Genomic DNA, 54,808 nt, shown 5'->3' with positions numbered 1-54,808 from the left:
ATGCGCGCGCGATTGGCGCGAATGATCGCCGAACTGGATTTGGGACATTTGCTCGGGACCCGCAGTTCGACCAATTTCTACGCGCGGATGGGCGGGGTGGTCACCGCCGTTGGGGTCGCGAAGGTCCGACGCAGCGACGGCACCGGCAGCCCACGCGGTTTCGTGCTGATGGCGCGCGAGATCAGTTCGCGTCAGCTCGCCGATCTGCTGCAACTCGACGCCACGATCGACCTCGCGCCCGCGCGCGGCGAGGTCGTTCAGCAATCGCGCGCGCGCATGACGATCACGGTGCCGATCGACGGTGCGGGCGGCGCGCCGGTCGCCAGCGCGCGGTTCGCGGTGCCGCGCGACGTCTCGCTTTTGGGTCAACGAATGCTGCTGCTCGCGGTGGCAGGATCGGTGCTGCTGCTTCTGATGGTGCTGATGATGCTCAGGCGAATGATCGGGCGTCTGGTGCTCGCCCCGCTCGCCCGGGTCGAGCGCCACATGGAACGTGTGCGCGCGTCGGGCTCGCTCGCGCTGCTGGAGGATGACGGACGCCGTGACGAGATCGGCTCGCTGGGCATAAGCTTCAACGGCATGCTGACGCAGTTGAAGGATCTGCGCGAACAGCTTGAGGCGCAGAGTTTCGCGCTCGGCCGCTCCGAGAGCGCGGTGGCGGTCATGCATAACGTCCGCAACGCCTTGTCGCCGATCTCCACCGTGATCAGCCACGGTATAGGCCGCGCGGTGCCGGTCGATCAGGCGATGCTCGCGCGCGCGGTTGAGGAACTAGGTAAGGCGGACGTGCCGGCGGCGCGTCGCGAAAAGCTCGCGGCCTTCGTTCGCGCAGGTGTTGCGGCGATGGAAACGGCGCGGAGCGAACAGGTGGAGCAACTGGGCATCGGACACGACGCGCTGGGTCACGTGCTCGACATCATCGGACAACAGCAGGCCGCCGCGCACGAACGCCCGCACCTGTCCGAATGCGACATGACCGACGTGATCGCGCAGAATGCGACGATCGCGCGCTATTCGGGCAAGACCGACATCGCGTTCAGCTACCCGGCCGAGCCGTGCCCGGTGCTCGCCAACCGCGTGATCCTGAGCCAGGTGGTCGGCAATCTGTTCGCCAACGCCGCCGAGGCGATTGCGGCGGCGGGGCGCAGCAATGGCCGCATCACCGTGTCGTTTGCGTGCGTCGACGCGGGTGTCGAGGTGCGGATCAGCGACGATGGCGAGGGGTTCGATCCGGCAATTGGGGCGGCGTTGTTCCAGCGCGGCTATTCGACCCGCGCGCACAAATCGGGCGGGCTCGGCCTGCACTGGTGCGCCAATTCGATGAACGCGATGGAAGGATCGCTCAGGCTGGAAAGCGCGGGACGCGGAACGGGTGCGAGCGCAGTGCTGACGCTGCGCTCGCCCGTTGCCGCCGCGCTTGATGCCGCGGCGTAATCGCGCGACGTAGGTCGGGAGATCAGAGCGGTGAGGCGGGGTCGGTCAGGATGCCGCAGCCGGCGGCCGCCTTGCCGACTTCGAGCGCCACCTTGGGGTCCTTTACCTGACCGGCGACGCGGACGAAGTCGCTCGCGGTCAGGCGACCGGGCGTCGTATCGCCTTCGCGCGCGCCACGCGCGGCGCGGCCGAGCTGCTGCAATTGGCCGAGCGACAGGTTCGCCTCCAACCGATCACCGACGCACTGCGACTGCGCCGGCTGAAAACCATAACCTTCGAGCGAGCCCGCGATCTTCGCCGAGGGATTGACGCAGGCCACGAGGCCCAATGTCGCTGACAGCGCGCCGGTCGTTGCGATCATGCCGGGCAAAGAACGAATATTCATAACGCGGATCCTCTCCGTCGACATCGCTCGCCCGGCGATCGCGTGATCGGAGCCGTGAAGTCTCGAGCGCGAACCCGCGATCGTTCTGCGAATATCCCGATTGTCGTTGCACTAGTACGTATTGATGTACCGCGCTCGGCGACTGATCACTCCCGTCCAGCGTCGCCTAAACGTCTGTAAACGTCAGTGATGATGTCCGATCATGCTGCGACGTTGCTTCGCGCCGTGCACAGATACGGTGCGACGATTCCTTGAGAAAGGTACCAGCGCTGACGGTCGGCGGGCAGCGTGTCGAATGCCGTGATGACGCCCCGGCAGTCGGGCGCGCCGCACGCGCACGCCATGCGCCAGTCGCGATCGGAGAGTGTGGTGGAATAGTCCCAGGTGATCTCTTCCCCCGCGGCGATCTCGCGGAGCGCGACCAGGACGGGGACATCGCGATCGAAGCGTAAGCCCGCGTTCGGCGCGCAACTATGATTGATCAGGTCGTCGATCGCGCCCGACGGGCCGAGGTAGGTGTCACGCGCAATCTGGACGAACCGATCGGCCGTGCCGCTCAAGCGAGAGGGCAGGCGATCGGCGCGCAGGCGGGGTCCGGTGAAGGAGATGATTTCTTCGCCGGCGCGGAAACCCTCAGCCGCGAACACCGCCTTGCCCAGATGCGTGCGTCCAACCGTAAACGGGTTGGTCGCGGGCGCGTAAGCGTCGAGCACGCGCAGCCGCCCTTCGCGCCAGCCGAACGAGCGCAGCGGATTGACCGTGCCTAGCCCGATCATGAACCACACGCTGGCATGGCAGGCGAGCTCCACCAGGATGTAGCCATATTCGCCGATGCCCTGGCCGCCCGTGCGCGCCGCCAGCATCAGCGTGGCAAGGTCACCGATCGACCACAAACCCCAGGCGGGCGATCGCTCGCGTGCGCGGTCAGCCCAGACGCTGCGCCACGTCGGCCAGAAACTGACCGGCACGACCGCGACGACCAGCATGTGTGCCCAGAACGCCTCGCGAAAGACTAGCCACAGCAGGATCGCGGCGAGCGACGATCCCATGCAGACGCCCTCCAGCATGTCGGGGGCTGCCCAGCGCGAGCGCCGCCACAGCGCGACCGCGATCGTCACGCACGCCGCGGCCGAGAACAGGAACACGATCGACTGCGGCGTGCCCGGATTGACCGCGGCATAGGTGAACGCCTCCACCAATGTCGCGCTGCTCCAGATCAGCCACGACGCGCGGTTGGGCTCGACCAGTCGGCGCTGCAGACCTGCCAGATAGATGGCGTAGCCGGTGAAGCTGGCGGCGACGGCGAGAAGGAACCAGGGATCGGTGATCATGCTCGCAGCCGGACAGGGTTAACGCGAGCGTAACCACGCGATGCGCGCTCGTCCAGCGTGGACGCGAGCCGCGCAAAAGGATGGCTGGTCGGCTGCGTTTGAAAGCGGCTGCTATTCGCCGCCGCCGCGCGCGATCCACTCGGCGAGTGACAGGTCGCCCGTCGGCTCAACCGCCGCGCTCAACGTGTCGCGCATGATGTCGATCGCCCAGGCGGTGCGCTCGGGCGTGACGCCCGCCACCGCGTCGCTCGGAACCCATAGGTCATATTCGCGCATGTGCGCGTCGGCGGCGGTGAACAGGACGCAGATGTCGGCCGCGACCCCGGTCAGGATCAGGCGCGATACTCCTAGCCGCGGCAGGATTGCCGGCAAGTTCGTCGCGTAAAAGCCTGAAAACTCGGGCTTGATGACAAAATAATCCTGCTCGGCGGGCGCGAGCCGCCGTGCGATCTCGCCGCCCTCGGGATTGTCGCCGACCAGTTCGTCGATCAATTGCTCGGGCGTCGACTGCCACTGGCCGTAATTGTCGTTGACGTAGATCACGGGCACCTCGGCCGTGCGCGCCTGATCGCGCAGCGCTGCCACCGCGTCGGCGGCGCGGTGCGCGGCCTCAACGAGCGGTCGCGCATCCTCGAAATCGAAGCGGTTGAGCATGTCGATAATGAGCAATGCCGCCTTGTTCGCCACGCCTGCCTCTCTGTTTTGCTGGGATCGCCGACATAGGCGCGGGGACGGCTTCGCGTGATGACGCAGGTTAGCGCCGCTTCACGGCATGTGACGTTTGTCGAGTTTGCGCGCGAGCGTGCGCCGGTGCAGGCCCAAACGGCGCGCGGCCTCCGAGATGTTGAAGCCGGTGTCCGCCAGCGTCTGGTGGATATGCTCCCATTCCAGCGTTTTGATCGACGTGGGGCGCGTGGACAGATCGGCCTGCGCGTCCCCTTCGGTGCGCGCGAACGCGGCCTCGATGTCGTCGGTGTTGGCGGGCTTCGTCAGGTAATTGGTCGCACCCAGCTTGATCGCCTCGACCGCGGTCGCGATGCTCGCGAAGCCGGTCAGCACGACGATCCGCGTCGTGGCGTCCCGCTGGTGCAACCGCTCGACACAAACGAGCCCGGACGCACCGGCGAGCCGCAGGTCGACGACCGCGTGATCGGGTTTGAGCGCGTCGGCTACCTCGTCCAGCCGTTCGGGCCCGTTCAGCACCTCGACACGGTAGCCGCGGCGCTCGAACGAGCGCGCCAGCGTGCGGGCAAATACGGTGTCGTCCTCGATGATCAGCAGCCGCGGCTGGCTCACGCGGGCTCCTCCTCGTCGACCAACAGGGCGGCAATCGGCAGTCGCAACGTCACCTCCGCCCCGCCATTCAACAGGTTGCGCGCGTCCAGCGTTCCACCGAGCGTGCGGAGCACGTTGGTGGACAGGAACAGGCCCAGCCCGGCGCCGCGGCGATCCTTGCTGCTCTGATACGGCTTCCCGATGTTGCCGACAATCGAGGGCGGAAAGCCGTGGCCGTCGTCGCGGACGCGCAGGATCAGCACGTCGTCGGTTCGCTGCACGGTGACGTGGACGCGCGCAGCGCCCGCCTCCGCGGCATTGTCGAGCAGGTTGATCAGCGCCTGGGCGAGTGCGCGATCGGCGACGATGACCGCGTCCTGCCCAAGTTGGTCGTCGAGCGTGATCGCGACGGGTCCGCTCCAGCCGGTGACGATTTCCCGCACGAAGCGGCGAAGGCCGGTGCGCGCGGGCGCTTCCCCGGTCACCTCGCCCGCCGCAAAAAGGATGCCGGCCAGGATGTCCTTGCAGCGCGCGACCTCGACCCGCATGTCCTCGACCTCGGTGGCGAGCGCGGGATCGGCGCGAACCGCGGGCTCGCGCGTCCAGTCGCCGAGCGCGACCGACAATGAAGCCAGCGGGGTGCCGAGTTCGTGCGCGGCGCCGCTGGCGAGCAGGCCCATGCGGACGATATGCTCCTCCTCGACCGCGCGCTGCCGCAGCCGCGCCAGCCGGGCGTCGCGGTCGCGCAGATTGTGCGCGATGCGGGTGACGAACGCGACCAGAAGCACCGCGGCAAGCGTGAAGTTGAACCACGACGCGAACAGATACGGTGGCGACAGGTGGCTGGCGTAGAAACCCGGCAGCGGCACCGGACGAAAGATGATCGTCAGCGCGGCAAAGGCGAGGCTGGTGACCGCGACGAGCAGCCAACTCGACCACGCCTCCAGCAGGACGGCGCCGAGCACGACCTGGAGCAGGAACAGCGTGACGAACGGGTTGGTCGCGCCACCGCTCAGGAATAATTGCAGGGTCAGGCAAGCGACGTCGACGATCAGCCCGGCGAGCAATTGCAGGTTGGTCGGGGTGTGGCGCCGCTCAGCGATCAGCACCAGCAGGTTGAGGACGACGAGCAGCATCGCCGTCATCAACATCGTGTGCACCGGCAGCGGGATCTCGAGCAGGTAGCGTACCGCCATGATCGTCGCGACCTGCCCGCCGACAGCCAGCCAGCGCAGCTGTACCAGCAGCATGAAGTTGCGCCGCAGCGCGTCGTCGGGACTGGTGTCGAGTGCCGCGCCGCGGGGCGACAGCGCCGGCATCAGCGCTCGTCCTTCTCGGCGCGCAGCGAGCGCGCGAGCAGGAAGGCGACCATCGCCGCGAGGCCGAACCAGGTGAGTGCGTAAACGAGGTGGTTGTTGGGGAAGCGAACCACCGTCAACCCGCCGCGCGGCCAGGTGGCACCGCTCGCATCGGCGTCGATGAAATACGGCGCAACGCGGGGCGATCCGCGCTTGGCGGCGATGGCGGCGACATCGCGCGAGTACCAGCGGTCGGCGGCGGGATCGTTGCGGCGCAGGAAGCCGCCGTTCGGCTCGGTTACGCGTAACAGGCCGGTGACGCGCTGCTCACCCGCCGGAGCGGGATGGCGGCCACGCTCCCGCGGTGGCACGAAGCCGCGGTTGACCAGCACCGTCCAGCTACCGGTGTCGAGCGGGGTGATGACCCAGTAACCGGCGCCTAGATCGGTCGATGCCTGCGTGTAGGTATCGGCGTTGCTGCGATAACGCCCGGTCGCAACGATGCGGGTGTAGGCGTCGTCCTTGCCGATTGCCTGCCATCGGTTGGGGGCAGGGGCTGCGACCGGCGCGGCGGCAAGGCGGCGCTCGACCTGGGCGATGAGGTTCAGCTTCCACGCGCGTCGTTCGACCTGCCACACACCCAGCGCGATCAGCACCGCGATTGCAGCGGCGCCGAGCGCGAGCGGCAGAACGCGGACGCGCGCCAAGCTCACATCTGGTCCGACATCTCCGCCGCCGAAGTCGGGTTCATCGGCGGCATCATGTTCTGGTTCATGTGGAACATGACCCACAGCGAACCCGTCAGCGCGATCACGACGATGATGATCGTGAAGATCAGCGACATCAGCGTCCAGCCGCTCTCCGACTTGCGGTTCATGTGGAGGAAGTAGATCATGTGAACGACGATCTGCACGATCGCGAGCACCATGCAGATGCCCGCCACCACCGACTTGTCGCTGACCGCCCCCGACATGACGAGCCCGAACGGTATCGCGGTCAGGATCACCGACAGCACGAACCCGGTGACGTAGCTGCCGCGCGAGCCATGCGCCGCACCGCCGTCGACATGGTCGCTGGTGCCGCGGTCGTGCGCGTGGCGTTCCATGTCGACCGCCTGATGCTGGTTGGTCGGCGCGCTCATCGCAGCACTCCCAGAAGATAGACAAAGGTGAAGACGCCGATCCAGATGACGTCAAGGAAGTGCCAGAACAGTGATAGGCACTGGAGCCGCCGCATGTTCGCGTCAATTAATCCCTTGCGCGATACCTGCACCATCAGCGTGACCAGCCAGATGATGCCGAAAGTGACGTGCAGGCCGTGCGTGCCCACCAGGGTGAAGAACGACGACAGGAACGCCGACCGCCATGGCCCTGCGCCCTCGGCGATCAGGTTCGAGAATTCGTACAGCTCGATGCCCAGGAAGCAGAGGCCGAACACGCCCGTGATGGCGAGCCAGCCGAGCGTCGCGCCCTGTTTCTTCTCGTCCGCCGCCAGCATCGCGAAGCCATAGGTGATCGAAGAGAACAGCAGCATCGCGGTGTTGAGCGCGACGAGCGGCAGCTCGAACAGCTCGGACGGGCGCGGGCCGCCGGCGTAGCTGGCACCATAGACGCCCCATGCCGCGAACAGCATCGCGAAGATGAGGCAATCGCTCATCAGGTACAGCCAGAAACCGAGCATGGTGCTCTGGCCGGGCGGATGTTCGTGCGGATCGGTGTCGTAGAACGTCACCGCGCCTTGTGCGCCGGGGGGCACGATCGTCGTGCTGGTCATGCCTCAGGCCCCCGCGGCTGCATTGGCGAGGATGCGCGTGCGCTCCTCCTCGGTCCGCTCCACCTCATCCGCGTGGATGTGGAAGTCGCGGTCGTAGTTGAAGGTGTGGAAGATCGACACGGCCAGGATCCCTGCGAAGCTCAGCGCCGACAGCCACCACATGTACCAGATCATCGACAGGCCAAACGCCACCGACAAGCCACCCAGGATGATGCCCGTTCCGGTGTTCTTGGGCATGTGGATGTCGCGGAAGCCCGTCAGCGGACGCTCGGCGTTACGCGTCTTCATGTCGTAATAGGCATCCAGGTCGTGGATCACGGGAGTGAAGGCGAAGTTGTACGCCGGCGGCGGCGACGAGGTCGCCCACTCGAGCGAGCGGCCGTCCCACGGATCGCCGGTCCAGTCGCGCAGCCGTTCGCGATCGCGGAAGCTGACGTAGATCTGGATCAGGAAGGCGGCGATGCCAACCGCGATCATCGCAACACCGACCGCAGCGATGATGAACCAGATTTGCAGGCTCGGATCGTCGAAGTGCCGCAGGCGACGCGTCACACCCATCAGGCCGAGCACGTAGAGCGGGGTGAATGCGACCCAGAAGCCGACCACCCACGACCAGAAGCTGACCTTGCCCCACCACGGATCGAGCTTGAAGCCGAACGCCTTGGGGAACCAATAATTGATCGCCGCGAACATGCCGAACAGCACGCCGCCAATGATCACGTTGTGGAAGTGCGCGACCAGGAACAGCGAGTTGTGAAGCTGGAAGTCCGCGGGCGGCACCGCGAGCAGCACGCCCGTCATGCCACCGATGACGAAGGTGAGCATGAACGCCACCGTCCACATCATCGGCAACTCGAACCGGATGCGGCCCTTGTACATGGTGAACAGCCAGTTGAAGATCTTCGCGCCCGTCGGGATCGAAATGATCATCGTCGTGATGCCGAAGAAGCTGTTGACGCTCGCGCCCGAGCCCATCGTGAAGAAGTGGTGCAACCAGACGAGATAGGCGAGAATGCAGATGACCAGCAACGCGTAGACCATCGACGTATAGCCGAACAGCCGCTTGCCGCAAAAGGTCGAGGTCACCTCGCTGAACACGCCGAACGCCGGCAGGATCAGGATGTACACTTCCGGGTGGCCCCAGATCCAGATCATGTTCACGTACATCATCGGGTTTCCGCCACCGGTGTTCGTGAAGAAGTGCGTGCCGACATAACGGTCGAGGCTGAGCATCGCCAGCACCGCGGTCAGCACCGGGAAGGCAGCGACGATCAGCACGTTGGTGACGAGCGCCGACCAGGTGAAGATCGGCATCTTAAACATCGTCATGCCCGGCGCGCGCATCTTCACGATGGTCGCGATCAGGTTGACGCCCGATAACAACGTCCCCACGCCCGCGATCTGCAGCGCCCAGACGTAGTAATCGACGCCGACATCGGGTGAATAGTCGAGCCCCGACAATGGCGCCATCGCCAGCCAACCGGTACGCGCGAACTCGCCGACGAACAGGCTGGCCATCACGATCACCGCACCCGCTGCCGTCATCCAGAAGCTGAAGTTGTTCAGGAACGGAAAGCTGACGTCGCGCGCGCCGATCTGCAGCGGCACGACATAGTTCATGATGCCCGTCACGAACGGCATCGCCACGAAGAAGATCATGATGACACCGTGCGCGGTGAACACCTGATCATAATGGTGCGCGTTCAGATAGCCTTCATTCGCGCCAAACGCCATCGCCTGCTGCGCCCGCATCATGATCGCGTCGGAGAAACCGCGCAGCAGCATGACCGTGCCCAGGATCATGTACATGATCCCGACCTTCTTGTGGTCGACGCTGGTGAACCACTCGGTCCACAGCCACTTCCACAGCTTAAAATAGGTGATCGCGCCGACGAGCGCGATGCCACCCAGCATCACCGCGATGAACGTGCCGAGGATGATCGGCTCGTGGATCGGGAAGCTCTCCAGCGTCAGCCGGCCGAAGATGGTCTTGAGCAAGGTGTCGGACATATCGGTTCAGCCCTGTGCCACAGCCGCGACGCCGGGACGGCGTGCGGGTTCCAGGCGGGTCATGTTTCGGTTGCTCGGCGCGCCGCGCTCGTTCGATCCCTCGGCGGGGCCGCGCGGAGCAGTGAGGTGGGGTGCCGAACCCTTTTCGTTCGGATCCTTGCGCAGTGCGCCCTTGGGGGCGTCAACCGGCGGGCGGTCGTTGACGGGCGCGTGGCTGCCTGGCTCGGCCATGTCGTGCGACATGACGTCGCTCATGCACGGCACACCCGGCTTGACGCACATCTGCGTGATGCGGCGGAACAGCGTGTCGTTCACGCCACCGAAGCGGATCGGTTGCACGTTCTCGCTCGGCTGTTCCAGTTTCAGATAGGTGGCGTCGTTGAGGCGGGCCTGCGCCGCACGGGTCTGCGATGCCCAACGCGCGAAACCCGCATCGTCGACCGCGTAGGTCCAGAACGTCATGCCGGAGAAACCGGCGCCGCTGTAATTGCCCGAGCGACCCTCGAACCGCCCCGGCTTGTCGAGCACGGCGTGCAGTTTCGTCTCCATCCCCGGCATGGTGTAGATCATGCCGGCCATCGCGGGCACCCAGAAGGTGTTCATGACCGACGAGGAGGTCATGCGGAACCGCACCTGCCGGTTAAGCGGAAGCACCAACTCGTTGACGGTCGCGATCCCCTGTTCGGGATAGATGAACAGCCACTTCCAGTCGAGCGACACGACCTGCACCTCCAGTGGGCGGTCGTTGGCGGCGAGCGGCTTGTCGGGCGCCAGCCGACCGAGCGGACGGTAAGGGTCGAGCAGGTGCGTCGACACCCAGGTGAGGGCGCCGAGCGCGATGATGATCATCAACGGCGCAGCCCAGATCACCAGTTCGAGACCGGTGGAATGGTCCCAGTTCGGTGCGTATTCGGCGTCCTTGTTCGCGGCGCGGTATTTCCATGCGAACAGAACGGTCAGGACCATCACGGGGATGATGATCAACAGCATCAGCGCGGTTGACCACAGGATCAGGTGCGCCTGCTGGCGCGCGACGTCGCCCGCGGGGTTCATGACCACCATGTCGCAGCCCGACAGCATCCCCGTCGCGCCGATCGCGAGCACGGGGGCGAGCCAGGCGGAGCGCCGGTGCGAGGAGTGCCGGTTCTTCATCACGATCGAGCTAGGCTCCGTTGTGCGGCTGCGAAATAGGACAATTTGTCCTATCCCGCGGCCGTCGCGTGGAACCTAAAGCGCCTAGATAGCTTCGGAGTTTCATACCTATGGCACAGTCGATCACTTCGTCCGCGCCGCTTGAGCGGGATGCCCGCGCGGTCAACACGCGCGACGATCATGGTGTGAACCCGGGCGAGATCGCGATCGGCGTCATTATCGGACGCACGAGCGAGTTTTTCGACTTCTTCGTTTACGCGATCGCCTCGGTGCTCGTGTTCCCGCAGATCGTCTTTCCGCAACTCGACCGCGTATCGGGCACGCTCTGGTCGTTCGGGCTCTTCTCGCTTGCGTTCATCGCACGACCGATCGGCACGCAGATCTTCATGCGGATCGATCGCGAGCTGGGGCGTGGGACCAAGCTGACGATCGCGCTGTTCCTGCTCGGCACCGCGACGGTGGCGATGGCCTTCCTGCCCGGCTATGCCTCGGTCGGCATCTTCTCTCCGCTGCTGCTCGCGCTGTTCCGCATCGGTCAGGGTCTTGCGCTGGGCGGCGCGTGGGACGGTCTTGCCTCGTTGCTCGCGCTCAACGCACCAGACCAGAAGCGTGGGTGGTGGGCGATGGTGCCGCAGATCGGCGCGCCGCTCGGACTGATCGTCGCCGCCGGACTGTTCGCCTTCGCACTCGGCACGCTGTCGCCCGCCGACTTCCTGTCATGGGGCTGGCGCTACCCGTTCTTCGTCGCCTTCGCGCTGAACGTCGTCGCCTTGTTCGCGCGGCTGCGTATCGTCGTGACGCCCGAATATACCGACATGTTCAAGACGCGCGAGCTGACCCCGTCGCGCGTGACCGCGACGCTGAAGGCGCAGTGGCGCAACATCATCATCGGTGCGTTCGCGCCGCTCGCCAGCTTTGCGCTTTTCCACATGGTGACGGTGTTCCCGCTGTCGTGGGTCGCGCTCAACACCAGCGAGAACATCACGCGGTTCCTGCTGATCGAGATGTTCGGCGCAACCGTTTGCGTCGGCGCGATCGTGGCATCGGGGTTGCTCGCCGACCGGATCGGGCGCCGCTCGCTGCTCGGTTACACCGCGGCGGCGATTGCGGTGTACAGCGGGTTCGCGCCGCAGTTGCTCGACGCCGGCTACGTCGGCGAAGCCGTGTTCATGATCATGGGTTTCGTCCTGCTCGGCCTTTCGTTTGGCCAGTCGTCGGGCGCGGTGACCAGCAATTTCCCCAAGCGCGCACGCTATACCGGTGCGGCGATCACGTCGGATCTCGCTTGGCTGTTCGGCGCAGGTTTTGCGCCGCTCGCCGCGCTGGTGTTGGCGGAGGAATTCGGGTTGGTCGCGGCGGGCACCTATCTGCTGTCGGGTGCGGTCGGCACGCTGGTGGCGCTGGGGCTCAACAAGGAATTGGCACGCCGCCTCGATTGAGGCGGTGAGCAGTGCGCATGCATCCCAGCCGCGCGGGATCTGCCTTGTATCGCTGATCAACCATGCCGCTGGCTCCGTCGGAGGCATGGTGGCATGTCTTCCTCGATTTCTTCGAGGGAGTGGGTGATGTCGCAGGCGGCGAGCGAGGAGGCGACGAAGGCTAACGTCGACACATTGGTATCGTTCGTGATCGAACCATGCGCGTGAGCGGCCCTAACGATCACCGGCTCCGCTCGATCCTTGGCGGGGCTGCCGGGAACCTGGTCGAATGGTACGATTGGTACGCTTATTCGGCGTTCACGCTCTATTTCGCGCCGCACTTCTTCCCGGCCGGCGATCGCACGACGCAATTGCTCAACACCGCGATTGTCTTCGCAGTCGGCTTCGTCATGCGGCCGATCGGCGGGTGGGTCATGGGCATCTACGCCGACCGGCATGGGCGCAAGGCCGGGTTGACGTTGTCGGTGACGCTGATGTGTGCGGGCTCGCTGCTCATCGCACTGACGCCCACCTACCAGTCGATCGGCTGGCTCGCCCCCGCGATCCTGACGCTGGCGCGGCTGATGCAGGGGCTCTCGGTCGGCGGCGAATATGGCGCGAGTGCCACCTATTTGTCCGAGATGGCGGGCAGGGACCGACGGGGGTTCTTTTCCAGCTTTCAATATGTCACGCTGATCGCGGGTCAGTTGACTGCATTATGCGTGCTGCTGCTCCTCCAGGCGGTGATGAGCGCGGCAGCGCTGGAGGCGTGGGGCTGGCGCATTCCATTCGCGATCGGCGGCATACTGGCCGTGGTAGTATTCTGGTTGCGTCGCCGGCTCGCCGAGACGGAGAGTTTCACCAAGGTGCAGGACAGCGGTGCCAGGCGGTCGAGCCTCTTCGCGCTGTTGCGCGAGCATCTGCGCGAGTTCGTCACCGTGCTGCTGCTGACCGCGGGCGGCACGCTCGCCTTCTACGCTTACTCGATCTACATGCAGAAGTTCCTGGCGAACTCGGCCGGGTTCACGCGTGAGACCGCGACGTGGATCAGCGCGGGAACGCTGTTCGTCTTCATGTGCCTGCAACCGCTCGCGGGCGCATTGTCGGACCGGGTCGGGCGTAAGCCGTTGATGGTCGCGTTCGGCGTCGCGGGTGTCGTCTTCACCTGGCCGATCTTCTGGGCGCTGGAGCACACGAACAGCGCCGCGGTCGCGTTCGCGATCGTGCTGTTCGCGCTCGTGATCGTGACCGGCTACACCTCGATCAACGCGGTGGTGAAGGCGGAACTGTTTCCTGCACACATCCGCGCGCTGGGTGTTGCCTTTCCTTACGCCGTCGCGAACGCGTTGTTCGGCGGTACGGCGGAGGCGATCGCGTTGAAGTTCAAGCAGGCGGGGTGGGAGCAGGGCTTCTACTGGTATCTGACCGCGATGATCGCGGTGTCGTTGGTCACCTATCTGCGCATGCCCGACACGCGCGCGACCAGCCGGATCAGCGAGGACTGAGCGCGGGCACCGCGCGCGCCGCATCGGCGGGATCGATGCCGGGGCGTGCGCCCGCCGGGATCGTCTCGTCGCCGCGCATCGCGCGCCCGGCGCGCTGGATCGCGGCGATCAGCCTGGGGTAGATGCCGCACGGGCAGATGTTGGTGATCGCCGCCTTGATCTCCTCCTCACCCGGCTGCGTGTTGCGCTTGAGCAGCGCGGCCGCAGCCATGACGATGCCGGGAATGCAGAAGCCGCATTGCGTCACGTTCTCGGCCAGTAGCGCGAGCTGGACCGGATGATCGCGCTCGCGCGACAGTCCCTCGATCGTGGTGACGAACGCACCCTCGCAGCGCGCCAGCGGAAGCTGACACGATCGGACCGCGCGGCCATCGACATCGACGGTGCACGCGCCGCAGCTACCGCTGCCGCAGCCATATTTGGCGCCGGTCAGGTTCGACCCGTCGCGCAGCGCCCACAGCAGTGGGGTGTCCGCGACCATCAGATACTCGACCGGTTCGTTGTTGACGGTTAGACGGGTCATGGGAGATGCCATAGCGCAAGTCGCGGCTGGGGCATCGCTTTGTTACGGCAATAAGGGGCGGGCACGCCGAGGGCGCAGCACGCGAGGGGAGTATAGGAGCGCATGCAGGCAATGAATTCCGCACCCGCGGCCAGCGGTGATGCGAGCCACGGTTACGATGCGCCCGACCTGCGCATTTTCGTCTTCGCGCTGTTCTTCATCTTCGGCGGCATTACCAGCCTGAACGACATCATCATTCCGAAGCTGAAGGAGCTGTTCACGCTGACGCACGCGTCGGCGATGCTGGTGCAGACCGCCTTCTTCTTCGCCTATGCGCTCTTCTCGCTCCCCGCCGCCGGGATCGTGCGGCGCTTCGGCTATATGCGCACCGCCTCGATCGGACTGGTCACGATGACCGCGGGGTGCCTGCTGTTCATCCCCGCCTCGGCCAACGCCGCGTTCGGGCTGTTCCTCCTCGCGCTGTTCGTGCTGGGTGCGGGCATCACCATCGTGCAGGTCGTCGCCAACCCGCTGATCTCGCTGCTCGGCAAGCCGCAGAGCGCGTCGAGCCGGCTGACCTTCGCGCAAGGGTTCAACTCGCTCGGTACCACGCTGTTTCCGCTCGCGGGTTCGGCGCTGATCCTGGGCGGGCTCGCCAACCAGAGCGCGTCGACGCTCAGCGGCGCGGCGCTCGACGCGTACCGTGCGGAGAGTTCGCGCACGATCGTCCACACCTATCTCGGCCTCGCGGTCGCGCTGCTCGTCATCGCCGCCGTGGTGTGGACGCGGCGAAACCGTTTGAACGAGGAACAGGAGGATGCAGGCAGCATCTTCCACGCGCTCACCTTGCTCAAGCGTCCGCGTTTCGCCTGGGGCGTCGCGTGCATCTTCCTCTACGTCGGTGCCGAGGTGTCGATCGGGTCGCTGATCGTCAATTACCTGATGCAGCCGGGTGTCTGGGGTGTCGCCGACAAGGTCGCGGGCGATCACGTGCCCTTCTACTGGGGCGGCGCGCTCGTCGGCCGCTTCATCGGCGCCTGGGTGCTGACCAAGGTGTCGCCCGGCAAGGTGCTGGCCGCGGTTGCGGTCGCCGCGATCACGCTGATCCTCGTCTCCGCCAACGCGCACGGCGCGATCGCGGGCTGGTCGCTGCTCGCGATCGGTCTGGTCAATTCGATCATGTTCCCGACGATCTTCAGCCTCGCCAGCGAAGGGCTGGGCAAGCGCGCGGCCGAGGGCTCGGGCGTGATCGCGACCGCGATCGTCGGCGGCGCGATCGTGCCGTACCTGACGGGGCAGCTCGCCGACACGAGCGGCAGCCTGCAGTTCGCGCTGATCCTGCCCGCGCTCTGCTACCTCGTGATTGCGGCTTACGGCGTGTTCGCGCGCAAACCGGCGCCGGAACTCGCGGCGGCCTGATCACTTCGCCGGGATGCGCCGTCCGCCGCGTGGCAAACGGCGCACCCCCACGGGTCAGTGACCCAGCGCGGCGATCTCCGCGTCGCCGAAACCCAGCTCGCGCAGCAGCCCCGCGTCGTCACGCACGCCCGCCATTTGCGGCGCAACGGTGTCACTCACCGAATAGCGCGGTGCGGGGGCCGGCTGGGGCACGCCGCCCGCCTCGACGAACGCGCCGCGCGCCACATTGTGCGGGTCGGCGCGCGCCTCGTCGAAGCCGAGCACGGGCGCGAAGCAGATGTCGTGCCCCTCGAACAGCGCCACCCATTCGTCGCGGCTGCGGGTGCGGAACAGCGCGGTCAGCTCGTCCTTGAGCTCGGGCCAGCCACGCTGGTCCATCTGACGATCCCACTTCGCGTCATCCAGCCCGGCGACACGGCGGAACTCGGCGTAGAATTGCGGCTCGATCGCGCCGAGCGAGACGTATTTGCCGTCGCTCGTCTCGTATGTGTCGTAGAAATGCGCGGCGGTATCGAGCAGATTGGTGCCGCGCTCGTCGCGCCAGCGCCCCATCGCGCGGAACCCCCACATCATCGACATCAGCACCGAGGACCCCTCGGTCATCGCCGCGTCGACCACCTGACCCTCGCCGGTGCGCTGTGCATGAATGAGGGCGGCGAGCATCCCGAAGGCGAGAAACATCGCGCCGCCGCCGAAATCGCCCGCGAGGTTGATCGGCGGCGTCGGCTTCTCGCCCGCGCGGCCGAGCGCGTGGAGCACGCCCGACAGCGCCACGTAGTTGATGTCGTGCCCCGGTTCGTGCGCGCGCGGTCCCGTCTGCCCCCAACCGGTCATCCGCCCGTAGACGAGCCGCGGATTGTCGCCGAGCAGCACGTCGGGGCCGAGCCCCAGCCGCTCCATCACCCCCGGGCGAAATCCCTCGATGATCGCGTCCGCGTCGCGAACGATGCGCCGCACCGCCGCGATCGCGTGCGGGTTCTTGAGATCGAGCGACACCGACCGGCGGCTGCGCAGCAGCGGGTCCTTCGCATCGATCGCGAGCGACAGGCCCCCCGGCTTCGCACGGTCGATACGGATCACCTCCGCGCCGTGGTCGGCGAGCATCATGCCCGCGAACGGCCCCGGCCCGATGCCGGCGAATTCGACCACGCGGATGCCCGAGAGCGGTGGCTTGCTCATTCATTCCTCCCCGATCGTTTCGGGCGAGCCTAAAGCCACGTCGCAATCGGCACAACAAAAGTTATGGCGTAAGCTGGTGCGCGTAACGCGGCTGGTCGATCGCGAGCGTGTCGAGCGCGCATAGCCGCAGATGCTCGACGAGCGCGGACTCGTCGGGCGCGATCGTGCCGCCGCGGATCGCCGCCACCAGCGCGCGGTCGAGTTCGTCGCGCGTCCCTTCCTGTCCGAGCAGTTCGCGCATCCGCGCAGCGGCGCGCGCGTCGGCGGCGGGACCGAGCGTCAGGTCGCGGCCTGCGATCTCCAGCGCGTTGCGCGCCACGCGCATCGCGAAGGGCGGCGCGCTGCCGTCGACGGGCATCCAGGCGGCGACCCCCGCGACAAGCTCGGCAGCGGTCGGGTGCGTGATCACCCGCGCGAAGCCTCGATGATCGCGACGATGTCGGCTTCCGCCTCGGACAGGCGGCGGCCGATCACGCCGCGCTCGGGCCCGGCGGAGGGGTCCGCAGCGAAGCTTGCATACATCATGGTCGTCATCACCCCCCATTTCAGGCTGCCGAGCATCGACCAATACTCCACCCGCGCGGGGTCGATCGGCTCTCCGCCTGCTTCGGCATAGCCCGCGAGCAGATCGTCAACCTCGCCGAAGCCGCCGACGCGGCGATGCGGTTGCCCGAAGCGCCAGCTAGCGGTGCACAGCCAGCCGAGGTCTTCCGCCGGATCGCCGACGTGGGCGAGTTCCCAGTCGAGCACCGCGACCAGCCCGTTCGCCGGATCGACCATCAGATTGCCGTTGCGGAAATCGCCGTGGATCAGCCGCGGCGCGACCGCGTCGCGCGGCAACCGCCGCTCGAGCCAGCGGAACGCCGCCTCGATCGTCGGGCGGACGGCACCCGACGCGCGCCACGTCGCCTCGTAGCGCGCGAGCGTCGCGGCGGCGTCGACATACTCGAGCGTCGCGGGCGGCGTGACCGCGTGGATACGCGCGAGCGCTGCACCGCACTGGCGCGCGAGGCTCGGGCGGACCGTGGCTAACGCGGGATCGGTCGCGATCCGCTTGCCCAGCGTCTCGCCCGCGATGCGGTGCATCACATAAGCGTCGCCCAACCCGCCGTACGTGTCATCATCCTCGCAGACATGCACGATGCGCGGCGCGGGCACGCCCGCCGCGACCGCGCACGCGATCACCTCGGCCTCGCGGGCGAGCGGTGCGGTCGACGTGTCGGCGGATGTGGGGGCGGACGCGAGGGCGGCGGCGCGACGTCGCAGGATCAACGGCACACGTTCGTCTGGTGTCACCGCGTCGAACGACCAGGTCTCCATGCTCGCGCCGCCGGTCAGTCGCGTCATATCGGCGATCGCGTACGCGCCGGGGGCGAGCCGGGGCGCGATCCGGCCGAGCCGCTCGGCAATGTCGTCCCTGCTCAGCCGCTCGGTCATCCGTGCTCCCGTAAGGGGATGTAAAACCCGCGGACACGCGCTACGCAAGTTAAAAGACTCGACTTAATTCGGGAGAGGGCGATGGACTTCGATCTGCCGGCCACGTTGCGCGACTATCTGGGCGAGCTGGATGCCTTCATCGAAGCCGAGATCAGGCCACTCGAGCAGGCCGACGAAAATGTCCGCTTCTTCGATCATCGCCGCGAATATGTGCGAACCGATTTCGAGCGCGACGGACTGCCGCGTCCCGAATGGGAGGCGCTGCTCGTCGAGGCGCGGCGGCGCGCGGACGCGGCGGGGTTCCTGCGCTTCGCGATGGACCCGAAATTCGGCGGGCAGGGCGGCTCGAACCTTTGGATGTGCGTAATCCGCGAATATCTCGCCGCCAAGGGCCTCGGCCTCCACAACGACCTGCAGACCGAACATTCGATCGTCGCCAACAACCCGTTCGCGCGCATGTTCGACGATTACGGCACGCCCGCACAGAAGGCGGAGTTCATTTCGGGCATGTTCGACGGCACGCGCCGCATCACCTTCGGACTGACCGAGCCGAAACACGGATCGGACGCGACGCATATGGAGACGCGCGCGCGCCGCGAGGCCCGCGATGGCGTGCCCGGCTGGGTGCTGACCGGTGAGAAGATGTGGACGACCGGGATGCATGCCGCCACCCACTGCGCCCTGTTCGCGCGGACGAGCGGTGAGGACGGCGCGGCGCGCGGGATCAGTTGCTTCCTGGTCCCCGTCGATAGCGTAGGCGTGAAGATCGAAGAATATCTCTGGACCTTCAACATGCCGACCGACCACCCGCGGGTCCGCTTCGACCAAGTCTGGGTGCCCGACAGCGCGTTGTTCGGCGAACCAGAGAACGGCCTGCCGCTCGCGCAGAGTTTCGTGCACGAGAACCGGATCAGGCAGGCGGCGTCGAGTCTGGGCGCGGCGAGCTACTGCGTCGAGGAATCGATCCGCTACGCCCGCGCGCGCAAGCCCTTCGGCGAGGAGCTGGCGCGCAATCAGGCGATCCAGTTTCCACTGGTCGAACTCGCGACGCAGATCGAGATGCTGCGGCTGCTGATCCGCAAAACCGCCGCGGACATGGACGCCATGCCGCACGCCGAGGTCGAGCGCCGGCTGTCGGACAAGGTCAGCATGTGCAACTATTGGGCGAACCGGCTGGTGTGCGACGCCGCCGACCGCGCGATGCAGGTGCACGGCGGGATCGGCTATTCGCGCCACAAGCCGTTCGAGCACATCTATCGCCACCACCGCCGCTACCGCATCACCGAAGGTGCGGAGGAGATCCAGATGCGCAAGGTGGGTGCGTTCCTGTTCGGCTACATGGGCCCGCGGCGCGTCGAATTGTCGGCGCTCGACTGGTCCGACGTCGACTATCGCGCGCAGTCGCAGATCCGCCCGCGCTCGGGCGCACAGGCACTGGGCTAGGCTGCTACGCGCGAAGTTGGCGCGGGCACGATCATTGGACACGAAAACCATCGAAGGGGAGAGGGACGATGCTCAAGACGCGGTTCACCGAGGCGTTCGGGATCGAACATCCGATCGCGCAGGGCGGGATGCAATGGGTCGGCAAGGCGCATCTGGTCGCCGCGGTCGCGAACGCTGGCGCGCTCGGGTTCGTGACCGCGCTGACGCAACCGACGCCCGAGGCGCTCGCCGAGGAAATCCGCCGCACGCGCGACCTGACCGACAAGCCGTTCGGCGTGAACCTGACCATCCTGCCGACGATCAACCCGCCGCCCTACGCCGAATATCGCCGCGCGATCATCGAGGGCGGGGTCAAGATCGTCGAGACCGCCGGGTACAAGCCGCAGGAGCATATTGACGATTTCAAGGCGCACGGGGTCAAGGTGATCCACAAATGCACCGCGGTCCGGCACGCGCTATCGGCCGAGCGGATGGGCGCGGACGCGATCTCGATCGACGGCTTCGAATGCGCCGGGCATCCGGGTGAGGACGATATTCCCGGGCTGATCCTGATCCCTGCCGCCGCCGACAAGGTACGCGTGCCGATGCTGGCGAGCGGGGGCTTCGCCGATGGGCGCGGGCTGGTCGCGGCGCTCGCGCTCGGTGCCGACGGCATCAACATGGGAACGCGCTTCTGCGTGACGCAGGAGGCGCAGATACCCGATACGTTCAAGGAGCGCATGGTCGCCAACGACGAGCGGCAGACCGACCTGATCTTTCGCACCCTCCACAACACCGCCCGCGTCATGAAGAACAAGGTCAGCGAGGAAGTGGTCGCGATCGAGCGCGCGGGTGGCGCCGAATTCGCCGACGTGCAGCATCTGGTCGCGGGCAGGCGCGGCGTCGCGGCGATGGAGCGCGGCGACACCGACGACGGTATCTGGTCGGCCGGCATGGTCCAGGGGCTGATCCACGACGTGCCGACCGTCAGCGACTTGGTCGACCGCATCATTGCCGAGGCCGAGTCGATCATCGAAGCGCGGCTCGCCACGATGATGGCGCGCGTCACCGATGCTGTCCGGTAGCGTAAATCGGGACGCCCGCCTTGTTCGGGCACTAGCGCAGGCGCCTCGCTTTGCTCTAGGACAAGGACAAAGTGAGTACAGGAGCGGCGTTTGGCAGGCGATGGAGTGGCAGCGCGGGGGATGGCTGCGTCGGTTCAGCTCGATCTGACGGCGTGCGACCGTGAGCCGATCCACATTCCGGGCGCGGTCCAGCCCCACGGCCTGCTGCTGATCGCCGAGCCCAAAACGTTGACGGTTGTCGCCGGCGCAGGCCACATTGAACGCCAGCTTGCCCCCGACTGGCTCGGCCGCTCGCTGTCCGACCTGCTCGGCATTGACGTGGCGGGCGTGCTGGCGCGTTCGGTGGCAGGGCCGGGCGGGACGGTGATCGGCGGCGTCGTCGCCGGGCACGATGTCGCCTTTCACCGCTCGGGCGCGTATCTTATCGCCGAGCTTGAGCCGGCCGACCCGGATGCGAGAAGCGCTGCGGAAACGCTCGGTTGGCTCGATGCAACCGCGAGCGGGTTCGAGCGGACCGCGACGCTTAAGGCATTGTGCGAGCGTGCCGCGATTGCGTTCCGTGCGCTGACCGGGTTCGATCGCGTGATGGTGTACCGCTTCCTCGATGACGAGGCGGGCTACGTCGTCGCCGAGGATCGCGACCCATCGCTCGACACCTTTCTCAACCACCATTTTCCTGCCAGTGATATCCCGCGCCAGGCACGCGCGCTGTACGTGCGCAATCGAACCCGCGTGATCCCGACGATCGACTACGATCCGCAGCCGATCCGTCCGGCGGCGTTCTCTGGCATTGACCTGAGCGACGTCGCGATCCGCAGCGTGTCGCCGATCCACCTGCAATACCTCCGCAACATGGAAGTGGGTGCCTCTGCGTCGATCTCGATCGTGAAGGACGGGATGCTGTGGGGATTGATCGCGTGTCACCATCACGCGCCCAAGCAGCTTTCGCGCGACGTGCGAACGGTGGCGGCGGCATTGGCGGGCGGCTTGTCGCGGCAGATCACCGCCAAGGAGGAAGCCGAGAGCTACCGCGAGCGGCTGGCGCTTCGGACCGAGGAAGACACGTTGCTCCCTGCGCTGTTCGGGGACGAGCGGATCGAGCGCGTGCTGGCGCGGCGGCGCGAGGACATGCGCCGCATGATGGGGGCGGACGGCTTCGCGGTCCTCGGCGAGCGGATCGAGACGACCGGCTTCTGCCCGACCAACGACAAGCTGCGGCTGCTGGGCGAGTGGCTGGGCAAGCGCGACGATGCCGGCGTGTTTTTGACACGCGAACTGAGCGCCGACTGGAGCGAGGCGAACCTGCTGGCGCCGTTTACCGGCGTTCTCTCGATCAGTCTGCCGCAGCAGCGCCTGACGCTGCTTTGGTTGCGCGTGGAACACATCGAGCAGGTCGAATGGGCGGGCAATCCGCACAAAGCGGTGCAGCACGATCCCAAAGCCGCGCTGACGCCGCGTTCCTCGTTCGAGAGTTGGACGCAGACGGTACGTGGGCGCGCACGGCGCTGGACACTCGAGCAGGTCGACGCGGCGCAGCGGCTGCGGCGGATGCTGCGCGAGGCGGGGCTGCTTGACGAGCTACGCCGGGTCAACAGCGACCTGGGTCGCGCGATCGCGGAGAAGGACGCGGCGCTGGGTCAGAAGGATCTGCTGATGCGCGAGGTCGATCACCGCGTGCAGAACAGCCTGCAACTCGTTGCATCGTTCCTGATGCTCCAGGCGCGTGCGGCCGGACCGGGCGAGGTAGCGGATCAGTTGCAGGAAGCGCGTTCGCGGCTGTCGGCGGTCGCGCTCGTCCACCGCCGGCTCTACCGCGACGATCAGATCGCGACGATCGACCTGTCCCGCTACCTAGGCGAACTGCTGGACGACATGCGCACGTCGCTGGGTCGCGACTGGGGCAATCGGCTGTCGGCGGAGCTGGCGCCGGTGCTGATCCCGACCGACCGCGCGGTGAACGTGGGGCTGATCGCGGCCGAGTTGATCACCAACGCAACCAAATACGCTTATACCGCCGAGAATCCCGGGCCGATCGACATCGTACTGGAGCAGCATCGTAACAAGCTGCGGCTGATCGTTGCCGATCAGGGCCGCGGCAAGCAGGGCGACAATGTCGGGTTTGGCAGCCGGATGATGAGCGCAGTGGTGCAGCGGATCGGCGGCGAGGTCGAATATCAGGACAATCAGCCGGGCCTCCGCGCGGTGCTGACCGCGCCGATCGAGGAAGATTGATCGCGGGGTCGCTAACTGCTCAGCGCGGGGAAACCAGCGCGGGTTGGGTCACTTGGGCGGCCTTGGCATAGAGCTCGAACGTCGCCGCAGCGCCGGCGAGCAGTGCGTCATGCCAGTCGGGCGAGGCATGCGCGCCCGCGGTGTCGATCGCCTCGCGGATCGCACGCCATTGTCCGGGGGCGTGCGCGGCAGCGAGATAGCGTGACGGCAGATCGGTGCCAACCGAGCGCGCGAGCATGACACCGCCGAGTCGCGATCCTTCGACTACGTAGAGCGCGCCCCACGAACCGGCTTCGTCAAGGTACCCAAGTTGCAGCCGAGGCGGCATGTCTTCACCCAGATCGGCGAGGTCGCGCGCGAGTAGCGCCGTGCGCGGCGGGAGCGTGCGCGCGAACGGAAGCGCGGCGATTGCAGTTTCCGCCGTAGGCAGCGCGCGGGCGTGCGCGACGAGGAAGCGGCGATAGGCAGCGCGATCGGTCAGATCGAAGTTGCCGAACGCTGCGTCCACCAGATCGTGCGAAGCGCGGGTGGCGGTACGCAGCCGTGTTACCGCAGAGGTCGTGTCAGTCGAGACCATTCTCCAAGAAACGCTCAGCAAGCGCACAGTGCATCGCGATGCCCTTCGCCATTACCGACTCGTCGATCGTCATGCGCGTGTTGTGCAGCGGCGGATTGGTGCGCGGGTCGGTTCCTTCGGGTGCGACACCGATGAACGCCATCGCGCCGGGTATTTCGCGCAGGACGTAGGAGAAATCCTCTCCGCCCATCATCGGTGCGGGCATCACCGACCAGCCGCCATCGCCGCTGATCTCGCCGGCGAGGCTGCGCATCAGCCCGGTGGCGCGCGAGTCGTTCATCGTGACGGGATAGCCTTCCTCCAGTCCGACCTCGGCGGTGCAATCGTGCGCGGCGGCAACGTTCTCGCAAATACGGGCAAAGGCGGCGCGCATCGCCTCGCGCGTGGCGGGCGAGAGCGTGCGCAGCGTGCCCATCAGCTTGACCTCACCGGGGATGATGTTGTGCGAGGAACCGGCGTGAATTTGCGTGATCGTTAGCACGGCCGGGTCGGCGACGGGCACGCGGCGCGCGACATGGTTCTGGAGCGCGGTTACGATTGCGCAGGCGACGGGGATCGGATCGACGCATTCGTGCGGCATCGCGGCGTGGCCGCCGCGTCCCTTGATCGTTGCGAGCACCGTGTCGGTCGAGGCGAGCAGCGCGCCCTCGCGGCTGACGAACACGCCGGCGGGCGCGTTGGGCGAGATGTGGAGCGCGAACGCAGCCTCGGGCCGGGCGACGTCGAGGAGCCCGTCCTCGATCATCCGGCGGGCGCCGTGATGCCCTTCTTCGCCGGGCTGGAACATGAACACGATCGTTCCCGACAGCTTGTCCCGGCGCGCGCACAAGGACTTGGCGGCGCCAGCAAGCATCGCAGTATGCGCATCGTGGCCGCAGGCGTGCATCGCGCCGGGGATGGTGGAGGCGAAGGGGAGGCCGGTTTCTTCCGTCATCGGCAGCGCGTCCATATCGCCGCGCAGCAGCACGGTGCGTCCATTGGACCCCGCGCCTCCCGCGCGACCGCCGCGCAGGATTGCGACAAAGCCGGTAGTCGAGGTGCTGTCGTGAATTTCCAGCGGGAGGCTGGCGAGCGCGGCTTTCGCCTTCTCGGTGGTGCGCGGGCAATGGAGGCCGACCTCGGGCTCGGCGTGGATTGCGCGGCGCAGCGCAATCGTGTCGGCGAGCTGTTCGGCGCCGAGCGCGCTCCAGTCGGTGCGAGTGGCGAGGGTGGCGGTCATGCGAACGGCTCCTTTGGCGCTAGTTCTAGGCGCAAGCGCCGGCCGCGCCAAGCCGGTGGAAGGTCACGAACGTCACGCGTCACACGGGCGCATGGGCGCGCGCGCGTCCATGCGCGATCGAGCGGTGTAGACATGGAAACGGCGTGGAGGACAGCAGTGGATGAGGCGAGGGCGTAGTTTGGGTCACTGGCGGTGGCGTCCACCCTGACTTTATCCCGCATCCGCGCTATGACCGAGACCAGTAGCAAGCGGGATCCCAGATCACAGCGGGGATGACGGAAGGCGTGATCGGGCGGGGTCACGCCGCGTAGTTCACGTCATCGTGACCGCACTGGCGCAGACGGTCTTGCCTCAGCGCGGCAACACGACGCAGCCGCTGCCGGCACGCATGCAGGCGCGCTGGGCGTCCGCCTTGCTTGCGAAGCCGCTCACCTGAAGGCGCGTGATCCCGCCGCTGCGCGCAAAGCTGGGGGTTCCGCCAACGCGCGCGCCAACGCGCGACCACAAGGTACGCGCGTTGCCGTCCTCGGCGAAAGCACCGAGCTGGATGCGATACGCGCCGCCGCTTGCCTTAGGCGGAGTGCGGACAGGCACCGGGGCTGGCTTCGGCACCGCGGTGCGCTCTGCTACAGAGCGCGCGGGGGTGGTCGGGGCGGTGCCTGTTGACGGCTCCTTGCGCTCGCGCTGATCAGGTTGCTCACGCCGCTCGGGACGTTCTGCGTGCTCCGCGCGGCCCGGTTGCGTGTAGGATGCGCCGGGACGCGTCGTCGCAGGCACCGGGCGCGACGGCGCCGGCACCGGACGCGCGCCAGGCTCCGCCGAGGCAACCGCCGTCGCGGGAGCGGCCGCGGCCGAGCGCGCACGCGTCTCGATCTCTTGCGCGAGGGCGATCCCCTGGCGGCGCTGTTCCTCGGGAATGTATTTGTCCATCTGCGCCAGCGTCTGCGAACCCTGCGGCAGCCCCTGCTGCGACGAGCGGGTGACGAGCGCGTAGGCGCGGGTCCAGTCGCGCGGCACGCCGTCGCCGTTGAACAACATCGTGCCGAGCACGAGTTCGGTACGCTTTTCGTCGCGCGCCGCCGATTTCTCCAGCCACGGCAATGCTTCGGCCTTTTTGCCTTCCTGGAACAGCGACAGCGCGTAATTGTCGGTCGCTTGCGGGTGGTTCTGCGCCGCCGCCTTGCGGAACCACTCGGTCGCCTGCGTCTGATCGGCGGGAACGCCGCGACCCAGTTTGTAGGCCTGGCCCAAATTGAATTGCGCGTCGGCGTCACCGGCGACGGCGGGAGCGCGCCACTGCGCAACGGCGGCGGAATAGTCACCACGGCTCCACGCTTCTACGCCAGACTTCACGTCGGCGAGCGCGGGGGTTGCCGCCATCATCGCCGCTGCCAGCACCACCAAACGCGTCTTCATCACCGCTGCCCCTAAAGCTCGCGCCCATCATGCCCGAGGCTGCGCGATGGTGAAAGTGGCTTAGCCACGGTGACGACGTTAACGGTATGTTGAGCCTGCGCTGGCATTCCCGTTTCGACACAGGCGGGCGTTCGCGCCAACGGCATGCCGCCCGCCCGCACTTAACACCGCGCGTCCGCGAGCGGGCGCGCGCGAGGCGACGAAGCGGTGGGGACGACGATGGTGACGGTTTCTGCAAACGGGCTTTCGGCCAAGAGGCTTGCCGGCATCGGCTTGTCGGCGTTCCTGCTGGGCAGCGGTGGTCTGATGGCGGTGCAGGCGATCGACCCTGCCGTTGCGACGCAGCGGACCGACCCCAAAAAGGCGGCGAGCTACGCGCGCAAGGCCTCGGCACTGCTCGGCAAGCAGAAGTGGGACAAGGCGGTTCGCTATGCCGAAGCGGCGGTGCTGAACAGCCCGGCGGACGCAGGCTATCGCATGATCCTCGCCAATGCGTACCTCCGCGCAGGGCGCTTCGAGGCGGCACGCACGACTTACGGCGACGTGTTGTCGCTCCAGCCGACCAACGCCAAGGCGGCGTTGAACCTCGCGCTCGCGCAGACGGCGCTCGGGCAATGGGACGCCGCGCGGCAGATGCTCGACGCGCATGCGGGCGAGATCGCGACAGCCGACCGGGGACTCGCGATCGCACTTGCCGGTGACCCGAACACCGCGATCGAGCTGCTGACGGCGGCGACGCGCGCGCCGGGGGCGGACGCGAAGACGCGGCAGAACCTCGCACTTGCGATGGCGCTGGGCGGGCATTGGCAGGAGGCACGGACGCTGATCGGCGTCGACATGAGCCCGACCGAGGCCGACGCACGCATGATCGAATGGGCGACGTTTGCGCATCCGGCCTCGTCCGCGGCGCAGGTGGCCAGCCTGCTCGGCATCACGCCGGTCGAGGACACCGGCCAGCCGGTCGCGATTGCACTCAACGCGGCAGTCGCGCCAACGCGGGCGGCAGCGGTCGATTCGGTCGATCGCTTCATGCCGGGCCAGCCCGATCCGGCGCAGGTCGCCGAGGCTGCACCGCAGCCCGCCGTCGGCGAGGTCGCTGTCGCGCAGGTCGCGACGCCTGCCGTTGCCATGCCGAAGCCGGAGCTCGTGCGGCTCGCCAGCCTCATCAGGTCGGACGGCAATTACAAGGTCCGCAGCGGCGAGCCGGTCGTTCAGCCGCGCGGGGAACGGTTTGCTGCACTTAAGGCGCCCACACCTGGTCACTGGTACGTTCAACTCGGCGCGTACGAGAATGCCGCGGTTGCGCGCGATGGATGGGCGCGGGCGTCTCGGCGCTACGCCGGTTTTGCCGCGCTTACGCCCGCTGGCATGTCGGCGTCGGTACGCGGTGCGACCTATTATCGTCTGTCGGTCGGCGGCTTCGCACGCGCGGATGCGGAGCGGATGTGCCGCGGCTACCGGGTCAAGGGCGGGCGTTGCTTCGTGCGCCAGCAGGCGGGCGATCAGATCGCCGCCTGGGTCAAGGGCAAGGGCGTGCAGGTCGCCTCACGCTGAGGTGGCGCGTGACGCCGCGCTAGAGCGCGCGGCCGCCTTTCCACACGCGCAGCACGCGGCCCTGCACCGGCAGGCGGTCGAATGGCGTGTTCCCTGCCGCGCCGGGTGTCGCGTCGGCGTCGATCTGCCACGACGCATTCCGATCGACCAGGATGACGTCGCCGGGCATCCCGGGGACGAGCGCTCCGGCCTCGATCCCTAGCAGCCGGGCGGGCGCGTGCGCGAGCAACTCGGTCAGCCGCACGAAACTGACCACATCGTCGCGCACCAGCCCGAGCGCGAGCGGCAGCAGCGTGACCGCCCCTGCCGCGCCTGCGGTCGAGTCAGCGAACGGAAGGCGTTTCTCCTCCGGCCCATGCGGGTCGTGACCCGAGGCGAGCACGTCGATTGTGCCGTCGGCGAGCGCGGCGAGCGCGGCGCGGCGGTCAGCTTCGGATCGCAAGGGAGGAGACAGGTGCGCGAAGGTGCGAAAGTCGCTCATTGCGTTGTCGGATAGGAGCAGGTGCGCGGGCGTGATGCCGCAGGTGACGCGTACCCCGCGCGCCTTGGCGCCGCGGACAAGCGCGAAACCGGTTGCAGTCGTGACCTGACGCAGGTGGAGCCGCGCACCCGTTTCCTCGGCGAGCATCAGGTCGCGCACGATCGCGAGCGGCTCAGCAAGCGACGGTGCGGCGGGCAGGCCGAGCCGCGTTGCGGTCTCGCCCGCGGTCGCAACTGCGTCCGCGGTGAGGCTGCTGTCCTCGGCATGCGTGATTACGGCTAGGTCGAGATCGCGCGCGTAGGTCAGAACGCGGTGCATGACGCCGGTGTCGGCTATCCAGCCGCGTCCCGTGCCGACCGCGCGCGCGCCGGCCGAGGCGCAGATCGCCATCTCGGCGAGGTCGTTGCCCTTCAGCCCGCGTGTCGCGGCGGCGATCGGGTGGATCCAGAGGTCAGGGCGGCCGATCAGCGCCGAGCGCTGCACGATGCCCGGCTCGTCGAGCACGGGCGACTGGTCGGGCATCAGCGCGACGCGAGTGATGCCGCCGGCGCGAAAGGCAGCGCGGTCGATCTTGGCGACGCCCACGTCGACGATGCCGGGCAGGATCAGCTTGCCACCGCAATTGACGCGGACCGCGTCATCGGGTGCGAGGCCGTCCGAGATCACGCCATCGACGATCAGCAGGTCACCGTGGCGCTCGCCAGCCACGGGGCAGACGATGTGCGCGTTGACGAGATGGAGCGCGCTCATGCCCAACCCTCCACGCCGCGGGCGCGCCTGGTCAGCACGTCGAGGCACGCCATGCGCACCGCAACCCCCATCGCGACCTGCTCGGTGATCGCGGAACGCTCGACGTGATCGGCGACCGCTGAGTCGATCTCGACACCGCGGTTCATCGGACCGGGATGCATCACCAGCGCATCGGGGGCGTAGCGGTCAAGGCGTTCCATCGTCAGGCCATAGCGAAGGTGATATTCGCGCACAGACGGCACGTAGCCTCCTGACATGCGCTCGGTTTGCAATCGCAGCATCATCACGACGTCGGCGTGCGCGATCGCCTGATCGAAGTCGGTAAAGGCGGTAATGCCCATCCGCTCGATCTCGGGCGGCATCAGCGTCGAGGGCGCGCAGACGCGGACCTCGGCGGCGAGCGCGGTGAGCGCGAGGATGTTCGATCGCGCCACGCGGCTGTGAAGCAGGTCGCCGCAGATCACGACGCGCTTGTTGGCGATGCTACCCAAACGGCGGCGGATGGTGAGCGCGTCGAGCAACGCCTGCGTCGGGTGTTCGTGGCGGCCATCGCCCGCATTCAGCACCGGGCAGTCGACCTTGTCCGCGATCAGCCGCACCGCGCCCGAGCTCATGTGGCGGATAACGATCACGTCGGCGCGCATCGCATTCAGCGTCATCGCGGTGTCGATCAGCGTCTCGCCCTTCTTCACGCTCGACTGCGCGGCGTGCATGTTGACGACGTCGGCGCCGAGACGTTTGCCCGCGATCTCGAAGCTCAACAGCGTGCGGGTCGAATTCTCGAAGAATGCGTTGATCTGCGTGAGGCCGGCCAGCCGTTTGTCGGCGGTGGTCGGTGCGCGGTTCGCCTCGACCCATTGCTCGGCCTCGTCGAGCAGGAAGGTGATCTCGTGCGGTTCGAGCCCGTCGATCCCGGTCAGGTGACGGTGCGGGAACACCGCACCGCCGGGGATGAGGGTTCCGGGGCGGTGGTCCGAGCGTTGCATCGAGCGCGGTGATTATGGCGCGGGCCCGCGCGGTGCAAGGCTCGTGCGCGTTGCAGGGAAGGACAGGTGATGACGATCTACACGATCGGGTATGAAGGCGCGACCATGGATGGGTTCATCGCGGCATTGCACGAAACAGGCGTGCGACGCGTGATCGACGTGCATGGGCTGCCGCTGTCGCGGCGCCCGGGATTCTCGAACTCGACGCTCGCCGCCTCGCTCAAAGCCGAGGGGATCGATTATGTCCACCTGAAGGCGCTCGGCACACCCAAGCCGGGGCGCGACGCGGCAAAGAAGGGCGATGTCGCGACGCTGACTGCGGTCTACGACGCGCAGCTGGACCTACCCAAGGCGCAGATCGCGGCGGCGCGTATGCTCGCCCTTGCCGACGAGCTGCCCAGTGCGTTGCTGTGTTACGAACGCAATCCGTGCCACTGCCACCGCACCCTGCTGCTGGGCGCGGTGGGCAAAGGGCGCGCGGTGGTTGACCTCTACGTCTAACCCGCGACCGGCAGGCGTATGCTGCCGTCGTCGTGCCGTTCCAGCGGCGAGTAGGCCACCGCGGTTTCGAGCAGCAACGGCGCATAAAGGTGCGGAAAGAGCTGGCCCCCGCGAGAAGGTTCCCAGCGTGCCTTGTCGGCATAGGCTGCGAGATCGACCGCGACGATGTGCAGTTCGTCTTGTCCCGCGAAATGCTTGTCGATCGTCTCGGCCAGCTGGTCGGCGGTGGAAAGGTGGACAAAGCCGTCCTCCAGGTCGACCGGCGCGCCGGTGAAGCTGCCGTCGCGCTCCAGTGCCGCCATCTGCTCGCCGGTCAGCACTTTGTACGCGGTGAGGGGCTTGTTCCCAGCGTCGCTCATTCGCCATCCTCCGGTCCGGCCGCGGCATCGTCGCCGATCAAACCATCGTCGCTGGGTGCGGTTGCGCTGTCATCGGCCAGTTCGGCGGCGACCATTGCCTCGGCCGCATCCTCGGGCTCAGGCTCCTCGTCGATGCGTGCGGCGGAGACGACATGCTCGTCGTCGGCGACATTGAACAATCGCACGCCCGCCGATCCGCGGCTGATGATGCGCAGCGACGTCAGCGGCATACGAATCATCTTGGCCTGATCGGTGACGAGCATCAGCTGGTCGGCCTTGCTCGCGGGGAAGCTCGCGACGACGGGGCCGTTGCGCTTCACGTTGTCGATGTTTGTAATGCCCTGACCACCGCGGCCGGTGCGCCGATAATCGTAGGCCGAGGAGATCTTGCCGTAGCCGTTGGCGCAGACGGTGAGGATGAACTGCTCACACCCGCGCAGCCGCTCGAACAGCGTCAGCTCAATCTCGAGCTCGCCGTCGCGCTCCTTCCAGGGCGCGTTGCGCAAATATTGCTCTCGCTCCTCCGGCGTCGCGTCGACGCGATGGAGGACCGACAGGGAGATCACCGCGTCGTCGCCCTTGAGCGCGATCCCGCGCACGCCGGTGGAGTTGCGGCTCTGGAACTCGCGCACTTCCTCGGCGGCGAAACGGATCGCCTTGCCTTGCCTCGTCGCGAGCAGGACGTCGTCGCCCTCGTCGAGCAGGGCGACGCCGATCAGCCGGTCGTCGGCGTCGACGCCTTCGAACTTCATCGCGATCTTGCCATTCGACGGCACGTTGGTGAACGCGTCCATCGCATTGCGGCGCACGCTGCCCTTCGCGGTCGCGAACATGACGTGGAGCTTACCCCAGTCGGCCTCGTCTTCCGGCAGCGGCAGCACGGTGGAGATCGTCTCTCCGGGTTCGAGCGGCAAGAGGTTGATCATCGGGCGACCGCGCGTCGCCGGGCCGCCTTCGGGCAGGCGCCAGACCTTCATGCGGTAGACGCGACCGAGGGTCGAGAAGAACAGCACCGGCGTGTGCGTCGAGGTGACGAACAGCTTGGTGACGACGTCCTCGTCCTTGGTCGCCATGCCGGCGCGGCCCTTGCCGCCGCGCGCCTGCGCGCGAAAGGCGTCGAGGGGCGTGCGCTTAATGTAGCCTTCGAGCGTGACGGTGACGACCATCTCCTCGCGCTCGATCAGGTCCTCGTCCTCGATCCCGTCGGCGGCGGCGGCGATCTCGGTGCGACGCGGGGTCGCGAACTGGTCGCGCACTTCGCGCAGCTCGTCGCGCAGCACGCCGTAAAGCTTCACGCGGTCGGACAGGATCGCGAGCAGCTCGGAGATCGAGGCGGCGAGGCCTTCGAGCTCGTTGCCGATCTCGTCGCGGCCGAGTGCGGTCAGGCGATGGAGGCGCAGGTCGAGGATCGCGCGAACCTGCGTCTCCGACAAACGGTAGCTGTCGCCGGTGACCTCGACATCGGTCGCCTCGACCAGGCGGATGTAGGGCGCGATCTCCGCGATCGGCCACTCGCGCGCGAGCAGCTTCTGCCGCGCCTCGGCCGGGCTGGCCGAGCCGCGAATGATCCGCACCATCTCGTCCAGGTTGGTGACCGCGATGACGAGGCCGAGCAATATGTGTGCGCGCTCGCGCGCCTTGGCAAGCTCGAACTTCGAGCGGCGGGTAATTACCTGCTCGCGGAACTGCACGAAAGCGCTGATGATGTCGCGCAGGTTGAGCAGCTCGGGCCGTCCGCCGCGGATCGCGAGCATGTTGGCCGCGAACGACCCTTGCGCGGGGGTGTGGCGCCAGAGCTGGTTGAGCACGACGTCGGGCGTCGCGTCACGCTTCAGATCGATGACGATGCGCACGCCCTCACGGTTCGATTCGTCGCGAATATCGCTGACACCCTCGATGCGCTTGTCCTTGGCAGCCTCGGCGATCTTCTCCACCAGCGCGTTCTTGCCCTGCTGGTAGGGGATCGAGGTGAGCACGATCGAGCGGCGCCCGTCGCGCCCGCCGCGCTCCTCGATGGTGTGGCGCGAACGGACGATGATCGAGCCACGCCCGGTCTCATAGGCAGAGCGCGCGCCAGCGCGGCCGAGGATTATCGCGCCGGTCGGGAAGTCGGGGCCGGGAACGATCTGCATCAGTTCCTCGGTGGTGATCGCGCCATTGTCTAGATACGCGAAGCACGCGTCGATCACCTCACCGAGGTTGTGCGGCGGGATGTTGGTCGCCATGCCGACCGCGATACCGCCCGCGCCGTTGACGAGCAGGTTGGGGAAGCGCGCCGGCAGCACGGTGGGCTCGCGCTCCGACCCGTCATAGTTCGGCTGGAAGTCAACCGTGTCTTTGTCCAGATCCTCGAGCAGGTAGTTCGCCGCCTTCGCCAGCCGCGCCTCGGTGTAGCGCATCGCGGCGGGCGGATCGGGGTCCATCGAACCGAAGTTGCCCTGACCGTCGATCAACGGCACGCGCATCGACCAGTCCTGCGTCATGCGCGCGAGCGCGTCGTAGATCGCGGTGTCGCCGTGCGGGTGGTATTTACCGATCACGTCACCGACGATGCGCGCCGACTTGCGATACGGGCGGTTGTAGAGGAACCCACTCTCGTTGGCGGAATACAGGATGCGGCGATGGACCGGCTTCAACCCGTCGCGCACATCGGGCAGCGCGCGCGCGACGATTACGCTCATCGCGTAATCGAGATACGAGGTCTTCATCTCCTCGACGATGGAGATGGGGGCAATGTCGGACGGGTCGGCGAGGACGGTCTCGTCGGTCAAGGTGCTACGCTCTTCGCTGCTGCAGTGGAAAGGTTACAGCCTAGCTGAGCAACGGGCCTCTGACCACCCCCGCGCGCGTACGTGCACGCAGGCGCGCGCGGGAGCATATAAAGCAGGATTAGCGGCGGCAGGCTTTCTTGGTCGCGTTGCCGGCCTTTGAGCAATCGTAGGTCACGCTCTTGCCAGTCGCTGTCTTGGTGGCGACCATGCGACCGTTGGAGGTCGCGGTGTGCGTCTGGGTGGTGCGCGTGGTCGCCACCGCCGGCTTGGTCGTGCCGGTCTGGGTCATCGTGCGCGTGGTGCGCGTCGCGGTGGTGCCGTGCGCCGCAGGCGTTTGCGCAACCGCCATGCCGGCGGAGAATAGCGCGGCGGAAGAGAGAAGGGCGAAGGGCAGCGAACGGGTCATGTCGGGTCTCCTAGGCATCCGGCGCTTCAAGGCGCGCCTGATGAATGAATAGGAGCGCGCGGGTGACGCCGCGCTGTCGCGATGGTGAAGGTTGCGTAACGATCGCCTGCTTGAATCAGGGCGCGATCTCGCTGCCGTCCCAGGCAAAATGACGCCCGCTGTCGGTGACTTTCAGGCCGTCGATCACGTCGAGCAATTGCACTGCCGCGCGGTCGGGCTTGAACAGGTCGCGCCCCGACTGGCGGAACGGCTGCGACAGCGCGGTGTCGACGGTGCCAGGGTGCAGCGCGACGACGAGCCCGCGATCGTTTCGGCGCTTGTCCTCGATGGCGAGCGTCCGCACGAGCTGGTTGAGCGCCGCCTTCGACGCGCGATAGCCGTACCAGCCGCCCAGGCGATTGTCGGTGATGCTGCCGACGCGCGCGGACAGGAACGCGAGCACGCTGCGCCCGCTCCTAGGCATGATGGGCAGGAAATGCTTGGCGACGAGCGCGGGGCCGATTGCGTTGACCGCGAACTGGTGGGCGAGCCAGGCGGGGTCTAGTTCGCGGATCGCCTTTTCGGGGCCGTGATCGGCGTCGTGGAGCAAGCCCGTCGCGACGATGACGAGGTCGGGCGAGTCCGCACGTGCGGCGGCGGCGGCGATGCTCGCCTCATCCTCAAGGTCCAGGTGGCGCTCGCCTGAGAACGAGCGCGCGAACGGCAGGGTGCGGACGTCCTCGTCGTCGAGCGCCTCGACTAGCGCCGCGCCGATCCCGCCCGAAGCGCCGATGACGACCGCGGTCCGAATCTCGCTCATGCCGATGCTCCCGTCCGCGCGAAGGTCCAGCGATCGTCGCTGCTCGCGGCCGCGTCGTAGGAATAGCCGTCGCTGTCGAACCCGCGCATCGCGTCCGGATCGGTTACCTGATGCTCGACCATCCAGCGTGCCATCGTGCCCCGCGCTTTCTTGGCGTGGAAGCTGATAAATCGGCCGTCGGCCTCGCGGAATTCAACCGCGATGATGCGGGTGCCGGCGGGAAGCTTGCCATCGACGGCGGCGAAATACTCGTTCGACGCGAGGTTGAGGATCGCGCCCGATCCTTCCTCGGCGAGGTCGGCGGCGAGCGCGTCGGCGATGCGCGTGCCCCACCAGTCGGTCAGTTTCTTGTGCCTGGGCGCCCAGCGCGTGCCCATCTCGAGACGATAGGGACGCATTGCGTCGAGCGGACGTAAGAGCCCGTAAAGTCCCGACAGCAGCCGAAGATGATTCTGCGCGAAGCGGATCGCGGGTTCGTCGAGCGTCGCGACCTCGAACCCGGTGTAGACATCACCCGCAAAGGTGTAGATCGCCGGGCGCTCGGCGGCATCCGCGAAATCGCGAAAGCGATCGGCGTTCAACTTGGCCAGCGCGGGGCTGATGTGCATCAGCTCGCCCAGTTTCTTCTGTGTGAGGTGCGACGCGGCCTTGGCGAGCGTCGCCGCCTCGTTGGCAAAGCGCGGGCGGGTGGCATCGAACGGCGCGGGCGTGTCGAGGTCGAGCGTCTTGGCGGGGGAGAGCAGGGCGATCATCCCCGACGCGCTAGCGGGCGCAGCGGGCGCGTTCAATCGCGGTTCAGCGCCGGCTGGGTACACATCGTACCTTCCTTGAACCCGCGACGCAGGATCACTAGAGCATCGCGGCAGCAGGCACGCTCGCGGCCGTATCGGAGAGAATAGTCGATGAAGAGGTTCACCAACGCTTTGTTCGCAGCCGCCCTGCTCGCTGGCGGCGCGTCGCTGGCGATCCAGCCGGCGGTCGCACAGAAGAAGGACAAGAAGGCCGAGGGTCCCGGGCTGAAGCTCAGCAAGGAAGTTCAGGCGCCCGCCGCTGCCGCGCAGACCGCGCTCGCCGCGAATGATTATGCGACCGCTGAAACCTCGATCGCGCAGGCGGAAGCCGCAGCCAAGACCGACGACGAGCGCTATATCGCCGCGGCGATGCGGTTGAACCTGGAGGCGAAGAAGATCGGTGCCAATCAGGGCAGCGACGCCGCGCTGGCGGTACCGCTGAAGGCGTTGGTCGCGAACCCCAAAACCCCGGCCGCCGATCTCGGCCGCTACAATTACGAGCTCGGCCGCATCGCGACCAACGCGAAGGACAATGCCGGCGCGGCGCAGTATTTCGCCGCGGCGCAGGCGGCGGGGTACAGCAACCCGAACATGACGCTGCAGCTCGTGAAGTCGAAGGCAGATGCAGGCGACCTCGCCGGCGCCTCCGCCGAGATGGACAAGGTGATCGCGGCGCAGGTCGCGGCCGGGCAGAAGCCGGGCGAGGACCTGTATCGCTTCATGATTGCCAAGAGCAATCAGAAGCGCAATGGCGCGCTGACCTATGCGTGGCTCAAAAAGTATGTCGAAGCCTATCCGACCGCCAAGAACTGGCGCGACGTGGTCACGACGTTCGGCCTGACCTCGGGCGGCGTCGCGACGCTCGACAAGGGGCAGAAGATCGACCTGTTCCGCCTGCTGCGCCACGGCAAGGCGCTGGCCGATCAGTATGATTACGAGATCTACGCGCAATATGCGTTCGACCTCGGTATTCCGTGGGAAGCCAAGACCGTGCTCAGCCAAGGCACGTCCTCGGGCAAGATCCCTGCGGGCAGCGCGAATGCGACCTCGCTGCTGGCGGCGTCGAACAAGTCGATCGGTAACGAAGGTTCGCTGTCGGGGCTGGAGACGCGCGCCAGCGCAGCGGCCAACGGCAAGCTGGCGGCGAGCACCGCCGACGCCTTCTTCGGCACCGGCGATTATGCCAAGGCGGTCGCGCTCTATCGCACCGCGCTGCAGAAGGGGCAGGTTGACGCCGATGCGGTCAACACGCGCCTGGGCATCGCGCTCGCCTATTCGGGCGACAAGGCGGGTGCGCGCACCGCATTCGAGGCGGTGAAGGGGCAGCCCCGCGCCGACCTGGCAGGCTTGTGGATCGAGTATCTCGACCATCCGCCGGTCGGCTGAGAACTGCCTACGTAAAAGAATTGGGGCGGCCATTGGGTCGCCCCTTTTCGTTAGCGGTCTGTTTTCGTCAGCAACGTGAGCCGATCACGGGATCGGCACGCCCGTCTGCGCCTTGGCAGTACGGATCGTCAGCGATGATTTCACGCTCGCGACATTGGGCGCGGCGGTCAGTTGCGTTGTCAGCAACCGCTGGAAACTCTCGAGATCAGGGGCGACGATCTTGAGAATGAAGTCGATCTCGCCGTTTAGCATGTGGCATTCCCGCACCTCCGGTATGGTGGCGATATGCTGTTCGAATTGCGCGAGGTCCTGCTCGGCCTGGCTGCGCAGGCTGACCATCGCGAACACGGTGATCGGATAGCCGAGTTTCGCCGGATCGCAATCGGCGTGATAGCCGCGGATCACGCCGGCCTGCTCCAGTGCGCGGACGCGGCGCAGGCAAGGCGGCGCGGTCAGCCCGACCCGGTCGGCCAGGTCGACGTTCGTCATACGACCGTCCTCCTGCAGCAGTGCAAGAATTTCTCGATCGATTTTGTCCAACGCCATGATGATTCCTGTTTACGCACGCACGATGACAAGCCGTGCACGAACCGCCGCTATAGGATAATTGCGCGGCAACGCAATTGTGCCATGCTGCGACATGTGCGATCACGCGCACTGATGACGCGGACCGATCCGCGTTGTAGGCGGTTTGCTCGTCCGGTTGCGGTGCGATCGAGGTTCATTCCGCCAGGAGGTTGCGTGCGGTTCGATGACAGTCTGAAGACGGTTCTCGCTGCCGACGTGTCGACCTCCTTCGGCGCGCGCGCCGCGTTTCGCCAGCTGACAGACCTGATCGCGCGTGGTCGCGCGCCTGCCGACGAGCTGCTGCTCGCTCGGCTGCGCTCGCTCGCCGACGCGGTGCCTGCGGCGACGCGACTGTCGGTCGCGCGCGGCCTCGCTCTAACCGATCCGCCCGCCGCGCTCGTCGCTTTTTTCGCGCGCGACGAGGCCGAGATCGCCGCCGCGGTGCTGCGCGTCGCGCGGCTGACGCCGGAAGCCTGGGACGAGCTGATCCCGCACTTGTCGCCGTTGGGGCGCAGCGTGCTGCGGCAGCGCAGCGATCTGCCGCCGAGCGCGATGCGCGCGCTTGAGACGATGGGCAGTACCGATTTCGCGCTCAGCGACCAGCGCGCAACCGTGCCGCAGCCGGTTGAACCGGTCGTGTCGGCACCCAAGGCAGACGTAGTCGCGGCGCTGGTGCGGCCGGCACCGGTTCTCGAGCAGGTGGCGGTCGAGCAGCCGGTGGTCGACGCGGATAAGACGGGCGAGCGGTTCGAGATCGCCGATCTGGTTCACCGCATCGAGGAGTTCCAGCGCGGGCGCAACACGCCGCACACCTTGGCGCTTGTCGAGGACGCGCAGGTCGCGTTCTTCCGGTTCGAGAGCGATGCCGACGGGATGATCCGCTGGATCGACAGCGCGCCGCGCGGCGCGGTGATCGGAACGCATCTGGCGCACGCGGGCGTTGCGCGCACCAGCGTTGACGGTGTTGCCGCAGGTGCGTTTCGTAAGCGTGCCGCCTTTACCGACGCACGGCTCGTCATCGCGGGAAACTCGCCGCTCGGCGGTGACTGGCGGATCGCAGGAGTGCCGGTATTCGAGCAGAGCAGCGGTCGCTTCGTCGGTTACCGCGGCAGCGCCCGCCGTCCGCGGATCGAGGAGGATGCTGCGCGCGCACGCCCGGCTGCAGTCGCGACGATGGACGCGCGCGGGGCGGAAGGATTGCGCCGACTGGTGCACGAGCTGCGGACCCCGACCAACGCAATTGCAGGCTTTTCCGAGCTGATCGAGCGTGAACTGCTCGGTCCCGTGCCTGAGACCTACCGCGAGCGCGCCGCGGCCATCCGCGCTCAGGTAGCGGGGCTGATCGGTGCGATCGAGGATCTCGACATGGCGGCGCGGATCGAGGCAGCGGCGCTCGACCTGCGATCGGACGTGATCGCGCTTCACCCGCTGCTGGCGCAGGTGGCCGAAGAACTCGCGCCGCTTGCGGCGCGGCGCGGCGCGGCGCTTCTCTTGCCCGACGACGCGGACGCGCGCGTCGCCGCCGATCCGATCGCGGTCGAGCGGCTGCTGTCCAGGTTGATCGCGACGTTGCTGTCGGCGTCTGCGCCGGGGGAGGCGTTGCAGGTCGCGGTCAGTGCCGCAGGTGGCGACCTGGTTCATGTCTCGATCGATCGACCGGCGGCGTTCGTGGGGCGCGACGATCTGGGGCTGCTCCACCTCGACGACCAAGTCGACGAGGCCGATGGCGCGCCGCTGCTCGGCGTCGGCTTCGCGCTTCGGCTCGCGCGTAATCTCGCCGGCGAGCTCGGGGGGCATCTGCTGTTCGAGCCCGCGCAACTGACCGTCGCGCTGCCGCGTGCGGTGATGTCGCGCAAGGATGCCGCCTCTACGCTTCAACCGTGACGCACCACTTCGCGACGCGGGACGGCGCAGCGCTCGACTGGCCGCTGACATTCGGTCGTCGCTTTGTGGTGACGATCGACACCGAGGAAGAATTTGACTGGTCCGCGCCCGGCGCGACCGATGACTACGACGTCTCCGCGATCGCGGCGCTGCCCCCGATGCAAGATCGACTCGCTGCCTACGGTGTCAGCCCGATCTACATGGTCGATTACGTCGTCGCGGCGAGCGAACCCGCCGCGGCGATCCTGCGCGGTCTGCTGGCCCGTAATCCCGCCGCTGCGATTGGAGCGCAACTGCACAGCTGGGTCACGCCTCCGCTAGGCAGCGGTGCGCGCGTCGAGACGTTCGCGGGCAATCTGCCGCGCGAAGTGGAGGCGGCGAAGCTCGACCGGTTGGTGGCGATGATCGAGCGCACGCTCGGGCGGCGACCGTGCATCTACCGCGCGGGACGGTACGGTGTCGGGCCCAACACCTTCCAAGCATTGGCGGCGCGCGGTTTCCGCATCGACGCATCGGTGCGCGCGCGGTTCGACTATTCCGCCCAGGGGGGGCCGGATTTCACCTCGGTAAGCCCGCGACCGTTCGCGTTGGACGAGGCGGAGCTGGTCGAGTTGCCGTTGACGACGATCTACACCGGGCTGTTGCGGCAATATGGCGCGTGGCTGCACCCGCTGCTTGGTCGGCTGCCGCGCGCACGCGGCGTGTTCGCGCGGTCTAAACTGTTGTCGCGCGTGCCGCTGACACCTGAGGGCACGCCCGTACATGAGGCATGCCGCGCGATCGCGGTGGCGGCCGGAAGCGGCGAGCGATTGCTGCAACTGACCTTTCACTCGCCATCGCTGGTGCCCGGCCACACGCCCTACGTGCGCGATGCCGCGCAACTCGCACGATTTCACGCTTGGTGGGACGAGGTACTGCCCGCGCTAGCACGCTACGGCTACCTGCCGGCTTCTCTCGGCGAGGTTTTGAATGCGATCGAGCAACAGCGCGCGGTGGGCCCGGCAGGATTCGAACCCGCAACCTAGCCGTTATGAGCGGCCAGCTCTGACCGTTGAGCTACAGGCCCCCCGCGCGCTCGTGGCAGGTAGCGGCATGCGCGCGAACTTGGCAAGCGCTGCGTCGCGGTCGTGCTATCCGCGCACGATCGCCGCGGCAGAGGAAAGCACCGCCAGATCCTCGGCGAAGCCTGTCTTGGTTTGGCCATAACGTGGCAGCCACGCCATGCGCGTGCGCCAGCCCGGATAGGAGGCCATCACCGCGGTGGCGCCGCCGACCGCCGCGCCGAGCCAGCGCTGTCGCTTCGGCACCAATGCCGCGCCCGCGATCGCCGACGTGACGAACCGTGCAGCGAGCCCGATCGGCACGACGCGGTCGGGCGCGGTCTTCTGCTTGTCGCCCGCCATTTCGCCGATAGCGAGCGCGAGCGTTCCGGCCGCGACGAGCGGGTTGGCGAGCAGTTTGGGCGCGCCGTTGTCTGTGGGCAATTGCCCGCGCGCGGCGGCAATCGCGACGGTTGCAAGCGGGGTCATTGCGCGCTGGCCGCCGACCAGGCCCATGAGGAAGGACTTGCGCATCTCGTCTCCGTAATGTGTGTTCGTCGACGAAACGGCGAGCGATGGCATGGGTTCACGGGCGTGAGAGGCAGCAAACGAAAAAGGGCGTCCCGTGAACGGGACGCCCTCTATCTGGTGAACGGTGCGTGCTCGCCGCGCGCTAGAAGTTCGCGGCAGTATCAGACACGTTCAGCGTGTCCGACGCATTGTCGAGTGTTGCGGCCGCATCAGAGAGCGTGGCCCGCTCAGCCGCGTTGACTTGACCCGACGCTTCTGCCTCCAACTCGTTCGCCATCTGTTCCAGATTAGCGGACAATGCCTCGGCGCCGTTCTCGACCGAGACAGGTTCGGGTTTGCTGCATCCACTGAGCAACAGGAGCACGGCGGCAACCAGAGGAGCGATCCTTGGCATCGGCAAAACCCGAACCCGGTCGGATTACATGTTGGTGGTGGCGCCGTCAGCCGAGTCGCGGACGTTGTCGGCCGCGTCGTGGATGTTCTCGGCAACCGCCTCGGCGTTGTCCTCGGCGAACGGGTTGGCAGTGGTGTTCGACATGTCGGCGACGTTGTCGGCCATCGCGTCCATGTTGTCCGCCATCATGTCGGCGTTGTTCTCGACCGCAGCGGCTTCCGGCGACTTCGAGCAAGCAGCAACGGACATCAGGCCGGCAGCAGCGGCAACGAGCAGGATCTTCTTCATTCGAATGCTCCCAAGCATCACAAAAATCGCGGCCGACCCCAACGCCGTCGCGAAACGCCCGAATACCCTAGCGGTTCAGGGGGTCAATAAGGAAAATTCATCTGGGGTACAGGTTGCGACGAGCGGTTGCGCATCGTGCGTCACGGCCGGGTGACCGCTCCGATCTCCTCCGGTGCGTCGGCGACGACCGCGAGCATCGTCGTCCAGGCGGCGACGTTCTGCTGCAACTGCGCCGGATCAACGCGGTCGAGCGTGTCGTCAGGGGTGTGGTGAACGTCGAAATAGCGTAAACCCGACTGATTGAGGTCAATGCCCGCGACGCCGAGCGCGATCGTCGCCTCGATGTCCGAACCATCACCACCTGGCCCCGTCCCGCGAACGATGCCTAGTGGCGCAAGTGCGCTCGCCAGTCGATCGGCAACCGGCTTGGCGGCAGGCGGCAGCGTCGTTTCGAAGCGCCAAACGCGGTCGGCACCAAAATCGCTCTCGGCCGCGATCGCGTGGCGCTCGGCGCCGTGCTTGCGGGCGTAGTCCTCGCCGCCGAAGCCGCCGACTTCCTCGGCGCCGAACCAGACGACGCGGATCGTGCGCCGTGGACGCCGGCCCGAGTCGAGGATGCGCTTCGCAGCGGCGGTGGTGATGGCGACGCCGCTCGCGTCATCGATTGCGCCGGTCGCGAGATCCCAGCTGTCGAGGTGGCCGCCGACGAGCACGACGCCCGCCGCTGGATCGGTGCCGGGCACCTCAGCGATAACGTTGCCTGACTCGTGGCTGCCGGTCTGCTTCGGCGTGAGGAGCAGGCGCATGCGGATCGGCTTGCCGCGGAGCGCCATCCGCTCGATCAGCTCGGCGTCGGGGACCGACAAGGCGGCGGCGGGGATCGCCGCCATGCCCGTGGGAAAGTTGGTGACGCCGGTGTGGGGCAGGCGGTGCGTGTCGGTGCCGATTGAGCGGATCACGATGGCGGCGGCGCCCTTGGCTGCGGCCATCGCGGGTCCGGTGAAGCGCGCGGGGCCGTTCGCGCCGTAGCTCGATCCGTCCTGCGTCGGCTGCATCGAATTGCCGATATAGACGATCTTACCGCGGACCGCGCCGGCGGGGGCATTGGCGAACTCGGTCGTGCTAGGAAACACGACGAGGTCGGCAATCAATCCCTGTGCGCCGGTCGAGCCCGAGTTACCGAGCGCGGCGAGTTTCAACTTCTGCGCGAACGGCGCGATGATCTCGGCTTCCTCGGTGCCGCGCACCCAGACCGGCATCTGATAGGTCTCTATCCGCACGTTCTTGAAGCCCAGCGCCTTGAGCTTGGCAGCGCCCCAGGTGCGCGCGCGTGCTTCGGCCTCAGTGCCGGCCAGTCGTTGCCCGACCTCGGTCGTCAGGCCCTCGACGATATCATAGGCGACCTCGTCCTTGAGCGCGGCGTCACGCAGCGCGGCGACCCGCGCGTCGACGGGCGCTGGCGGCGTCGGCGCGGGGCGGGTGCCGGCGGGCTGGCCCACGGGCGTCGGTGCCGCCGCGGTCTGTGCCGCCACGGGGGCAGACAGCGTGATGGCGGGCAGGGCGGAAGCGGCGGTCGCCGCGAGCAGGATGCGCTTCATGGACCAGAGGCGTAACCGGCACCTGCCGGTTTGCCAACGCCGTGCGGGGGCCTTACATGCGAGCGGAACGAATTTCCCCGCAGCATCATCACGCGAGAAGGCGACCCATGGCCGTCCAGTACACCTACGTCATGAAGGGTCTGACCAAGACCTTCCCGGGCGCGAACAAGCCCGTGCTGAACAACATCCACCTGCAATTCATCCCGGGCGCGAAGATCGCGATCATCGGCCCGAACGGCGCCGGCAAGTCGACGCTGATGAAAATCATGGGCGGGATCGACACCGATTTCGTCGGCGAGGCGTGGGCGGCCGAGGGCGTGCGCGTCGGTTATCTACCGCAGGAGCCCAAGCTCGACGACAGCAAGACCGTGATCGAGAACGTGCGGCTGGGTGCCGGCCCGGTCGCCGACATGGTGGAACGCTTCAACGCGATCTCGGCCGAGATGGGTGATCCCCAGGACGACACCGATTTCGACGCATTGATGGAGGAGATGGGCGATCTTCAGGCGAAGATCGACGCCGCCGACGGCTGGTCGCTCGACAGCCAGCTCGAACAGGCAATGGAGGCGCTGCGCTGCCCGCCGTCCGATGCGCCCGTCACCAATCTGTCGGGCGGTGAGAAGCGCCGAGTCGCCTTGTGCCGGCTGCTGCTCGAAAAGCCCGACATCCTGCTCCTCGACGAGCCGACCAACCACCTCGACGCCGAGAGCGTGTCGTGGCTGGAAAATTTCCTGAAGGAATATACCGGCAACGTCATCCTCGTCACCCACGACCGCTACTTCCTCGACAACGTGGTGAACTGGGTGCTCGAGCTCGATCGCGGGCGGTATTACACCTACGAGTCGAACTATTCGGGCTACTTGGAAAAGAAGGCGAAGCGACTGGAGCAGGAGGAGCGCGAGGAGGCCGGGCGGCAGCGCGCGATCGCCGACGAGCTCGCATGGATGCGCCAGACCCCCAAGGCGCGCCAGACCAAGTCCAAGGCGCGTATCCGCGCGTTTGACGAGCTGATGGAGAAGCAGGAGAACCGCGTTGCGGGCAAGGCACAGATCCTGATCCAGCTGCCCGAGCGTCTGGGCGGCAAGGTGATCGAGGCGAAGGGGCTGACCAAGTCGTACGGCGACAAATTGCTGTTCGACGGGCTCGACTTCACGCTGCCGCCGGGTGGCATCGTCGGCGTGATCGGCCCCAACGGCGCGGGCAAGTCGACGCTGTTCAAGCTCATCACGGGGCAGGAGCAGCCCGACGCGGGGACGATCGAGGTCGGCTCGACCGTCAAGCTCGGCTACGTCGACCAGAGCCGCGATCACCTCGATCCGAACAAGAACGTCTGGCAGGAAATCTCCGACGAGCTCGAGGTGTTCCGCTTCGGCAAGCAGGAGCTGGGCACGCGCGCCTACGTCGGTGCGTTCAACTTCCGCGGGCCCGACCAGCAGAAGAAGGTCGGCCAGCTCTCGGGCGGTGAGCGCAACCGCGTCCACATGGCCAAGATGCTGAAGGAGGGCGGCAACGTCCTCCTGCTCGACGAGCCGACCAACGACCTCGACGTCGAGACGCTGCGCGCGCTTGAAGAGGCGCTGGAGACGTTCGCGGGCTGCGCGGTGGTCATCAGCCACGATCGCTTCTTCCTTGATCGACTCTGCACGCACATCCTCGCGTTCGAGGGCAACAGCCACGTCGAATGGTTCGAGGGCAATTACGAGAGCTACGAAGAGGATAAGCGCCGTCGTCTGGGCGATGCCGCCGATCGGCCGACGCGGCTGGCGTACAAGAAGCTCACGCGCTGATGCGCCGCGCCTCCGGCACCTGCGATGATCTGTCGCGCTGGCTGGAGGCGGAGGGGATCGTGCCGGTCGAGGGGCCAGGCACGATCGCCGACGTGGCGCTGGTGCGCGGCCTGCTGGTCGCGGCGGCGCGCGAGGGGCGGGCGGTGAGTTATTCCGAGCTGCTGCGCGCGCTCGGTCACCGCTTTACCCGGCCGAAGATGCGCGCGCTATGCAAGACGCTCGACGCGATCGATGCCGTGGACGAGGGAGCCGGAGAACCGGCGCTCGCCGTGCTCGTGGTGCGCGAGGGCGATCGGCTGCCGGGACAGGGATGGTGGACGACGCTCGCCGAACGGCTTAGCTATCGCGGTGCGTGGAAAGGCGCGGAGGCGGAACGCTTCGTCGCTGCCGAGCAGGGGAAGGCGTTCGCGTACTGGCGGGTGCGCTGACGGTCAGAGATGGTCGGTTTCGACCAGCAGATTGGCGATAGTGGCAGCCGCGATGACCGTGCCGAACCCATGCCGGACATGATCGCCGTAACCGTCGTTCATGGGCGACCATAGCTGGTGGATGGTCCGGCCGTTCACGTCGATGACCCAATATTCGGGCACGCCGTGCTGGGCGTAGAGGGTCGCTTTCCGGCCCAGGTCAGATTGCAATGTCGCGTCCGCAATCTCCACCACCAGCGACACGCTGGTGCCGGGAACCGGACCAAGGCCGCGCGGTTCGGAGGTGAGGAGCAGGTCGGGCTCGGGCACGTCCACGGGAGCCCACGTGACGCTGGCTTCCACCATGACGTGTAATGTCGAGCCCGCGGCACGAAGACCATCACGCAGCGCATCATACAACGTCATTTTCGCGAGCGCGTGCGGGCCGTGTTGCGCGTTGATGTATGTGACCTCACCGTCGATCAGCTCGGTCTTGCCGTAGCCGTCGAAGGCGCCGTCGCGGTCGAACGAGAGGTAATCCTCGACCCTCAGCTTGACGCGCGTCGGCACGTTGGTGATCGGCACATGCTCGGTCATGCCGGCGAAGCTATCATGGCCGCTGGATGGTTCCAACCTCGCCTCAATCGAGCAGGTGGAGCGGCAGCCGGGCTGCGACGACCTCGCGCAGGACGAAGCCCGATTCCATGCTGGTGACGCCGGGCAAGCGCGACAACTCCTCGCGATGGACTTCGGCAAAATGCGCTAGGTCGCGTGCCTGCACGGTGACCAGATAGTCGTACGAGCCTGACATCAGGTCGCAGCGCACGACCGAGGGGCTGTCGGCGATCGCGCGTTCGAACGCGTCAAGCACGTCCTTGCGCTGGCTCTCTAGCGTCATCTTAATGTGCACGGTGGTGCCGAGTCCAAGGCGCGCGAGGTCGAGTCGCGCGGCATAGCCCGCGATCACGCCCGCCTCTTCGAGCGCGCGCTGCCGCCGCGCAATGGCGGTGGCACTGCGGCCGATCCGCTCGGCAAGTGCGAAGGCGGTGGCGCGCGCATTCTCGACAAGGGCGCCGAGCAGGCGCCGATCGATGCGATCGAGCGGTTCGGATTGCAGCGTCATTGCAGACAATCATGCAGGAACCCGGTGCCGATCGGCAAGTCGGCATCCCGCTTCGCCGGGAAATTACGTATGCCACGCAGTAAAAGGCAGCAAACCAGAGGAGAGTCACCATGCGCGTCGGCGTACCCAAGGAAATCAAGAACCACGAGTATCGTGTCGGCCTGACCCCCGGGGCGGTGCGCGAATATGTCGCGCACGGGCACGAGGTGCTGGTGCAGGCAGGCGCCGGGCTCGGCATTGCGGCGTCGGACGATGTCTACCGCGCCGCGGGTGCCGAGATCGTCGAAACTGCGCAGGAAGTCTTCGCGCGCGCGCAGATGATCGTGAAGGTCAAGGAGCCGCAGCCGAGCGAGTGGGTGCAGCTGCGCGACGATCAGATATTGTTCACCTATCTCCACCTCGCCCCCGATCCCGAGCAGGCCAAGGGGCTGATGGCCTCGGGCGTCACCGCGGTCGCGTACGAGACCGTCACTGACGCTCGCGGGCAGTTGCCGCTGCTCGCCCCGATGAGCGAGGTCGCGGGGCGGCTGTCGATCGAGGCGGCGGGTCACGCATTGAAGGCGCCGAACGGCGGGCGCGGCGTGCTGCTGGGCGGCGTGCCGGGCGTGCAGCCGGGTCGTATCGTCGTGCTGGGCGGCGGTGTGGTCGGCACGCACGCGGCACGCATGGCGGTCGGCTTGGGTGCCGAGGTGACGATCATCGATCGCTCGATCCCGCGTTTGCGCGAACTCGACGAACTGTTCGGTGGTCGTGTCCGCACGCGCGTCTCGACGCTTGAGTCGATCGAGCAGGAGATCGCGGAGGCCGATGCCGCCATCGGCGCGGTGCTGATCCCCGGTGCGTCGGCACCCAAGCTCGTCACGCGTCCGATGCTCGCGCACATGAAGCCGCGTGCGGTGCTGGTCGACGTCGCGATCGACCAGGGCGGCTGTTTCGAGACCAGCCACGCGACAACGCACGCCGAGCCGACCTACGAGGTCGACGGCGTGATCCATTATTGCGTCGCCAACATGCCGGGTGCGGTGCCGCTGACATCGAGCCACGCACTCAACAATGCGACGCTGCCGTACGGCCTGGCGCTCGCCGACAAGGGTTATGCGGCGTGCGAGGAGAACCCGGGCCTGATGGAAGGCCTGAACGTGCGCGGCGGCAAGATCGTCAACAAGGTGGTTGCCGACGCGCTCGCTTGACCGACCCACATTGCTATTGTTTGGGGCGGCGTGTGGTGACACGCCGCCCTTTTCGCGTCAGCGGCGCTTGCCGCTCCGCTGGAACATTGCGTTCAGATAATCGGCGAGGCGTACGCCGCCCATCTCCAGTCGCTGCTCGACCCGTGCCTTGTTCTGGTAAACGTAAGCATAGGATAGCGCGGGGTCGGTCGGGTAGATCTGGTCGCGCAGGGCCGCACTCTCGTTGATCCAAGTATTCGGATCATTACTCGCCCAAGCGCGGCGATCCGCGGGTGTGATGCGCGCGCTGAGCCACACCGCCAGTTCGCTATAGGACAATTGCTCGTCGTCGATCAGGCCTGAATCCCACACCGAATGTAGGTTGGTCGGGCGACCGTAGAACGTCACAGCGACCTCGTTGCCACCCTTGTCGGTGCCGTTGCCGGCGTGAAGCGGTTGGTGCAGGTCGCCGATGATATGAATGATGAAGCGCAGTGCCGCCTGCCGCTCGGCGAGCGGGGCATGGGTGTCCTGCACGGTGGCGCTGAAATGGCGCAACGCGGTCGCCGCGTCGCCCTCAGATGGCGGTGTCATCTCCGCGTAGGTCTTGCCCTTGGGCACGGTGACATAATGCCACGGAGTCGACTCGCGCTGCCAATAGGGTGCCGGATCGGCGCGCATGAAGTCGGGCCAGTTCGACGCTTCGGCCATCGTCTCGACACCCAGGATGCTGCGAACCGCGGCGCGAGCGGTGGGAGTGAGCAGCGGCTCGGCCACTGCGCCGACGACGCGGTGTCCGGTCTTACCCCAGGCGCAAGCGGGGCTGGGAAGGGCGATGAGCGCCATGACGGCGAGAGCTAGGTAACGCATCGCCGGCCCCTGCCGCATAATTGTGACGGCGGCGTGATCGCGGGTGTTACCGCGCGATGCTGCGGGCCGGCGTCGTTGCTGTGGCGGAACAGTTCCGCTGGCTTCCGGGTTGAGCAAGCCGTTACCGGGTGGGTTTCCCTCTTGGCGACACCTTGTCGGACGCCACGCGCGTCGTGTTTCGGGAGGATGTATGAAGAAGGTGTATTTCGGTCTGGCCGCCATGATCGTGGCGATGCCGCTGGCCGCGTGCAGCGAGCGCGCGCAGGAGCAGACCTCGCAGGCCGCCGACGCAATTGGTGACGATGCCAAGAACATCGGGTCACGCGCCGCTGCGGCAACCGATCGCGCCGCCGACGATGTCGCCGCTGCCGCCGACCGCGCCGGTGAGAAGCTCGACCGCGCCGGTGATCGTGCTGCCGCCGCGACCAAGGACGCTGCGCGCAATGCCGACGCAGCTGCGGACCGTACCGGCGACAAGATCAATCGCGCTGGTGACCGTGCCGCCGACCGCACGGGTGCCGCGCTGCAGAACGCAGGCTCGGCCATTCGCGACTGATCGCACGCGACCGGCAGCGTGCGATCCACGCTGCCGGTTCACAAAGACGTCACGTCACTTGTTGGGACCCGAGAAGGTGGTGGACGCACTTGGGCTCGAACCAAGGACCCGCTGATTAAGAGTCAGCGGAAAAACGAGTAATATCAACGCCGCTTCCGTAATTATCTCGTTCTGTACCGCGTAGCTCCCCCCATCGTGGGCATCAATTTGTCGGAAAATGGCGCAGGGCGATTTTCGCGCCGTTGAGCAGCTGATCTTTCGGGGTACGCTACCCCCATGACCGACTCGCCCCTCACACCGGAAGCGCTCGCCACGTGGACCGACGAAGAGGTTCGAACGTTTTGGGTCAACAGCAGCTGGGAACTTGGGCACACCAACGGAGCGGCAATCGCGGTCGAGATGATGCGGCGCAATCTCGCCTTTGGGTCGGTCGTTGATGAGGATTTGGCAGCCGGCCCCGACAGACTGGCCGATCGCATCGTGACCACACCGGGTAGGGCGTGGGTCGCCTTCGCGGTCGTCTTCTCCGTCATCGCGATCATCACGATCTACGCGACGAGCCAGGTTTTCGGCTGATGTGCAATCGCGCGCGGCTGTCCTACGAACCCGAGACGATCCTGACGCATTTCGGCGCAGACTGGCTAGCCGACAAGCCGCGCGACAACCGGTTCGACCCGGGCGAGCTGCGCCCGAAGAGCCGGGCCTACGTGGTCCGCGAGCAGGGAGGGAAGCGCGGGCTCGATGTCATGGAGTGGGACGTGCTCGGCGGGGGTGCGAAGTGGCCGATGACGAATGTCCGCCAGCTGCACCTGCCGCAGTGGCGCCGCCTAGCGGAGAAGCCAGAGAACCGATGCTTGGTGCCGCTAAGCGAGTTCTGCGAGTGGACGCCTGACAAGCACGATCTCGGCGACAAAAAGCCACCGTTGAAGGGAGAGATGTGGTTCCAGGTCATCGACCAGCCGCTGTTCGCCGTCGCGGGGTTCTGGCAGCGCTCGGCCAAGGGTGCCGGCTTCACGATGGTGACATGCGATCCGAATGAGCTTGTCGCGCCGATCCATCCGAAAGCGATGATCACGATCCTGGCGCCTGATGATCACCAGCGCTGGCTGCGCGGCAGCTACGATGAAGTGGTGTCGCTACAACGCCCGTATCCGGCCGAGCAGATGACGGTGAGCGGGCCGGTGTTTCCGACGCGACAAAATCGAGGGACGGTCTGATTGCAGACGCTGCAATCTACGACCTCATCTTTTGCATTCGCCATCCGTTCGCGAGCGCAGCAAATTAATGGGGCCTTTCAGGCATCCTCTCCTAAGTAAACCTTTGGGTCGCTTCGGCGGCCCTTCTTTTTGCCCGGAGCTATCGCAGCTCCGCCCACACCGCATATCCGCGGTCGACCAGCTTCCGCACCATCCACCTGATGACCAGATACGGGTGCGAGCCGATGTCGTCGCGCTTGGTGATGGCGTGCTCCCAGAACTCAAGCATCAGCGTCTCGTCGCGCACATGCGGGTGCAGGACACGCAGCGCCAGCCGTACCGATTCCCGGCTGCTTTCGGGCGGCTTTCGGCAGGCCTGCTCCAGCACCTGAAGCGACAGATTAACCGCCAGCATCATCGCGCGCCGCTGCCGCACCTCGGGCATCGATTGACCGAAAGGCAGGGGCAGCACGAGGACGTCGCTGCTGGTGCACCCGGCCTTGCGGCAGATCTGGTCGTGCTGGACCGCGGCCCACTCCATCGAGCGCCGGCTATGCTTCCGGTCGCTGATCATCTCCTCGCGATCGAGCACCGCGACATGCCCGCACGTGCGGCACGTCACCTGCACCGCGGCCTCGACGCGACGCAGGTCATGCAGTGTCTTCGGGTGGCCGACCATGCCCCGCTTTGACACGGAACAGATGCAGAACAAAAGCCTGGAATTGTAGGATCGGGAGCGGCATCATGAGCGCATGATCGAGTCGCAATCCACCGCTCACGGCGCTGCGAACGGGCGCGCCATCAACCACCACCACGGCGAGACGTTCGGCGCCTGGCTGCGCGTCCAGGTCGATCGCGAGGGCCTTGTTGGGCAGTTGGTCGCCGGCGCGAAGGCCGATCGGCGTTTCCCACGCGATGGCAGCCCCGAGGACGTGCGCCGACACCTCGCCGCTATGCAGGCAGAGGGCGATCTGTTCGAAGCCGTCGACGAGGCCGAGATTGACTGGCGGGCGTACTAATGCCGGACGCGCGTACCGTAGTGCGTGAGCGGGCAGCCGCGCGCGGGCTCAGCTTTGCCGCGCTATCCCGACTGATCGGACGGAATGACGCCTTCGTGCAGCAGTGGCTCGAGCGAGGATCGCCACGAAAGCTCGACGAGGATGACCGCCTGCGTATGGCGATGGCGCTCGACGTGGATGAGGCGTCGCTCGGCGCGCGCATGCCGTGGCGACCGGTGACGCAGATGAAGGTTAGCCTCGCACTGACGGGGCAATGCGAGGCCAGAGGTCAAATCAGTAGCTCGGGCACTTTACCCGAATGAAATTGCAGGGGAGGCCGGGTATAGCCTGCTGTGGGCTCGACACGGCCGCCTTCGTTGGTGCTGGTGCCGCGAACGAAGGAACGGCAGCCACGGTCATTACCGCCATGGCGGTCGCAATGCTCAAGCGCTTCATGCTCACTCTCCGAATCGCCCCTGTAACCGGGGCAGGTCGAAAGGTACGCCTCTTGCGAAATGGGGCAATAGCCCTGCCCGAATTGCAAATCTTTGCAGGCCACCCGTGATCCACGACCACCGCGGCATGACGCGGTGCGCGCTGTGCCGCACGGACGATCGGCCGGTGCTGGTGGAGCAGCTCGCCCGCGACATGTTCGAAAGCCGCTGCGACGGCACGCACGATTACCGCTGGGATGAGTGCCCCGCCTATCGCGCGATCTTCCGCGGGTTCGCCGGCGTGGTCGCCAACAGCATCGACGCCGATCAGCACGGGCGCTGTCTGCTTTGCACTAGCAGCGATCGCAACGCGCTCGTGCTTATGGTCGCGCAGGCGTTGTGGGATAGCCGCTGGGAAGAGGGCGACCTGCCGTGGGAGCGGGCGGATCAGTGGCGAATGAAATATGCGGAGCTGGCGGCCGCGGCGTTCGCGTCGCTGGAGGGGCGGGCTGAACTGTAAGCCATTGCGGTTGCTTATGTGTCGCGGTCAGCCATGCTGATGGTGCGCGGCCTTGCCCCCAGCGAGCCGCGGCCCCGACCACACCGACCGACGCCTTTGGCGTGCTATCGAACCGGCAGGTGTGGTCGGGCTTTCCGCTTTCGCGTCAAAATGGTCATGCCCCCCAAAAAATGCCGGATTTGTAAATAAGTTAGGCTTCCTGTCATACATTGCCGCGATACGTAGGTGGCATGTTCTATGTGACGATCGCGGCTAGTGTTCTCGGCCTCACGTGGGCTGTTCAGATCGTCGCGGCCGCGGCAGGGGCGGGGTACGTCCTTTTCGCGCATCGTCGTGGACGCGCGAAAGCTCAGCGGCTCAGCCCGGACGCGGCTTCTTCGCGCCCTTGATCGCCTGCTTCACGGCAGGTGCCACCGCGATCGCGACGGGTGCGAGCGCCTTGGCGATGCGGAAGATAGTGGCGAGATTGATCTTCATGGGTTTTCTCCTTCGGGGGGGATTGATCAGGCGACTTCGCCTTGCGTGAAGCGGGCGACATTCGCGAAATCGCTGCGATAAAGCGCGGCCTCGGCCGAGCGGCGACGCACCAGCCCCGCCAGCACCTCGCCCCCCGCACGTATCCAGCCGCCGAAGGCGCCCGGCGTCGGGTCGCTGCCGCCCTTGCCGCCCGCGCCGGCATAGTCGCCCGCCCTGTGCCGCTTAAGCACGTCGGACTGGCGGAAGCCCTTCTTCATGCCGGGCAGCCAGAGCAGCGGCCCCATGCCAATGTTGTAGGCGAGCGCGACCATCGCGCCGAACTGCGCGGGGGTGGTCGCCACGGCGTCGACTGCCTTTCGCATCGGCCCGGAAAAATCGCGCTCGAGCAGCAGCGCGAACGTTTCGTCCGCCTGCGCCTGGGTGATCCTGTCGCCCAAGTGGACGCGTCGACCGTCGGGGTAATAGGTCATGCCCCACCCGATGGTCGGCACCTTCACCGAGTCTAGATAGGCGGCGAGCCGGCACTGCTCGAAATGGTGCATCAGGGCGAGCGCCATCGGCCCGACCCGTAGGCTAGTCGTTTCTTCCAACATGATCTGTGTCCTTGTGTCGCTGGCAGCACAGGCCGATGGACGGGGCTCAGCATGTGAACTCCCGGAGCGCCCTGTCGAAAGACGGGGCGCTTTGGCGTTCAGGCCTTCGGTTCGCCCGTCGTCTCATGGAACCAGCGGTCGACGTACGTCTTCGCGATCTTGATGATGCCCGCGCCCAGCGCGCCGACACCGGTGCCGAAGAGCAGTGCGGTAAGCGGCGCGGGCCGCGCGGTCACGATGATGCCCGCGGTGAACATGAGCGCCAGCGCGCTGACGGGTATGTCGAGCAGCCAGCGGTTCGCGCCCGCCCCATGCTGCACGACGTAGAAGCGCACCGCGATGCAGGCGCAGAGGGCGGCAATCATGCTGCCGGCCTCGAACGGATAGCCGAGCGCGTGCCAAACGACAGGTCCGGTCATGGTCGCCCCTTTTGAGATGGTAGCGGCCGCAGCTGCGACCGGTGCGGTGATGCCGGCGAGTGCCCCCACTCGCAGGCTCATCGCGTCACCGTCACGCCGACAGCCGCGACGAAGAACACGGCCGCCACGCCGAGCATGCGGCGAATGATCGGCCACGATTGCCAGATGTCGATCGGCAACGGCTCGCGGCGCAGCTGCGACAGCATGCCGGGGAGCGACATGATCAAGAGCGCCATGCCGGACACGCCGCAGGCGATCGCGACCGGGTCGACGAGGCGCTTGATGAAGAGCAGCGTGCCGGTCCGCGCCGGCTGTGTCGTGTCCCAGCCCCATAGCGTCAGCGCCTCGGCCCCGCTGCGCAGCGCGATGCCGGTCGCGAAGAGCAGGCCGATCCAGCGCAGAAGCCGCGCGGGTGAGATGCCCGGCACGTCGCGATGCCGGTGCTTCCGTCCGTCCGTCACCAGCGTGTAGATCGCCATACAGGCGAGCAGGCACGCCGCGGTCATCGCCCATAGATTGAGGGCGACCAACCATTCGACCCCGTTGAATGCAGCCGGCGCAGACGCGCTGGGGCTGCTCGCGACCGCCTTGGCCGCGAGGGACGTGTTGTTCATCGTCGGGACTCCGATGTGAGGAAGAGGCCTCGCCGGTCCTATTGCAACGAGGTAGACAGCCCGCATCGAACGGGAGTCGATGTCATGAGCGCGCTTGCCATTTCCGCTGCCGGGATCGCGATCAGCGGTTCAGTCATAGCCTTGCTGGTAAAGCAGCAGCGAGCGTGGCGTCGGGCGGCTCGGCGTGAGCGGTGGCTTGCTAAGCAAGCGGAGATTGCAGCGGCGTGGAAGCAGGCGGTGGAGCGCTAATTCCAGCGCGGTTTGACGGTCATTGGCGACAAACGCCGCTGGTGGGCCAGCCATGTACGCCGTGCAGGTGCGGCCGGCGCGAGCCTAGCCGCTCACGCCGGGGCTGCCGCAGTCGTTCGAACGGAGCGATTTGGCCCTAGGGCAAGCCAAGGCAGTAGCCTGAGCTTAGATGCGATTAGGTATATTGCGATGAGCTGCCCCCTTCTGAGTGGTCCATCGACTATGACAGTCTGGATCGAGG

Annotated in this window: 57 protein-coding genes and 1 tRNA gene (1 of these 58 cut by a window edge); 21 read left to right on the top strand and 37 right to left on the bottom strand. The window is 66.8% G+C overall.

Annotation, left to right across the window (positions count from 1 at the left end):
• Nucleotides 1-1,434: the 3' portion of a CHASE4 domain-containing protein gene (locus Q0579_RS03530; RefSeq protein ID WP_298809151.1), read on the top strand. Its footprint begins 423 nt before the window's first position; only the last 1,434 of its 1,857 coding nucleotides appear in the window; its start codon lies off the left edge, out of view; the stop codon is at nt 1,432-1,434.
• 22 nt (nt 1,435-1,456) lie between these two features.
• On the opposite strand, the gene Q0579_RS03525 is transcribed toward Q0579_RS03530, so the two are convergent.
• From Q0579_RS03525 to cyoA, 10 genes are all read right to left on the bottom strand, one after another.
• Nucleotides 1,457-1,819, bottom strand: a complete 363-nt coding sequence (locus Q0579_RS03525; RefSeq protein ID WP_298809148.1) for a hypothetical protein — start codon at nt 1,817-1,819, stop codon at nt 1,457-1,459.
• 200 nt (nt 1,820-2,019) lie between these two features.
• Nucleotides 2,020-3,150 carry an SET domain-containing protein gene (locus Q0579_RS03520; protein ID WP_298809146.1) on the bottom strand — a complete coding sequence of 377 codons (1,131 nt, stop codon included), beginning with the start codon at nt 3,148-3,150 and terminating at the stop codon, nt 2,020-2,022.
• 111 nt (nt 3,151-3,261) lie between these two features.
• On the bottom strand, nt 3,262-3,837 hold the full coding sequence (locus Q0579_RS03515) for an isochorismatase family cysteine hydrolase (protein ID WP_298809143.1): 576 nt from the start codon (nt 3,835-3,837) through the stop codon (nt 3,262-3,264).
• Between the two features lie 78 nt (nt 3,838-3,915).
• Entirely contained in the window at nt 3,916-4,446 is a 531-nt protein-coding gene (locus Q0579_RS03510; protein ID WP_298809140.1) for a response regulator transcription factor, read from the bottom strand.
• Entirely contained in the window at nt 4,443-5,744 is a 1,302-nt protein-coding gene (locus tag Q0579_RS03505; protein ID WP_298809138.1) for an ATP-binding protein, read from the bottom strand. Before Q0579_RS03505 ends, Q0579_RS03510 begins: the two co-directional genes overlap by 4 nt.
• Nucleotides 5,744-6,436 (bottom strand): SURF1 family protein, encoded by a 693-nt coding sequence (locus tag Q0579_RS03500; protein ID WP_298809135.1) that lies wholly within the window; start codon nt 6,434-6,436, stop codon nt 5,744-5,746. Before Q0579_RS03500 ends, Q0579_RS03505 begins: the two co-directional genes overlap by 1 nt.
• The gene (cyoD, locus tag Q0579_RS03495; protein WP_298809198.1) at nt 6,433-6,828 is read right to left on the bottom strand and encodes a cytochrome o ubiquinol oxidase subunit IV; all 396 of its coding nucleotides are present in this window, start codon (nt 6,826-6,828) and stop codon (nt 6,433-6,435) included. Before cyoD ends, Q0579_RS03500 begins: the two co-directional genes overlap by 4 nt.
• Before the next feature lie 32 nt (nt 6,829-6,860).
• Nucleotides 6,861-7,496, bottom strand: coding sequence for a cytochrome o ubiquinol oxidase subunit III (gene cyoC / locus Q0579_RS03490; protein ID WP_298809132.1), 636 nt, complete (start codon nt 7,494-7,496; stop codon nt 6,861-6,863).
• A 3-nt stretch (nt 7,497-7,499) separates the two neighbouring features.
• Entirely contained in the window at nt 7,500-9,506 is a 2,007-nt protein-coding gene (gene cyoB / locus Q0579_RS03485) for a cytochrome o ubiquinol oxidase subunit I (protein ID WP_298809129.1), read from the bottom strand.
• Between the two features lie 6 nt (nt 9,507-9,512).
• Nucleotides 9,513-10,658 (bottom strand): ubiquinol oxidase subunit II, encoded by a 1,146-nt coding sequence (gene cyoA, locus Q0579_RS03480; RefSeq protein WP_298809127.1) that lies wholly within the window; start codon nt 10,656-10,658, stop codon nt 9,513-9,515.
• Nucleotides 10,659-10,768: 110 nt separating this feature from the next.
• On the opposite strand from cyoA, the gene Q0579_RS03475 reads away from it, so the two are divergent.
• Both Q0579_RS03475 and Q0579_RS03470 read left to right on the top strand, forming a co-directional pair.
• Complete coding sequence (locus tag Q0579_RS03475) at nt 10,769-12,097, top strand: MFS transporter (protein ID WP_298809124.1); 1,329 nt, start codon at nt 10,769-10,771, stop codon at nt 12,095-12,097.
• 203 nt (nt 12,098-12,300) lie between these two features.
• Nucleotides 12,301-13,581, top strand: a complete 1,281-nt coding sequence (locus Q0579_RS03470; RefSeq protein ID WP_298809122.1) for an MFS transporter — start codon at nt 12,301-12,303, stop codon at nt 13,579-13,581.
• On the opposite strand, the gene Q0579_RS03465 is transcribed toward Q0579_RS03470, so the two are convergent.
• Nucleotides 13,568-14,104, bottom strand: coding sequence for a (2Fe-2S)-binding protein (locus Q0579_RS03465; RefSeq protein WP_298809120.1), 537 nt, complete (start codon nt 14,102-14,104; stop codon nt 13,568-13,570). The two genes, Q0579_RS03470 and Q0579_RS03465, sit on opposite strands and share 14 nt — an antisense overlap.
• A 102-nt stretch (nt 14,105-14,206) precedes the next feature.
• On the opposite strand from Q0579_RS03465, the gene Q0579_RS03460 reads away from it, so the two are divergent.
• Nucleotides 14,207-15,502, top strand: a complete 1,296-nt coding sequence (locus Q0579_RS03460) for a sugar MFS transporter (RefSeq protein WP_298809118.1) — start codon at nt 14,207-14,209, stop codon at nt 15,500-15,502.
• A gap of 54 nt (nt 15,503-15,556) precedes the next feature.
• Here Q0579_RS03460 and Q0579_RS03455 read toward each other — a convergent pair whose 3' ends face one another.
• The 3 genes from Q0579_RS03455 to Q0579_RS03445 all read right to left on the bottom strand — a co-directional run bounded on the left by Q0579_RS03455 (nt 15,557) and on the right by Q0579_RS03445 (nt 18,118).
• Nucleotides 15,557-16,681: a CaiB/BaiF CoA-transferase family protein gene (locus Q0579_RS03455; protein ID WP_298809115.1), complete on the bottom strand. Its 1,125-nt coding sequence runs from the start codon at nt 16,679-16,681 to the stop codon at nt 15,557-15,559.
• Between the two features lie 61 nt (nt 16,682-16,742).
• A complete protein-coding gene (locus Q0579_RS03450) occupies nt 16,743-17,090 on the bottom strand; it encodes a DUF6285 domain-containing protein (protein WP_298809113.1) in 348 nt (115 codons plus the stop codon).
• Nucleotides 17,087-18,118, bottom strand: a complete 1,032-nt coding sequence (locus Q0579_RS03445) for a phosphotransferase family protein (RefSeq protein WP_298809109.1) — start codon at nt 18,116-18,118, stop codon at nt 17,087-17,089. Before Q0579_RS03445 ends, Q0579_RS03450 begins: the two co-directional genes overlap by 4 nt.
• An 81-nt stretch (nt 18,119-18,199) precedes the next feature.
• Between Q0579_RS03445 and Q0579_RS03440 the strand changes: the two genes are divergently transcribed.
• From Q0579_RS03440 to Q0579_RS03430, 3 genes are all read left to right on the top strand, one after another.
• Nucleotides 18,200-19,561 carry an acyl-CoA dehydrogenase family protein gene (locus tag Q0579_RS03440; protein WP_298809107.1) on the top strand — a complete coding sequence of 454 codons (1,362 nt, stop codon included), beginning with the start codon at nt 18,200-18,202 and terminating at the stop codon, nt 19,559-19,561.
• 68 nt (nt 19,562-19,629) lie between these two features.
• Nucleotides 19,630-20,625, top strand: coding sequence for a nitronate monooxygenase family protein (locus tag Q0579_RS03435; RefSeq protein ID WP_298809106.1), 996 nt, complete (start codon nt 19,630-19,632; stop codon nt 20,623-20,625).
• 120 nt (nt 20,626-20,745) lie between these two features.
• Complete coding sequence (locus Q0579_RS03430) at nt 20,746-22,857, top strand: histidine kinase dimerization/phosphoacceptor domain -containing protein (protein ID WP_298809104.1); 2,112 nt, start codon at nt 20,746-20,748, stop codon at nt 22,855-22,857.
• A 19-nt stretch (nt 22,858-22,876) separates the two neighbouring features.
• Here Q0579_RS03430 and Q0579_RS03425 read toward each other — a convergent pair whose 3' ends face one another.
• The 3 genes from Q0579_RS03425 to Q0579_RS03415 all read right to left on the bottom strand — a co-directional run bounded on the left by Q0579_RS03425 (nt 22,877) and on the right by Q0579_RS03415 (nt 26,069).
• Nucleotides 22,877-23,365 (bottom strand): biliverdin-producing heme oxygenase, encoded by a 489-nt coding sequence (locus Q0579_RS03425; RefSeq protein WP_298809102.1) that lies wholly within the window; start codon nt 23,363-23,365, stop codon nt 22,877-22,879.
• A 55-nt stretch (nt 23,366-23,420) separates the two neighbouring features.
• Nucleotides 23,421-24,653 (bottom strand): M20 family metallopeptidase, encoded by a 1,233-nt coding sequence (locus tag Q0579_RS03420; RefSeq protein ID WP_298809099.1) that lies wholly within the window; start codon nt 24,651-24,653, stop codon nt 23,421-23,423.
• Nucleotides 24,654-25,004: 351 nt separating this feature from the next.
• Entirely contained in the window at nt 25,005-26,069 is a 1,065-nt protein-coding gene (locus Q0579_RS03415; protein ID WP_298809098.1) for an SPOR domain-containing protein, read from the bottom strand.
• 222 nt (nt 26,070-26,291) lie between these two features.
• On the opposite strand from Q0579_RS03415, the gene Q0579_RS03410 reads away from it, so the two are divergent.
• Nucleotides 26,292-27,623 (top strand): SPOR domain-containing protein, encoded by a 1,332-nt coding sequence (locus Q0579_RS03410; RefSeq protein WP_298809096.1) that lies wholly within the window; start codon nt 26,292-26,294, stop codon nt 27,621-27,623.
• A gap of 19 nt (nt 27,624-27,642) precedes the next feature.
• Here Q0579_RS03410 and Q0579_RS03405 read toward each other — a convergent pair whose 3' ends face one another.
• Both Q0579_RS03405 and Q0579_RS03400 read right to left on the bottom strand, forming a co-directional pair.
• Nucleotides 27,643-28,854: a dihydroorotase gene (locus Q0579_RS03405; RefSeq protein WP_298809093.1), complete on the bottom strand. Its 1,212-nt coding sequence runs from the start codon at nt 28,852-28,854 to the stop codon at nt 27,643-27,645.
• Nucleotides 28,851-29,840, bottom strand: coding sequence for an aspartate carbamoyltransferase catalytic subunit (locus Q0579_RS03400; protein WP_298809090.1), 990 nt, complete (start codon nt 29,838-29,840; stop codon nt 28,851-28,853). The genes Q0579_RS03405 and Q0579_RS03400 overlap by 4 nt, the downstream gene beginning before the upstream one ends.
• 69 nt (nt 29,841-29,909) lie before the next feature.
• On the opposite strand from Q0579_RS03400, the gene Q0579_RS03395 reads away from it, so the two are divergent.
• A complete protein-coding gene (locus Q0579_RS03395) occupies nt 29,910-30,341 on the top strand; it encodes a DUF488 domain-containing protein (protein ID WP_298809088.1) in 432 nt (143 codons plus the stop codon).
• On the opposite strand, the gene Q0579_RS03390 is transcribed toward Q0579_RS03395, so the two are convergent.
• The 5 genes from Q0579_RS03390 to yaaA form a co-directional block, all read right to left on the bottom strand.
• Nucleotides 30,338-30,700: a DUF952 domain-containing protein gene (locus Q0579_RS03390; RefSeq protein ID WP_298809087.1), complete on the bottom strand. Its 363-nt coding sequence runs from the start codon at nt 30,698-30,700 to the stop codon at nt 30,338-30,340. The two genes, Q0579_RS03395 and Q0579_RS03390, sit on opposite strands and share 4 nt — an antisense overlap.
• On the bottom strand, nt 30,697-33,471 hold the full coding sequence (gene gyrA, locus Q0579_RS03385; protein ID WP_298809085.1) for a DNA gyrase subunit A: 2,775 nt from the start codon (nt 33,469-33,471) through the stop codon (nt 30,697-30,699). The genes Q0579_RS03390 and gyrA overlap by 4 nt, the downstream gene beginning before the upstream one ends.
• Before the next feature lie 118 nt (nt 33,472-33,589).
• Entirely contained in the window at nt 33,590-33,877 is a 288-nt protein-coding gene (locus Q0579_RS03380; protein WP_298809083.1) for a hypothetical protein, read from the bottom strand.
• 115 nt (nt 33,878-33,992) lie between these two features.
• Complete coding sequence (locus Q0579_RS03375) at nt 33,993-34,676, bottom strand: SDR family NAD(P)-dependent oxidoreductase (protein WP_298809080.1); 684 nt, start codon at nt 34,674-34,676, stop codon at nt 33,993-33,995.
• Nucleotides 34,673-35,428 (bottom strand): peroxide stress protein YaaA, encoded by a 756-nt coding sequence (gene yaaA, locus Q0579_RS03370; protein WP_298809078.1) that lies wholly within the window; start codon nt 35,426-35,428, stop codon nt 34,673-34,675. The genes Q0579_RS03375 and yaaA overlap by 4 nt, the downstream gene beginning before the upstream one ends.
• A gap of 150 nt (nt 35,429-35,578) precedes the next feature.
• Between yaaA and Q0579_RS03365 the strand changes: the two genes are divergently transcribed.
• Nucleotides 35,579-36,853 carry a hypothetical protein gene (locus Q0579_RS03365; RefSeq protein WP_298809076.1) on the top strand — a complete coding sequence of 425 codons (1,275 nt, stop codon included), beginning with the start codon at nt 35,579-35,581 and terminating at the stop codon, nt 36,851-36,853.
• A gap of 84 nt (nt 36,854-36,937) precedes the next feature.
• On the opposite strand, the gene Q0579_RS03360 is transcribed toward Q0579_RS03365, so the two are convergent.
• A complete protein-coding gene (locus Q0579_RS03360) occupies nt 36,938-37,399 on the bottom strand; it encodes an Lrp/AsnC family transcriptional regulator (protein WP_298809074.1) in 462 nt (153 codons plus the stop codon).
• A 195-nt stretch (nt 37,400-37,594) separates the two neighbouring features.
• Between Q0579_RS03360 and Q0579_RS03355 the strand changes: the two genes are divergently transcribed.
• Both Q0579_RS03355 and Q0579_RS03350 read left to right on the top strand, forming a co-directional pair.
• Nucleotides 37,595-39,304, top strand: a complete 1,710-nt coding sequence (locus Q0579_RS03355) for a histidine kinase dimerization/phospho-acceptor domain-containing protein (protein WP_298809071.1) — start codon at nt 37,595-37,597, stop codon at nt 39,302-39,304.
• A complete protein-coding gene (locus Q0579_RS03350; RefSeq protein ID WP_298809070.1) occupies nt 39,301-40,329 on the top strand; it encodes a WalW protein in 1,029 nt (342 codons plus the stop codon). The genes Q0579_RS03355 and Q0579_RS03350 overlap by 4 nt, the downstream gene beginning before the upstream one ends.
• Here the strand turns inward: Q0579_RS03350 and Q0579_RS03345 are convergent.
• From Q0579_RS03345 to Q0579_RS03325, 5 genes are all read right to left on the bottom strand, one after another.
• Nucleotides 40,298-40,370 (bottom strand) — tRNA-Ile (locus tag Q0579_RS03345). The two genes, Q0579_RS03350 and Q0579_RS03345, sit on opposite strands and share 32 nt — an antisense overlap.
• Nucleotides 40,371-40,434: 64 nt before the next feature.
• The gene (locus Q0579_RS03340) at nt 40,435-40,878 is read right to left on the bottom strand and encodes a DUF4126 domain-containing protein (RefSeq protein WP_298809069.1); all 444 of its coding nucleotides are present in this window, start codon (nt 40,876-40,878) and stop codon (nt 40,435-40,437) included.
• 139 nt (nt 40,879-41,017) lie between these two features.
• Nucleotides 41,018-41,269, bottom strand: a complete 252-nt coding sequence (locus Q0579_RS03335; protein WP_298809067.1) for a hypothetical protein — start codon at nt 41,267-41,269, stop codon at nt 41,018-41,020.
• Nucleotides 41,270-41,293: 24 nt separating this feature from the next.
• Nucleotides 41,294-41,557, bottom strand: a complete 264-nt coding sequence (locus Q0579_RS03330) for a hypothetical protein (protein WP_219768920.1) — start codon at nt 41,555-41,557, stop codon at nt 41,294-41,296.
• A 140-nt stretch (nt 41,558-41,697) separates the two neighbouring features.
• Nucleotides 41,698-43,155 carry a M20/M25/M40 family metallo-hydrolase gene (locus Q0579_RS03325; RefSeq protein ID WP_298809060.1) on the bottom strand — a complete coding sequence of 486 codons (1,458 nt, stop codon included), beginning with the start codon at nt 43,153-43,155 and terminating at the stop codon, nt 41,698-41,700.
• 107 nt (nt 43,156-43,262) lie between these two features.
• On the opposite strand from Q0579_RS03325, the gene ettA reads away from it, so the two are divergent.
• Nucleotides 43,263-44,942 carry an energy-dependent translational throttle protein EttA gene (ettA, locus tag Q0579_RS03320; RefSeq protein ID WP_298809056.1) on the top strand — a complete coding sequence of 560 codons (1,680 nt, stop codon included), beginning with the start codon at nt 43,263-43,265 and terminating at the stop codon, nt 44,940-44,942.
• Entirely contained in the window at nt 44,942-45,370 is a 429-nt protein-coding gene (locus Q0579_RS03315) for a ribose-phosphate pyrophosphokinase (RefSeq protein WP_298809054.1), read from the top strand. Before ettA ends, Q0579_RS03315 begins: the two co-directional genes overlap by 1 nt.
• 3 nt (nt 45,371-45,373) lie before the next feature.
• On the opposite strand, the gene Q0579_RS03310 is transcribed toward Q0579_RS03315, so the two are convergent.
• Both Q0579_RS03310 and Q0579_RS03305 read right to left on the bottom strand, forming a co-directional pair.
• Nucleotides 45,374-45,946 (bottom strand): Uma2 family endonuclease, encoded by a 573-nt coding sequence (locus Q0579_RS03310; protein WP_298809052.1) that lies wholly within the window; start codon nt 45,944-45,946, stop codon nt 45,374-45,376.
• A gap of 43 nt (nt 45,947-45,989) precedes the next feature.
• Nucleotides 45,990-46,472 (bottom strand): Lrp/AsnC family transcriptional regulator, encoded by a 483-nt coding sequence (locus Q0579_RS03305; protein ID WP_298809049.1) that lies wholly within the window; start codon nt 46,470-46,472, stop codon nt 45,990-45,992.
• A gap of 110 nt (nt 46,473-46,582) precedes the next feature.
• Between Q0579_RS03305 and ald the strand changes: the two genes are divergently transcribed.
• Nucleotides 46,583-47,662: an alanine dehydrogenase gene (ald, locus tag Q0579_RS03300; RefSeq protein WP_298809046.1), complete on the top strand. Its 1,080-nt coding sequence runs from the start codon at nt 46,583-46,585 to the stop codon at nt 47,660-47,662.
• Nucleotides 47,663-47,719: 57 nt separating this feature from the next.
• Here the strand turns inward: ald and Q0579_RS03295 are convergent, their stop codons facing one another.
• Nucleotides 47,720-48,511 (bottom strand): S1/P1 nuclease, encoded by a 792-nt coding sequence (locus tag Q0579_RS03295; RefSeq protein WP_298809043.1) that lies wholly within the window; start codon nt 48,509-48,511, stop codon nt 47,720-47,722.
• A gap of 190 nt (nt 48,512-48,701) precedes the next feature.
• On the opposite strand from Q0579_RS03295, the gene Q0579_RS03290 reads away from it, so the two are divergent.
• The 3 genes from Q0579_RS03290 to Q0579_RS03280 all read left to right on the top strand — a co-directional run bounded on the left by Q0579_RS03290 (nt 48,702) and on the right by Q0579_RS03280 (nt 50,284).
• Nucleotides 48,702-49,067 carry a hypothetical protein gene (locus Q0579_RS03290; protein WP_298809040.1) on the top strand — a complete coding sequence of 122 codons (366 nt, stop codon included), beginning with the start codon at nt 48,702-48,704 and terminating at the stop codon, nt 49,065-49,067.
• A gap of 276 nt (nt 49,068-49,343) precedes the next feature.
• Nucleotides 49,344-49,643 carry a hypothetical protein gene (locus tag Q0579_RS03285; protein ID WP_298809038.1) on the top strand — a complete coding sequence of 100 codons (300 nt, stop codon included), beginning with the start codon at nt 49,344-49,346 and terminating at the stop codon, nt 49,641-49,643.
• Nucleotides 49,643-50,284, top strand: coding sequence for an SOS response-associated peptidase family protein (locus tag Q0579_RS03280; protein WP_298809036.1), 642 nt, complete (start codon nt 49,643-49,645; stop codon nt 50,282-50,284). Before Q0579_RS03285 ends, Q0579_RS03280 begins: the two co-directional genes overlap by 1 nt.
• Before the next feature lie 139 nt (nt 50,285-50,423).
• Here Q0579_RS03280 and Q0579_RS03275 read toward each other — a convergent pair whose 3' ends face one another.
• Complete coding sequence (locus tag Q0579_RS03275) at nt 50,424-50,855, bottom strand: hypothetical protein (protein WP_298809033.1); 432 nt, start codon at nt 50,853-50,855, stop codon at nt 50,424-50,426.
• Between the two features lie 160 nt (nt 50,856-51,015).
• Between Q0579_RS03275 and Q0579_RS03270 the strand changes: the two genes are divergently transcribed.
• From Q0579_RS03270 to Q0579_RS03260, 3 genes are all read left to right on the top strand, one after another.
• Entirely contained in the window at nt 51,016-51,282 is a 267-nt protein-coding gene (locus Q0579_RS03270) for a hypothetical protein (protein WP_298809032.1), read from the top strand.
• On the top strand, nt 51,282-51,584 hold the full coding sequence (locus Q0579_RS03265; RefSeq protein WP_298809030.1) for a hypothetical protein: 303 nt from the start codon (nt 51,282-51,284) through the stop codon (nt 51,582-51,584). Before Q0579_RS03270 ends, Q0579_RS03265 begins: the two co-directional genes overlap by 1 nt.
• A 298-nt stretch (nt 51,585-51,882) precedes the next feature.
• Nucleotides 51,883-52,215 carry a hypothetical protein gene (locus Q0579_RS03260; protein ID WP_298809027.1) on the top strand — a complete coding sequence of 111 codons (333 nt, stop codon included), beginning with the start codon at nt 51,883-51,885 and terminating at the stop codon, nt 52,213-52,215.
• A gap of 503 nt (nt 52,216-52,718) precedes the next feature.
• Here the strand turns inward: Q0579_RS03260 and Q0579_RS03255 are convergent.
• The 3 genes from Q0579_RS03255 to Q0579_RS03245 all read right to left on the bottom strand — a co-directional run bounded on the left by Q0579_RS03255 (nt 52,719) and on the right by Q0579_RS03245 (nt 54,318).
• Nucleotides 52,719-53,249, bottom strand: a complete 531-nt coding sequence (locus Q0579_RS03255; RefSeq protein WP_298809025.1) for a lysozyme — start codon at nt 53,247-53,249, stop codon at nt 52,719-52,721.
• A 134-nt stretch (nt 53,250-53,383) separates the two neighbouring features.
• Nucleotides 53,384-53,704: a hypothetical protein gene (locus Q0579_RS03250; protein ID WP_298809024.1), complete on the bottom strand. Its 321-nt coding sequence runs from the start codon at nt 53,702-53,704 to the stop codon at nt 53,384-53,386.
• 77 nt (nt 53,705-53,781) lie between these two features.
• Nucleotides 53,782-54,318 (bottom strand): hypothetical protein, encoded by a 537-nt coding sequence (locus Q0579_RS03245; protein ID WP_298809021.1) that lies wholly within the window; start codon nt 54,316-54,318, stop codon nt 53,782-53,784.
• Between the last annotated feature and the right edge of the window lie 490 nt (nt 54,319-54,808).

The organism is uncultured Sphingomonas sp. (assembly GCF_936927845.1).
GTDB lineage: Bacteria > Pseudomonadota > Alphaproteobacteria > Sphingomonadales > Sphingomonadaceae > Sphingomonas.
This window is presented reverse-complemented; position numbering and strand designations above follow the sequence as displayed.

Excerpts from the sequence above, each read along its gene's own strand:
- Q0579_RS03525 (WP_298809148.1), bottom strand. The coding sequence starts at position 1,819 with ATGAATATTCGTTCTTTGCCCGGCATGATCGCAACGACCGGCGCGCTG.
- Q0579_RS03520 (WP_298809146.1), bottom strand. The coding sequence starts at position 3,150 with ATGATCACCGATCCCTGGTTCCTTCTCGCCGTCGCCGCCAGCTTCACC.
- Q0579_RS03505 (WP_298809138.1), bottom strand. The coding sequence starts at position 5,744 with ATGCCGGCGCTGTCGCCCCGCGGCGCGGCACTCGACACCAGTCCCGAC.
- cyoD (WP_298809198.1), bottom strand. The coding sequence starts at position 6,828 with ATGGAACGCCACGCGCACGACCGCGGCACCAGCGACCATGTCGACGGC.
- cyoC (WP_298809132.1), bottom strand. The coding sequence starts at position 7,496 with ATGACCAGCACGACGATCGTGCCCCCCGGCGCACAAGGCGCGGTGACG.
- cyoB (WP_298809129.1), bottom strand. The coding sequence starts at position 9,506 with ATGTCCGACACCTTGCTCAAGACCATCTTCGGCCGGCTGACGCTGGAG.
- cyoA (WP_298809127.1), bottom strand. The coding sequence starts at position 10,658 with ATGAAGAACCGGCACTCCTCGCACCGGCGCTCCGCCTGGCTCGCCCCC.
- Q0579_RS03475 (WP_298809124.1), top strand. The coding sequence starts at position 10,769 with ATGGCACAGTCGATCACTTCGTCCGCGCCGCTTGAGCGGGATGCCCGC.
- Q0579_RS03465 (WP_298809120.1), bottom strand. The coding sequence starts at position 14,104 with ATGACCCGTCTAACCGTCAACAACGAACCGGTCGAGTATCTGATGGTC.
- Q0579_RS03460 (WP_298809118.1), top strand. The coding sequence starts at position 14,207 with ATGCAGGCAATGAATTCCGCACCCGCGGCCAGCGGTGATGCGAGCCAC.
- Q0579_RS03455 (WP_298809115.1), bottom strand. The coding sequence starts at position 16,681 with ATGAGCAAGCCACCGCTCTCGGGCATCCGCGTGGTCGAATTCGCCGGC.
- Q0579_RS03445 (WP_298809109.1), bottom strand. The coding sequence starts at position 18,118 with ATGACCGAGCGGCTGAGCAGGGACGACATTGCCGAGCGGCTCGGCCGG.
- Q0579_RS03440 (WP_298809107.1), top strand. The coding sequence starts at position 18,200 with ATGGACTTCGATCTGCCGGCCACGTTGCGCGACTATCTGGGCGAGCTG.
- Q0579_RS03435 (WP_298809106.1), top strand. The coding sequence starts at position 19,630 with ATGCTCAAGACGCGGTTCACCGAGGCGTTCGGGATCGAACATCCGATC.
- Q0579_RS03430 (WP_298809104.1), top strand. The coding sequence starts at position 20,746 with ATGGCTGCGTCGGTTCAGCTCGATCTGACGGCGTGCGACCGTGAGCCG.
- Q0579_RS03420 (WP_298809099.1), bottom strand. The coding sequence starts at position 24,653 with ATGACCGCCACCCTCGCCACTCGCACCGACTGGAGCGCGCTCGGCGCC.
- Q0579_RS03415 (WP_298809098.1), bottom strand. The coding sequence starts at position 26,069 with ATGAAGACGCGTTTGGTGGTGCTGGCAGCGGCGATGATGGCGGCAACC.
- Q0579_RS03405 (WP_298809093.1), bottom strand. The coding sequence starts at position 28,854 with ATGAGCGCGCTCCATCTCGTCAACGCGCACATCGTCTGCCCCGTGGCT.
- Q0579_RS03400 (WP_298809090.1), bottom strand. The coding sequence starts at position 29,840 with ATGCAACGCTCGGACCACCGCCCCGGAACCCTCATCCCCGGCGGTGCG.
- Q0579_RS03395 (WP_298809088.1), top strand. The coding sequence starts at position 29,910 with ATGACGATCTACACGATCGGGTATGAAGGCGCGACCATGGATGGGTTC.
- Q0579_RS03390 (WP_298809087.1), bottom strand. The coding sequence starts at position 30,700 with ATGAGCGACGCTGGGAACAAGCCCCTCACCGCGTACAAAGTGCTGACC.
- Q0579_RS03380 (WP_298809083.1), bottom strand. The coding sequence starts at position 33,877 with ATGACCCGTTCGCTGCCCTTCGCCCTTCTCTCTTCCGCCGCGCTATTC.
- Q0579_RS03375 (WP_298809080.1), bottom strand. The coding sequence starts at position 34,676 with ATGAGCGAGATTCGGACCGCGGTCGTCATCGGCGCTTCGGGCGGGATC.
- yaaA (WP_298809078.1), bottom strand. The coding sequence starts at position 35,428 with ATGATCGCCCTGCTCTCCCCCGCCAAGACGCTCGACCTCGACACGCCC.
- Q0579_RS03365 (WP_298809076.1), top strand. The coding sequence starts at position 35,579 with ATGAAGAGGTTCACCAACGCTTTGTTCGCAGCCGCCCTGCTCGCTGGC.
- Q0579_RS03360 (WP_298809074.1), bottom strand. The coding sequence starts at position 37,399 with ATGGCGTTGGACAAAATCGATCGAGAAATTCTTGCACTGCTGCAGGAG.
- Q0579_RS03340 (WP_298809069.1), bottom strand. The coding sequence starts at position 40,878 with ATGCGCAAGTCCTTCCTCATGGGCCTGGTCGGCGGCCAGCGCGCAATG.
- Q0579_RS03335 (WP_298809067.1), bottom strand. The coding sequence starts at position 41,269 with ATGCCAAGGATCGCTCCTCTGGTTGCCGCCGTGCTCCTGTTGCTCAGT.
- Q0579_RS03330 (WP_219768920.1), bottom strand. The coding sequence starts at position 41,557 with ATGAAGAAGATCCTGCTCGTTGCCGCTGCTGCCGGCCTGATGTCCGTT.
- Q0579_RS03325 (WP_298809060.1), bottom strand. The coding sequence starts at position 43,155 with ATGAAGCGCATCCTGCTCGCGGCGACCGCCGCTTCCGCCCTGCCCGCC.
- ettA (WP_298809056.1), top strand. The coding sequence starts at position 43,263 with ATGGCCGTCCAGTACACCTACGTCATGAAGGGTCTGACCAAGACCTTC.
- Q0579_RS03315 (WP_298809054.1), top strand. The coding sequence starts at position 44,942 with ATGCGCCGCGCCTCCGGCACCTGCGATGATCTGTCGCGCTGGCTGGAG.
- Q0579_RS03310 (WP_298809052.1), bottom strand. The coding sequence starts at position 45,946 with ATGACCGAGCATGTGCCGATCACCAACGTGCCGACGCGCGTCAAGCTG.
- Q0579_RS03305 (WP_298809049.1), bottom strand. The coding sequence starts at position 46,472 with ATGACGCTGCAATCCGAACCGCTCGATCGCATCGATCGGCGCCTGCTC.
- ald (WP_298809046.1), top strand. The coding sequence starts at position 46,583 with ATGCGCGTCGGCGTACCCAAGGAAATCAAGAACCACGAGTATCGTGTC.
- Q0579_RS03295 (WP_298809043.1), bottom strand. The coding sequence starts at position 48,511 with ATGCGTTACCTAGCTCTCGCCGTCATGGCGCTCATCGCCCTTCCCAGC.
- Q0579_RS03290 (WP_298809040.1), top strand. The coding sequence starts at position 48,702 with ATGAAGAAGGTGTATTTCGGTCTGGCCGCCATGATCGTGGCGATGCCG.
- Q0579_RS03285 (WP_298809038.1), top strand. The coding sequence starts at position 49,344 with ATGACCGACTCGCCCCTCACACCGGAAGCGCTCGCCACGTGGACCGAC.
- Q0579_RS03280 (WP_298809036.1), top strand. The coding sequence starts at position 49,643 with ATGTGCAATCGCGCGCGGCTGTCCTACGAACCCGAGACGATCCTGACG.
- Q0579_RS03270 (WP_298809032.1), top strand. The coding sequence starts at position 51,016 with ATGATCGAGTCGCAATCCACCGCTCACGGCGCTGCGAACGGGCGCGCC.
- Q0579_RS03265 (WP_298809030.1), top strand. The coding sequence starts at position 51,282 with ATGCCGGACGCGCGTACCGTAGTGCGTGAGCGGGCAGCCGCGCGCGGG.
- Q0579_RS03255 (WP_298809025.1), bottom strand. The coding sequence starts at position 53,249 with ATGGCGCTCGCCCTGATGCACCATTTCGAGCAGTGCCGGCTCGCCGCC.
- Q0579_RS03250 (WP_298809024.1), bottom strand. The coding sequence starts at position 53,704 with ATGACCGGACCTGTCGTTTGGCACGCGCTCGGCTATCCGTTCGAGGCC.
- Q0579_RS03245 (WP_298809021.1), bottom strand. The coding sequence starts at position 54,318 with ATGAACAACACGTCCCTCGCGGCCAAGGCGGTCGCGAGCAGCCCCAGC.